Below are 57,671 nucleotides of genomic sequence, written 5' to 3' on the forward strand. Positions count from 1 at the left end.
GATAGAAGAAAAACTGCACTTCCTCACCACTGTTTTTGCTGTTGAAATGTGCGCTTATGCGGTAATGAGTAACCATTATCATGTGATATTATTTGTTGATGAAGAAAAAGCCAAACAATGGAGCATGAATGAGGTACTTGAACGTTGGCATCGTTTACACAAAGGCACGCTATTAACGCAGCAATACCTCAATGGCGATACGCTCGCAGAGCCATTACTTTATATCGTCAATACAACAGCTGATATATACCGCCAACGCCTTATGGATATCAGTTGGTTTATGCGTGAAATCAATGAAAAAATAGCACGTCAGGCGAATCAAGAAGACGATTGCAAAGGCCGGTTTTGGGAAGCACGCTTTAAATCCCAAGCACTGTTGGATGAAACAGCACTAGTGGCTTGTATGGCGTATGTTGACTTAAACCCTGTTCGCGCCAATATTGCAGACACACCCGAAACATCAAACCACACCAGCGTTAAACTGCGCTGTGAGCAAGCAAAAGCCAGTGAGAAACCCCGTCACAAAGCCGGTCAAACCGACAACATCAGCAACCAACCCCACACACTATTGCCTTTTGTTGGCAACCCGAGAGAAGATAGACCCAAAGGCCTGCCGTTTGACCTAACAGACTATTTGCAACTCATTGATATAACTGGGCGCAGTATCCGTGAAGATAAACATGGTTATATCGAACAAAGCCAACCAGAAATACTCAAACGCTTAAATATATCAGCAGCGCACTGGTTGATTATTACCACCGAATTTAGAACACAATTTCATGGTGCGGTTGGCCGAGAAGCGGCGTTAACTGAATTTTGCGAGCATCAACACTTCAAACGACGACAGAATTTAAGTCATTGCAATAAGCTATTTGCGTAAAAGCAATTAACATCAACTTTCTAAGCATGCTACTCCTAAAACATAGCTTTATAGCTCACGCTGGCATAAATTCGCCTCAAAACACTATTCTAGAGACTATTATGTAAAAAACTGCCTTATTACTAAGAAACGAGAACAAAAATATCCTTAACCTAGTTGAGGTTGAATTTTTTTGTCATATTGTGTGCTTACTTCAAAAGGGTGTCCTTTATTTTGACGGTGTGCTTACTTCAAAAGGGTGTCCTTTATTTTCCTGCCGAAAAGGTAAAAAATAATTTTCCAATGACATACCGTATACCCTTAACGTTTTAGAATAAAAGTATATTAGCATTATTGATTATTTTTAAAATATAAAACCAACCAAAGCCATTTAATAGCAAATAAAACCTAAATTACCATTTATTAATGAAATTTAAATTTAATCACTGGTTGTTTTAAAATCAGAAATGAAAATAAATTTTAACAATACACATCAAATGAAATATTTTTCTCAAATACGCTATTTTTTCGATGGAAATAATACTGAATTTCAGAGCAACGAGTGGAGCTTCATTAATGGCTGAGACGACCAATCACTAAATAAGATTGCTTTCTAATCAACACTTTTGTCATAAAGCGATCTAAATTTACGAGTCCCCCCCTGTTTTGTGTTCACTTTGATACGAAAGCGGACGTTTACATCGATAGATATTTACACTGTATTTAGTGTCCATTAGATTTTGAACTATATTCACCACGATAACCAACAAAATAACTGGCTATACGCCCATGCACTACGAAAGACTGAGATAGCACTTTATTATACTAATTACCGACATATATATTTCTTTTCTAAATGGTAAAGTGAGAAAACTCTTTAACTTGAATGTTTGTGCAATAAAATGCTATAAAACCAATGGCGTATATTAAAAATCAATAACTTAAATCAAATAAGGAAATTAAATATGGGAAATTTTACAAGCAAAATATTTTGCAGTTTTGCATTAATTATTGCATTGACGGGGTGCTTACAATCAACGTCTGAACCTAATGTAAACGATATTAGCGATGCTATAAAATTTAAGTTACCAAATAAATTCATTTTAAAAGAATTGAAAATTGATGTTCAACAGAATTTAGGCAATGAAGTCGAACCAAAATACGCCACTCGTTTTCGAGGGACAGTTACTTTAACTGAAAATTTATACAAAATCGAATACAAAATCCTTGGAAAAGATGTACTGAGTAAAACCAGTGATAAAAACACCGACTATGAAATATTTGGCACAACAAACTCAAAATTAGCTTTGGATAAGTGGCAAGTAAGTGTTGACAACATTGACATCCAACCACTCCCTACTGGAAAAAGCCTAACGAATTGGGGGACAACTAATTTTGTAATTTCAGGCTCCCCTGGTGAAAAATCGCTAGTGTCACGACAAGAAGAGATGCTACAGGCCAAGAAAGAAAGAGAAGCTAAACTGAAAGCCGAAAAGGAAAAAGAAGCTCAGCAGCGGATTGAGTTGGCTAAAAAGAAAGAACAAAAGGTACATAAAAACAAATTAGCATTGGTCGGTAAATGGAAAGGGAAGTACATGTGTGAGATTTTGACTGATTTTGAAATCGAACTATCAGAATTCGGAGAAATATTAGTGGGTAGCTTTACTTTTTATAAAAGTGAAGGTACCGGAATTTATACAATCATAGGCGATGTTACTGAAGATGGCTTAATTCTTTTTCAACCGAGAGCTTGGAAAAAACAACTTAAAGGATATTCTTCCGTTGGTTTTCATGGGTCACTAAGCTCTAACAAAAGAAGCTTAACAGGAAAAATAAACTTTAACGGTTGTGATGATTTTACTCTCAGTAAAGTTTAAAAATTTTCAATGTAGCCTACATTAAAAATCAATTACGGCTTAAGCTGATTTTTCTGTCATCTAATTTAGGGGCGCTTATATCAGCTTTCGCAAAGGAGAAGTTAGTTGAGCTGTAGATTCATATTTCGAATTATAGGATAGGAAATTAGTGAATATAACGGACTTCTCTAAGGTACTATCGCTAAAAAATCCTAATCCAAAATGTATTTTAAACGCAACCTTCTAATGACTATAATCTAGAATAGTTAGCGCTATAAGGTAGACTGCTCACAGGCAGTAATGAACTTCCACAAACAAGCAGTTAATTTAGTTGAAATCGCTTTGGCCCTAATCTGGGCTCTCAAAAACCTAATGTCAGCTTTTGGCTAAAAGCTAAAGTATTGATTGAGTCACTCGTAACTTCCGCAATGCGCACAAAGTGATGCTAAATTTTACTGATTAAATCTCAAGCATTATCACTGAAAATTCGTTTTTTCAGAAAGCGTACTAGACTATATGCCTTTGCCCATAAATGAGACTACTATCAATCATTATGGGTTGTCATACGAAGATAGTGAATCGTAATTTATGGCCTCAATAGCTCGGCTCATAACAAAGTTTAACTACTCACCAATCTGCCAATTTATCGCGTTTTTATTTTGTGCTTCCAGCCAGTGATTTGCCTTTGAAAAGTGTTGGCAACCAAAAAATCCTCGGTAAGCTGACAATGGCGATGGATGCGGGCCTGCTAAGACTAAATGCTTTTGCTGATTGATGTTCTTACCTTTCTTTTGCGCATGACTGCCCCAGAGTAAAAATACACAACCTTCATTACGTTGATTTATTTCAGCAATAATTTTATCAGTAAAGGTTTCCCAACCTAATTTTGCATGCGAATGTGCCTGTGCTTGCTTTACCGTGAGTACGGTATTGAGCAACAACACCCCTTGCTCTGCCCATGCCATTAAGTGGCCATGCGATGGGGTTTTAAAATCGGCAATATCTTGCGTTAATTCTTTGTATATATTGACCAATGAGGGAGGAATTTTAATGCCTTTTCGTACAGAAAACGCTAAACCATGCGCTTGTGATTGCCCATTAGCACCTAAACCGTGATAAGGGTCTTGCCCTAAAATAACCACTTTTACATCAGGTAAGTCTACGGTTGAAAATGCGCTAAAAACATCAGCTTCGTTGGGGAATATAACCTCGCCATTGCTGCGTTGCTGAGCAAGTTCTTCAGAGAGTTTTTGGTAGTAGCTTTGTTGTTGCTCAGTGGCAATAATTTTTTGCCACTGGGGTTTTAACTTATTCATAACACGGCTCTTATTCAATAATTTTGGCATATCTGCGGTATATTTTCTATATTATGCGGCATTGCCTATGTGCATGTCATCATCGTAATACCCTAACAAGCTAAGTTGAATATTTTAGCGTTCATTCATCGCTATTTCATTGCACCATTTCAGACAAGCTCGGTTTATCATCGCTATTTCGGATACAAAAAAAGGCAGTAAAAACTACCTTTTGTTTATTGTGATGTTAGTACCACATCAAGCACTCATCGCACTTGAAATTAGTGCGATAGTGCTAAGTTCAACGTTGATACTAAGCAAGTAGGTAGGCTCTAAGTTCTGCAAAGTCAGTCGAGCTTGTCGTCGATAAAATGGTTTCGCTGGCACAGTCTGCTAGCTCTTTTGGCAAGCCGATCGGTTGTCCTAATGTGCTTTCAACAACGTCTTTAAATTTAGCCGGATGTGCGGTACCTAAAAACACACCAAACTCGCTATCAAGGGCATTATATTGTAATGCTCGATAAGCAACAGCAGCATGAGGTTCACTAATGTAGCCAAGCTTTGCTAGTTGGATCATGGTCATTTGTGTTTGCTCTTCATCAATGGAGACTGAACTCACACAATCCTTGTCAACTAAACCCGCTTTTAGCATATGTTCAACACGTGGCCAGTTATTTGGGTTACTTACATCCATAGCATTAGAAATCGTTGCTACAGTGTCGTGTGGTGACCATTCACCTGTTTGCAAATACCGCGGTACAGTGTCATTAGCATTCGTTGCGGCAATAAAACGTTTGATCGGTAAACCTAATGCCTTGGCAAATAAGCCTGCGGTTAAATTACCAAAATTGCCGCTAGGAATAGAGAATACCACTTCATTAAGAGCGTCGGCACCTTTTTGACGATAAAGCTGAGCAACTGCTTCAAAGTAATAGCAAATTTGTGCTAACAATCGACTGATGTTAATTGAGTTTGCTGAGTTTAAGCCAATAGTTTCTTTAAGCTCTTGATCATCAAAAGACTGCTTAACAAGCGCCTGACAGTCATCAAAAGTACCTTCAACTGCAATAGTGCGAATATTACCGCCTAAGGTCGTGAACATTTTCTCCTGTAGCAAACTAATTTTGCCTTTAGGATATAAAATAACAACATCAATATTATCAATACCATGAAAAGCATGAGCAACAGCAGCCCCGGTATCGCCTGAAGTAGCCGTTAATATCGTAATTTTTTTGCCTTCACTAAAAGCTTGTAAACACTTAGCCATAAAGCGTGCGCCAAAATCCTTAAAGGCTAAGGTTGGACCATGAAATAACTCTAGAATCGCCCTATTTTCACTGATTGGCTGTATTTGAGCCGGAAAATTAAAAGCCTCGGTAACAATATCAGTCAGTTGCGCTTCAGTCAGATCATCACTGACAAATGGATAAAGCACTTTAACACTACGTTCAACTAATGGCAGCGCAAGTAAAGCTTCAATGTTATCAAAGCGGGGCAAGGTTTCTGGAAAAAACAAGCCTTGATTACGTCCTAGGCCTTGCTTCACTGCACCAGCAAAACTAACTTGTTGATCATTTTCTTTTAAATTATAAAATTTCACACTCAATTCCTATATTGGTTTATCTTGTGACTTGTAGCCAACAGACCAAACGTTCGAATAATTCTCTAAGGTAAGCTTATCGCACCTTGACTATCAACTTGGCAAACATGCACGAAACCATCTGTCGTTCCGTCAGCTGATGTTTGCAAATAATTTTCTGTTAACCAGTTGGCAAAATTTTCAGCTTTTACTGCATCATCAGTAACACAAAAAAGTGTTGGCCCTGAGCCAGAAATACCAACAGCTAAACACCCTTGTGCTCTTAAGTGACTGGCAGCTGCGCTATAACCAGGTAAAATTGACTGACGATATGGTTCAGCCACTATATCCTGCATTACAGCAAAAGCTTGTGCTTTATCACTGCGATGACAAGCATCAACGAATGTCGCTAGGTTCTGTCCAAAGCTAATTAAGTCTGCTCGTGAGTAGTCACTTGGCAGAATATCTCTAGCGGCTTTAGTCGATACTTCAATACCGGGATAGGCCATAACGTAATAACAATCATCAAACTGCGGTAAATCACGAGTAATAATTTCATGATCAGGTACCATTAATTGCATACCTCCCAAAAAGCATGGCGCAACATTATCATAGTGTAAGCTGCCACTAATTTTTGCTTCCATTTGCCCCATCATTTTTAATAATGCCAGCTCAGAAAAGCTAAATTCATGGTACTTTTGATAAAAAGCATTTAAACCCGCAATTGCCGCAACAACTGAGCAAGCACTAGAGCCTAAACCACTTCCAACCGGCATACGTTTATCTAAAGTTAACTCAACCGCAACAACAGCTTGCTTATGTGCCACTAATTGTTGATTAAATAACAGCAAACAGTGCCACACAATATTGTCTTTAACATCACCCGGTAATTTTTTGGCAAAGTTGCCGGTTACCACTAATTGGTCGCCATCATGGCTTTGCTTTACGGTAACAACATCACCTAATAATGTGCCATCAATTGGCTTAACAGCTAGGCCTAACACATCAAAACCAACATTTACATTGCCTATTGATGCTGGCGCAAATACAGAAACACTCATTAGTGTTGTTGCTCCCATGCTAAAGTTCTTAATAAGTCACCGAAAACACCGGCAGCAGTAACCGCGGCACCGGCACCGTAACCGCGTAAAACGAAAGGTAATGGTTGGTAATATCGACTATGAACGGCTAACGCATTTTCACCATCTTTAATACTATATAGTGGGTGATCTTTTCCGACCGCTTCGATAGCAACCTGACACTTTCCGTCAACAATGTTACCAATATATCTTAATACTTTGCCTTCAGCTTTAGCGGCATTAATTCGTTGAGAAAAAGCCTGATCTAGTGATGGCAAATTAGCCATAAAGGTTGCAACATCACCACTGGCATCAAATGTATCGGCTAATACTGGTTCAATTTCAATATCATTTAACTCAAGTGGTAAACCGGCTTCTCGGGCCATGATTAACAATTTGCGTGCGACGTCCATACCACTAAGATCATCACGAGGATCAGGCTCAGTAAAACCTTGCTCTTTGGCTAAGGCTGTTGCTTGAGATAAGCTCATACCTTCATCAAGCTTACCAAAAATATAAGATAATGAGCCCGACAATACCCCTTCAAACCGTTGTAATTCGTCACCAGCTTTTAACAAATTCTGTAAAGTATCAATAACCGGTAAACCCGCACCAACAGTAGTTTCATATAAAAATCGGCGGTTAGTTTTTTGTGCCGCAGCTCTCAAAGCTTGGTAGTACTGCCATGAATCAGTATTCGCTTTCTTATTTGGCGTTACCACATTAAAGCCAGCTTCTAAATAATCAACATATTGCAAAGCCAGCGCTTCATTAGATGTACAATCAACCAAAACGGGGTTAATTAAATGGTTTTCTCGAACAAATTGCTTAATATTTTCAACCGTAACTGGCACAGCTTGCTGAGTTAAATTATCTTGCCAATGAGCTACATCAATTCCTTCACAATTGAATACCATGCCTTTGCTATTAGCTAAGCCATAAACTTTTAATGAAATATTATCGGCTTTAAGCTTGGCTTGTTGACGGGCAACTTGTGTCAGCAATTCACTACCAACCACACCGCAACCAACCAAAAACACATCAATAGTTTGCTTGTGAGAAAAAAAGTTTTGATGACTTACTTTCATGGCATCAGTGCATTTTCTACTTTCAATAACCACTGAAATACTGCGTTCTGAAGAGTCTTGCGCAATGGCAACCACATTAACTCGCGCTTGTGCTAGCGAGCCAAAAAACTTCGCTGCCACTCCTTGTTGATGATGCATACCATCGCCAACTAACGACACAATAGATAATTGATGCGTTAGTGTTAACGGCTCTAATAAACCATTTAGTAATTCTAATTCGAATTCTTCTTGTAAACTCTGCTCAGCTTTATCGGCATCAGATGAGTAAATACAAAAACTGATACAGTATTCACTTGAAGACTGACTAATAAGTATTAAAGAGATTTTTTCACGACTCATAGTAGCGAAAACACGACTCGCCATACCCACCATACCTTTCATACCTGGGCCTGAAACATTGACCATAGTCAGATCATCAAGGTTTGAAATTGCTTTCACACGTTTACTTTGATCATTTTCATTAGCAATTAAAGTGCCCGGCGCATCAGGATTGCCAGTATTTTTGATTAAGCAAGGGATATGATGTTGAGCAATCGGCCCAATGGTTTTAGGATGTAAAACACTCGCACCAAAATAAGAAAGCTCCATAGCCTCTTGATAAGACAAGTAATCTAATAACTTAGCTTCTTTGATCAAGCGAGGATCCGCGTTATAAACCCCATCAACATCCGTCCAAATTTCACAATATTCGGCTTCACTACATACCGCTAATACCGCAGCGGAATAATCTGAGCCATTACGTCCTAACGTAGTAATATTACCCAAGCTATCAACGCCAATAAAACCAGGCATAAGTGCAATAGCATTTAGATCACTATAAACATCCTGAAAAGTGTCTTTACATAACACTAAGTCTGCCACTGCATTCATAGCAACATCATTAGTACGTAAAAAACGCTCCGGTTCAATCACGCTTACCTGGTATTCGTCAGCAGCTAATACCGACTGCAGCAATGCTACGCTTAAGCGTTCACCAATACTGATAATACGCGCACGCACATGCTCTGGACAAAATGACAATAAAGTGGCGCCGTGTAAATATCGACTTAATTGCTGCTCCCAATGAGCTAAAATTTGTTCACTATGTTGCGGGCAAAATTTAGGGAGTCTTGCCGATAAGTCTTCAATAATATTCTCAATCGCGTGTTTAAAATGCAGTAGATCGCTTTTTAGTTTATCTTCATCAGAAATATTTTCTGCCATAGCAACAAGGTGGTTAGTAACACCTTGAGGCGCAGAAACCACAACAGCAAGGCGAGACGACTGGCTTTTATTTTTGATGATATTAGCTACTTCAATAAAACGCTGGCCTGTAGCTAAAGAAGAACCACCAAATTTTAATACACGCATTTTTACTCCCTAGAAACAAAAAAAGCCCGTAACCTAAAGGTCACGGGCTTGATAAAATAGATAAATTTTACACGTCAGCCAATGACCACCATCCCGGTGAGGGTGGTAGTGGTAATAATAATAATTCGGCTAGATAAAATATTCATAGGATATAAAGTGCCTGATATGTTTTTTTCTGTCAACTGCTTTTTATGAATAAAACAAACTAATTTATGTATAAAATATCAGAATATTGAATATTTGATAAAAATATTCAGGCAACGATGGTTTCTTTAGTTGGGCATTGTTTGGCTAGACAAACGCGGTTACGCCCGTTTGACTTAGCTTCATACAAGGCAATATCAGCATTGCTAATGAGATCTTCATAGCGAGTATCTTCGGCCTCAATCACTGCAACGCCAATACTGACGGTGACATTAATGCTGCGCCCTTGGTAATCAACGGTATTGCTAGCAATTGTTTGGCGGATACGCTCAGCTACTTCTTCTGCACCGACTAAATCAGTATTGGGTAATATTACGGCAAATTCTTCGCCGCCATAGCGACCAAACATATCGCCCATACGCAGTAAATCATTGACAGACTTTGCGGTGTCAATAAGCACTTTATCGCCACCTTGATGACCAAAAGTGTCATTCAATAACTTAAATTGATCTAAATCTAGCATCACTAACGCAAGGTCATAATTATAACGACGTGCGCGTGAGAATTCACTGGCTAAACATTCTTCCCAGTGTTTACGGTTAAACGCTTGTGTTAAGCCATCAATACGGTTAGATAGCGCTAAATCTTCTAGGGCTTTATTCAGTTGCGTTTGATAATGACAAACATCAGTAACATCTTCGATTAAGAGACAAACGTGCTTAACTTCACCTTCAACCTCAACAGGTAAAAATGTGCAATTTTGCGCCATAAAATGACTATCTGTGGTTATCGGACGGGAATGAGAAAGTTCAAACAGGTGATGGCGTTGTTCCCAACCACAAAAAGATTGGTTTTTTAACTGAATAACGCTAGAGAGCTTTCGTTCAAACCACTTTTTAGGTAATTCAGGAAAAACAGTAAAAATACTTTTACCAATAACATTGTTGTCTTTTTTATTGGCATGTACTTCTAAAAATCGATTCCACATAACAATATTAAAATCACTATCGAGAATCAAAATTCCAGTATTTAACCGGTTGGTAATATTATGATAAAGCGCATCTAACATAATTAAAACTCTTCTAATATACGGTCAATAACGGTTTTAATATTAATAATGGCTTGCTCTGGGATTAATAAAACCATATCACAATTAAAAGAGTAATCAGTTACTTGATAACTGATACGCACTTTTAACGCTAAATCCCAATTAAATGCTTGCTGCTGAAGGTGTTGCGTGACAGCACCAAGGTTAGGCGAAAGTAACCTAGGCGCACTATATGACATCTGATTGTCTATTTGACTCGCAAAAACATTCAAAAATGTGGTCGTTAAAATAGAACTTAGATCGATAATTTGCTCATCAAAAGTCAACTCATCGGCTTCATAACCTAGCAAATCTGCTAAACGATTTGAGTCTTGTGGTTGGTACATCAAAAGTGCTTCACCACGGATGCCTTCGTAACCAAAAAAACCCTGGCTAACTACCGCCGTTGCTTTTAAGTCTTGATTAAGCGTAACAAGCAATTGTTCAGACTTGACTTGTTCAATTTTAGGCACTTTCAAATAGACAAAAGTATCTAAATAACGCGCAAGCTGATCACTTGCTTGCCCCATTGCAACATTAATCAACTCTTGCAAACAATCTTGCTGATCTTCAGTTAAATCAAATGCGTTCATAAAAAACCATGAGTTTTCAAATTTTCATTTAAGATATCTAATTGTACTGGTTTACGTAGAAATGCTTTTGCGCCTAAGTCCATGACTCGGCTTTGCATTTCGGGCTGAACATCGGCAGAAATAACAAATACCGCTAATTCAATATTGTCATCTTTTAATGCCTGTAAAACCCCTAAACCATCTATAACCGGCATAGTTAGATCGAGAAATAAAATATCAATTTTTTTATCGCGTAAAATATCGAGTGCTTCTTGACCATTTTTGGCTAATTGCACATCAGTAGATAAACTTTCGGGAAGGCTTCTAAATACTTGCTTTCTAGCTAAGTTAGAGTCATCACAAATAAGAACGTTTGTACTCATTTGATACTAATCCTTTATTATTTTTTTTATTAGCGGTTAATTTACCCTAATTTTGTGCTGCTGTTAATTACTAATATTAAGAAAAGTGACGTTTTTTTCAACTTAATTAGGTATAAGTGCAGATAAATGCCATTATCCTGCGACCTATTTAGTACGAAAATGCAATTTTAAAAGATAAATAGCATTGGCGCTTAATCTAGGTTTTTAGGCTAAAACTATAAACTTAACAGTAAATCGATAATGCCTAATGACATTGCCGCAGATAAAAAATAAATGATGCTTGCTTTCCAGCTATAACGAGTGAGTTTCATATTTATCTCCTTTATATACCAATTAAACCGATTGATTGCGCAAAACTAATAACTGAATTTGCGCTCAAATATAATAATTAATAAGGCTTTTTAGCGTAAATAAAAAGCAGGAAACAATTAGCATTTCTCATGCCAACTCGTTAAAAACTATATGGATTTTATCGGAGGATATGACAAGAATTCATTGCTAGACAAGGACTAGCCGGCAATACTTACCACCGTAAGTAAGGTTGATGCGCTGATAGCCAATTTTTAGCTAATTGATATTCAGGACAGTGGGTGGCAACTAATTGCCAAAATTTTGTCGAATGATTCATATGCTTAAGGTGACATAGTTCATGAATTATCACGTAGTCAATCACCCAGCTAGGCAACATTTTCAGTAAGTAATTAAAACTGAGCTCACCACGATTGTTACAGCTTCCCCAACGCGCCTTATATTTTCTGACTTTAAAAGCCGTAGGTTTAAGTGCTAATTGCTTGGAAAATATCATTAGATTTTGTGCAATATAATTTTCGATGTGTGCTTTAAACCAACAGTCTATTTGCGACTTTACTTTCGCTAGAGTCGCAGCTGAGTTTAGATCACCCTGACGATAGCTTTCAGTCAGCACAACAGTCAGGCTTTGCCTACTAACATTATGCAGCACATGCTTACGCCCAAACTCAATATTGATACTATGTGGTACGCCATCAATATACACGGTTGGATTGTTGGTTAGTTTTTCACCAACAAACTGTAAAGTAAAATGAGGAGTTGATCGTGATTTTTGCTTTTGCTCTGCTACTTTTTGCTCTAACCACTGTAACTTAGCTTGAATTAATCTTTCAATATAAGCGGTTTTAACAAACGTTGGTGCCCTAACAATAACTTGTGCGTTGCTTACCTGCAAAGCAATAGTTTTTCTTCGCGAGCTACGGATCAATTGATATTCCAAAACGCCCCACAATAAGCTAGTTTCTCGATCATAACATTTTTATAGCTAAGCCTTAGCTATAAAATTAGGCCTTAGCTATAAAATTAGGCCTTAGCTAAACAGGCTAATAACGAACAAGCCAGATTTAAGACTTTTCAACTTTAGCTTTACCGCTAGCTTTTGCATTAGCTACTTTTGCTTTTTTTACCTTTTCTATTGCTGGTGGCTCGCTTACTTTGGTCGTATCGATATTTTTAGCTGCTTTATTGACAACGGCTTTAGCTTTTTTCGCTTGTAAAGCAATCAAGACATCTTCGCGGTTCTGCGCTAAATATACACTTAATTCTTCACGGACACTTTCAGAAAGTTCGACAGGTGCTTGTTCAAACATTTCAGATAAACTATCTGCCATATCAAGCATTTTATCGTATTCATCTGCGGCTTTTTTATCCATGAATGTTTCTACCTCCACACCTTGTCTTATCACGACAAATCGACTTTCAACTGCCATTGTTATCCCTTATATCACTGTTTACCAAATTCGAATCATAGTCATTATGTCTTAAAACCACATAAGTAGTGACTGTACATAATCCCAGTATCATACCCTGATTATTATAAATTACCAGAAATTGTTAGCTCATAGCTCGGTTTAATGGCAGTTCGTCGCACGATATATCCCCTTAGTGTGCTCCAAGATGTCTAGAAGGATGAATAGATGTAAAAATTAATGTCGAAAAGCTATGTTATCAAGTTAGCTTTATTAAATATAAACAATAAATTACCCTCGAAATTTGCTATTTCCACTTATGTTTAATACTTACATTCAGTCAGCGCTTGCTTACAACTTTTTATCATATTTAGCTCACTATTAAGAGGTAACAACTCGCTATTGTTTTCAAATAGCCATTAACGTTTAATTGGAGAATAAAATGAAAAGTTCAAAATTGTTAGCAGCCGCAGCTTTCACTGGTGTAATGTTATCTGCTTTAAGTTTTAGTAGTCATGCCATGGATAAATATATAGAAAATGCTCTTATTGATGTTTGTAAGTCTACGTTAACCGATAATGTCTCTAGATTTAAAAAAACGGTTAAGTCTTATAACCTACGTGATAAAACTATCGCCATGAAAGTCATGTGCAATGGCGACGATATTATCGCTTTTGCACAAAAGCATGGTGCCAATAAAACCGCCGCTCGCTTAGAAAACAGCATTGATAGCCGTGTTAATATTATTGATGTTGCAGCCGTTGAAAAAATAAAGCTTAACTTTTAGTTGAGTGAGTGATGGTTTTAACGGATATGGTGGAATTTTAAGTGGTAATGAACAATCAACAAAGAGGTACTCAGCAATAGGGTACCTCGTTGATCATCTAACGTTATTGTATTTACAGCTTATTTTAATTCTCTTACTCTAAAAGTGCGCCCTTTGAGTTTACCGTGAGTGAGCTTATTTAGTGCTTTTCTGGCCACCATTTTCTCTACCGCAACATAAGCCCAATTAGCCCCAAGTTGAATTTTACCTACTTGCTCAAAAGTAATACCATTTTCGCTGGTCAATGCACCAACAATATCACCTGGTCTCACTTTTTGCTTTTTACCGCCATCAATTTGAATGGTGGTCATTTTAGGTAAATAAACATTGCGTTCTAATACTTCACGACCTGGTAACTCTTCACCTTCAATTGTGCGTTCTAGATAATCTTCTAATAAACCGACTTTGTAGCGATCTTTGTCACTAAATAAAGAAAAAGCAAAACCAGTGCTGCCAGCACGTCCTGTGCGACCAATACGGTGAATATGCACTTCACTATCATGGGCAATATCATAGTTGAACACCGCATCAAGTGCTTCAATGTCTAGGCCACGAGCAGCAACATCAGTAGCAACCAGTACCGAGGCACTTTTATTAGCAAAACGTACTAAAGTTTGGTCTCTATCTCTTTGCTCTAAATCACCATGTAATGCCACAACACCAAAACCATAAGCAGCCAATTTATTGGCAACATTCTGCGTAGCGATTTTAGTATTACAAAATATGACGCTTGATTCAGGTTGATGAGTTAATAGTAATAATCGAATTGCCGTTAAGCGTTCTTCATCACTTTCCACACGATAAAAGTGCTGAGCTATCGTGCTACTTTCGTGATTAGATTCAACTTTGATCACCGCAGGTGTTTTTAAATAACGATTGGCAATTTTTTGAATCTGCTGTGCAAAGGTAGCACTAAACAATAAGGTTTGTCTTTGTTGCGGTATTTTATCAATAATGTTGTCGAGGGCGGCTTGAAAGCCCATATCAAGCATACGATCGGCTTCATCTAGCACTAAAGTATCAACATGGTCTAATGATAATGTGCCACGACCGAGGTGATCTTCAATGCGACCAGGTGTACCAACAATAATATGAGCTCCATGCTCTAAAGAACCCACTTGAGGGCCAAAAGGCGTGCCTCCACATAAGGTTAGTACTTTAATATTGTGAACCGCTCTGGCAAGTTTTCTGATTTCTTTCGCTACTTGATCAGCTAATTCACGTGTTGGACAAAGCACTAAAGTTTGAATTCTAAACTTTTTAACTTGTAGCTTATTCAACAGTCCAAGACCAAAGGCGGCGGTTTTACCTGAGCCCGTTTTACCCTGAGCAATCACATCTTGCCCCGCTAAAATAGCCGGAAGGCTTTTAGCTTGTATTTCTGTCATCTCGTGGTAACCCAGTGATGACAGGTTGTCTAAAATTGCCGGTTGTAAGCTAAGTGATGAAAATTTGCTGTCGCTCAACGTTTAAGTCCTAAGGTAAAATATAATTGTCGCTATTTTACACGCTTTCACGCAAGCAAGCACAGCTTTAAGCAACTTTATTATTAACGGCAATAAATTAAGCGCTAATAGCGTTAGTTATTTAAAAAGCAAGCCAGTGTCGATGCTAACGCCTGCGGTGATTCTAGCGGCAACATATGACCCGTATTCGCAATTTCCTTCAAAACGATATTACCTTTCCCCTGAAGTTCAGCTCGCAACACACTAAGATCGACTAAACCGTCATGATCGCCAACAAGAAAAGTAACGGGAAGTGCCAACTGGCCTAATAACGGCAATAAATTAGGTCGATCCATTGAAACACGTAATTGATGTAATAAGACTTCAACACCAAGCACCCTATCCATAGTGATCATGGTGTTTTTAATATTTTGATAGCCAGCGAAATTAAACTGTTCAATTTGAGGGTGTAGCAAGTCATTAATACGTTTATTTGGCAACCCCGAATAACCTCGTTGATTTATCCAATCTATCGTACGTTTTCGTTGCTTAATTTCAGCTGCCGGTAAATCTTTTGGAAAGTTAGATACAATTAACAGTTGCTGTAACTTTGAACCAAGCTTTAATGCTATTGCACTAGCAATATAACCACCTAAAGAAAAGCCAACTAAAATGGCGTTATCGGCAACAATTTGCTCAGACAAAACATTGACAACATCATCCATACTGCCCGTTTTCGGGATCTCTAAAGCGATTAGCTGAGAGTCTGCAGGGCATTGTTGACACAGTAACTGCCAAGTAGGCAGCCACAAACGCTCATTGCACATAGTACCAGGTAAAAAATATACTGTTGTTAACACGTTAGCTCTTTATTATACCCAAACCACTTGAAAATGCAGGATTGTGCAAGTCGAAAAAGGGTTAGCACCAAGGCATTGATTGAAAGGAATGGTTGTTCCATTGTCGAAATCAATAACGCCGGAGATGACCCTTTATCGCCTTGCGCTGATTTCCTAGCTTAACGCTGAAACTGCATTTTCAAGTGGCTTGGGTATATATCAGTAAGTTAGTTCTTCAACCGCTAAGAGAAAAAGCGCTCAAATAAACGCACATCAACCGTTTCTCCGGCTGATACTCGGCCTTGCTCTGCTGGTAGCACAATATAGCAATTTGCTGAAGCGATACTGGTTAAAATACCCGAACCTTGGCTGCCTGTACTATTAACCAGTAATACGCCGTCATTATCATAAGATAAAACACCTCGTTGAAAGTCCATACGACCAGGTGATTTTCTTAACGCTGTTACTGTTTTTGCTTTCAGTGTTATCGTCGGTGTAGGCTGATAATTTTGTAGCTTCATAAGGGCTGGTAAAGCAAGTAAGTCGGCCGTAACCATGGCTGAAACAGGATTGCCCGGCAAACCAAAAAACAAGCTATTAGGTAGTTTACCAAAAGCAAATGGCTTACCTGGTTTCATGGCAATTTTCCAAAACGCAATTTCACCAATTTGCTCAAGTACAAGCTTGGTATAATCGGCATCACCTACCGAAACACCACCAGAAGAAATAACGGCATCAGCTTGCTCATCAGCTTGTATAAACGCAGTTTTAATAGCATTTTCATCATCAGCAATAACCCCAAAATCAATCACATTGACATTAAGATTTTTCAACATGCCTGCAAGCGCATAACTATTACTTTCATAAATATCGCCTTCACCTAACGGCTCACCTAAACTTTTTAATTCATCGCCGGTGGCAATAAGTGCGACATTAAGTTTACGAAACACCTCAAAATCATTAATACCTAATGAAGCCAACACTCCAATATCGATAGCTGATAAACGTCGGCCTTTTGCAAAAACCACATGGCCTTGATTAATATCTTCACCGGCGTAACGAACATGATCACCCTTCTTTCTCGGGGCTAAAAATTCAACATTTTCTCCCTCTACCTGACAGTTTTCTTGCATTTCTACGGTATCACAGCCTTCTGGCATCTTAGCGCCTGTCATAATACGTATACATTCACCTTGACCACACTTACCTTGGTAAGGTTGACCCGCCATTGAGCGACCCACTAAACGTAAATGTCTTTGGGCAACTAAACTATCTTGTGCAAAAGCGTAGCCATCCATTGCAGAGTTATTATGGGGCGGCACATTAATTGGGCTAGTAATATCACTGGATAAAACTCTTCCTAACCCTTCAGATAAGGTAATATTTTCAATTTCGGTGATAGGAGAAATAGCAGCAAGCATTGTTTCTAACGCTTGAGCAAAAGGCATTAATCCGGGAGCAGAACAACAATCGACCATAATAGATTCTTCCAATTTATATTGTATTTTATCTCTGTAGCCAAACACATTAAGACTTGCTTCTTAATGGCTTTTTTCAACTTAATTTGGCTGTTCAATATTAAAAAACATTAATCACACTATTTTTGAAACTTAAATAACGTAACTAGGATCTGTTATATTGATCATAATCATACTATGCTTGTGATTATATGATATAAAACAATAAATCATAATGCCTGTTGAATTTTCATTTTTCTATTTATCTTAAATTAAAACTTCAACAACGCTATTTTTCGCCGAGCTATTTTAGCTAAATGAGTTGCGATGCAACTGATATGCTGTTGTAGCCGTAAACCAAAATAATATTTTGTGTTTACCAGGGTTAACAAGGAAACTTGTTTGCCTCCCGACATTGGAAAGGTGACATGTTAACAGACAACTTCGGACGCAAGTTTTATTACTTGCGGCTATCGATCACAGACGTATGTAATTTTCGTTGTAACTATTGTTTACCTGACGGTTATCAGTGTGATCACGATAGAAAATTCCTCACTCTGCCTGAAATAACTCGTTTAGCCTCAGCATTTTCGCAAATGGGCACAGAAAAAATTCGTATTACGGGGGGCGAGCCTTCTTTGCGTAAAGACTTACCTGAAATTATTGCCACCTGCAAGCAAACACCTGGGATTAAAAAAGTTGCAATCACCAGTAATGGTTTCAAACTGCCTGAACATCTACCTACTTGGTTAGATGCTGGCATTGATGCAATCAACATTAGTATTGACAGTTTAGATCCTCGACAGTTTCATGCTATTACGGGCCATGACAAACTTAATCATATTCTCAAAGGTGTCGATATGGCACTCGCTGCAGGTAATACCGACATTAAAATTAATACGGTATTAATGCGTGAGTACAATGGTTACGATATTGCCAGTTATTTAGCTTGGCTAAAAGACACGCCAGTGACCTTACGTTTTATTGAATTAATGCAAACTGGTGACAACCAAGCATTTTTTGATGCACAACACGTACAAGGCTCGCGCATTAAGCAAAACCTTATTTTAGATGGCTGGTTACCGGTTATTAATGACAAAGCTGCGGGACCGGCACAAGAGTTTTATCATCCTGATTATGCGGGTAAAATTGGTTTGATCATGCCTTATTCAAAAGATTTTTGTAATAGTTGTAATCGCTTACGTGTGAGTTCACTGGGTAAGTTACACTTATGCTTATTTACCGAGCAAGGTTTATCATTAAAAGATTATTTACAAACTGATGATGTAGAGCCACTTAAAGCCGCAATTAGCCACATGATGACCGATAAAAAACAAACGCATTTTTTACATGAAAAGCTCACCGGCGCGACAAAAAACTTGGCAATGTTGGGTGGCTAATGAGTGCGGTAAGTAATGTTTTTCAACCTTGTTTAGGTGTGGTGTTAGCTGGCGGAAAATCGTCTCGTATGGGGCAAGATAAGGCCAGCTTGCAACGCAATCAACAAGATATGCTCAGTTATAGCAAAAACCTACTGAAAGCTGCTGGCAGTTCACAGGTAATTGTCAGTGGTGGTAAACATGGCGTTGACGATCTCATTGCCGATATGGGACCACTAGGCGGTATTCAAAGTATTATCAGTCAATTTAAACCACAAGCATTGTTAATATTGCCGATTGATTTACCCTTAATGACCTCAGCTGAACTTTCATCATTAAAACGCGCAGGCGAATTAAGCCAGCAAGCATGTTATTTTACTGATAATTATCTGCCGTTATATTTACCTATTAACGCCTATGTTGAACAGTTTTTTCAACAACCTTTACAGCAAATGAGCGCGAAAAAAAGCATGCCTGATCAACTTAGTGGCAAAGAAAAAACCATCAATAAGCGAAATTTATCAGGACCTTCTGTACGCAGTTTATTGAATCAAGTTCCGCATAACGTCATCACCCCAAAAAATAGCGACTGTTTATTTAACACCAATACGCCTGAGCAATGGCAACAGGCGCAACATTTATTATCTTTACCAAGGAAATCTCATGTCTAGTACTTCTTCTGTTCATTGTGGCGATGACTTCGTTGCCTTAAATATCGCGGTGTTAACTGTTTCAGATACTCGCGAAGAACATAACGATACCTCGGGTCAGGCTCTTGCTGAACGACTACAAGCTGCGGGGCATAATTTAGCCGCGAAAGAAATATCAAAAGACGATGTTTATCAATTGCGCGCTGTCGTATCTAAATGGATTGCTGATGATAGTATCCATGTGATCTTAACCACTGGCGGCACGGGTTTCACCGCAAGAGACAATACCCCTGAAGCACTATTACCTTTATTTGATAAAGATATTGAGGGCTTTGGCGAAGTGTTTAGAACGATCTCATTAGCAGAAATTGGCACTTCAACCATTCAATCTCGTGCCTTTGGTGGCATGGCAAATAGTACCGTTATTTTATCAGTACCGGGCTCAACTAATGCCTGCAAAACGGCATGGGATAAATTAATTGTTGAACAGCTTGATGCTAGCCATCGTCCATGTAACTTTGTGCCACATTTAAACTTTAAATAACCGAGTTTTTTCGATAATAAAAATGCCTAGATTGTTGAAAAACACATTGCAAAAAACACTCACTCTAGCGATTATTTGGCTGGCACTTCAAGCCAGCCATGTTTATGCTAATGAGCCGATATTATTGCAAGAACGTCCATTACGTATCGCTGTTGCGGCAAACTTTGCTCCCGCTTTAAAAGTTTTACTCGCTGATTTACCCAATAACACAAACATCGATTATCAAATCATTAGTGCTGCAACCGGCACGCTATATCAGCAAATTAAACATGGTGCGCCGTTTGATTTATTTTTATCGGCTGACTCAACACGACCGGCATTGCTAGAGCAAGCAGGATTGATTATTGAAAATAGCCGAAAAAGCTATGCCTATGGTCAAATTGCGTTATGGTCTGCAACACAACCATTAACCAGCCTATCAATACTGAATAACTATTCCGGTAACTTAGCCATTGCTAACCCTGATACTGCACCTTATGGCAAAGCCGCTAAGCAGGCATTAACCTATTTATCACTTTGGTCAGAACAGAAAACTAAATTAGTTACGGGGATAAATATCAGCCAAACCTTTCAACAAGTACGCAGCCAAGCAGTGCCGTTAGGGTTTGTTGCGTACAGCCAATTAAAAATGAATCAATATCAAGGCCTGCTTATTCCTGAACAATTTTATCAACCAATTGAGCAACAATTGGTCATTGTCAAAACCAGTAAACAAGTCGCTATCGCACAAAAGCTCAGTGACTTCATTTTACAAACTAATAGCCAAGCTACCTTGCAACAATTAGGTTATCTACCGGTAAAAACAGAAAATGACTGATATTTCAGCTGATATCCTGGCACTCACCACGACCTTTAAAATGGCAGCGCTAACGACCATAATTTTGCTATTACTCGGGACCCCTCTAGCTTGGTACCTTGCAAAATGGCAAAGTAAATGGAAAGTTATTTTTGAAGCGGTCGTTGCCCTGCCCTTAGTGTTACCACCAACCGTATTAGGCTTTTATTTATTACTGGCTTTTTCGCCCGGTTCATTACCTGGGCAATTATGGCAAAGTGCCACTGGCAGCCAATTAGCCTTTAGTTTTAGCGCGATTGTTATCGGGTCAGTGCTTTATTCTTTGCCTTTTGTTGTACAACCATTACAAAAAGCTTTTGAGCAATTAGGCGATCATCACCTAGAAGCTGCGGCGATGCTGGGTGCTGGGCCTATAGATCGCTTTTTTAGTATTGTTTTACCCTTAACAAAAGCCAGTTTTATTACTGCCACCGCATTAGGCTTTGCCCATACCGTTGGCGAATTTGGTGTTGTGTTAATGATTGGCGGCAATATCCCCGGTGAAACACGGGTCTTATCAATTGCTTTGTTTGATCATGTGGAAGCTTTTAACTACGCTAATGCGCACATACTCTCTGCTGGGTTATTAATTGCTTCATTACTGCTGTTATCTATGGTTTATTTATTAGGTAATAACGTCAATAAAACTCAACAGAATTTAGCTAAGTCATGAGTACATTATCTAACTCGACTAATACCAGCTCAGATTCCCCATCATACTCTGAGCAACTTGCTATTAGTGATAACCCGCATGCAACATCTTTAGCGCTCGCTTTTAAGCTAGCCTTTAATAGCTTTGTTATTTCTGTTGAACAAGAAATTCATCTTTCAGCTGTTACAGGTGTGTATGGTGATTCTGGCTCAGGTAAGTCAACATTATTGCGCATTATTGCCGGTCTTGAGCAACAAGCAGTAGGTAAAATATCCTTAAATGGAAAGTCACTTCAAGATAGTGCTAAAAAACAATATATTAAGGCAGAAAAAAGACAAATAGGCTTAGTGTTTCAAGATAGTCGCTTATTCCCTCATCTCAGTGTTTATCAAAATTTAGCCTATGGTGCTAAGCGACAAAAAAACAGCCAACTTAGCATCGAAAAAGTACTGACATTAACAAAGCTAAAATCCTTACAGCACCAAAATGTCACACAACTTTCTGGTGGTGAAAAGCAAAGAGTATCTATTGCTAGAGCCCTACTCGCAGAGCCGAAACTACTTTTATTAGATGAACCCTTTAGTGCCTTAGATAAAAGTACTAAATCACAAATGCTCACTATCTTAAAAGACATTCAGCAACAACTGAATTTACCCATGCTTTATGTCAGCCATAGTTTAAGTGAATTACAATATATCGCCGATCAGCTTATTGTGGTTTCAGCTGGAAAAATCAGCACTGTCAACCCAATTCATCAAGCGATTCATCAATTAAATAACGCTGAAGAAACTAGCCCTAAAACAAGTTTGTCGTTAACAGTTGCCGAGCACTTACCTGACTATGGTTTAACGCGGTTATCGCTACCAATAGCACAAGATAAAACAGCTAGCATATATTTACCCTTGCTAGAGCAAACCATAACACCGAGCTTACTTGGTCAAAAACTGCCATGTATGATTTATGCACGTGATATTAGTATCAGTATTACTAAGCCTGAGCATAGCTCGATCGTCAACCATTTACCTGCAACCATCATCGAAATACAATACGGGAAAACCAATGCGCTAGTGACGCTAAAATCTGGCGAGCAGCAATTTTTTGCTCAAATCAGTTTATGGTCAAAAAAACGTCTAGCACTAACAATACAAAGCACTGTTTATATTCAATTTAAAGCTAACGCTGTCCACAGTTATCATTATACGGAGTCGCCAAAAAATGCTTAGTCAGCAAGAACAACTTCGCTTTAGCCGTCAAATCATGCTCAAAGGTATTGGTGAGCAAGGCCAGCAAGCGCTAAAAAATGCCCGCATATTAATTGTTGGTGTTGGCGGCTTAGGTAACCCAGTAAGCCTTTATTTAAACGCCGCCGGTGTCGGTAACATTTATCTAGCTGACGGTGACAATATTGATATCAGTAATTTGCATCGACAAATACTATTTAATGAGTCAGACCTTGCAAAAAATAAAGCGGATACCAGTGCTGAAAAACTACAGCAACTCAATACTAGTACTAATATCGAAGTACTTGATGAAATGCTCGACGCAGAGCTTGCCGATTATTACTTCCCTTTAGTAGACCTGGTACTTGACTGTACTGACAATATCAGTACTCGTTACCTCATTAATCAAAAGTGCCTTGAGCACCGCAAACCTTTAGTGATCGGCGCAGCAACCGGCTTTGATGGTCAGCATATGTTTGTTGATCCTAATAAATCTGATAGTGCATGTTATCAATGCTTATTCCCCGCTAGTAAGAAGGTTGCGGAAAATAATTGTCAAACATTAGGTATTTTAGGCCCTGTACTCGCTATTATCGCAGGCATGCAAGCATTACAAGCAATCAAGTTTTTAACTGGTCATCAAGTAGCGACTAATCAACTCAACATTTTTGATGGTTTGAATAACTCGTGGCAGCAATTAACACTTAAAAAACAAGCTAAATGTCCTGCTTGCTCAGCTTTATAATTAATGTAAAAGCACATTAAGTCACGTTCTGACCAATAAAGCAGCCATAAAAAAGCCCTCAAAATTGAGGGCTTGGTTTGAAAATTTAATTCATCAATAAGAGCTCAAGTTATTTAAATAAGCCCATGCTTCTATCAGTTAAGGCTTCTCGCCAGCCACCAAGCCATTCTGATTTAGTATCTGTATTTTGATATGGACATTTTTCTTTTGTTCTGCCACAAAGCCCAGCTTGATAACCATTTGAATGTGCTCTGCCTAACTTGTCTCTTTTTTGTCTTCTCATGAATAACACCTCTACATTTTACTATTTTATAAGTATTTGATAATTATTAATAATTGACCTTAATTAACGAGAGAAGCATACCGTTAACGGCAATATGGTATTACTTCAACCCCAATTAATTTAAGAACAAGCAAACGCTGAAAGCAAGCTGCTATGCTCACAAAACTAGGGCTTGGTAATTTTTTTTAAGGAAAATAAACAACAAATAAAAATAGGTTAAAACTAAGTATTACAAAACAATTTGTTAGCAAAACGCTATATAGCAAACCAGACTTAAAAAGAGCAATGAAAGAACAAATCAGTTTGAAAAGTTAAGCTCTTAATAAAGGCCTTAACATCTCCTCTAAGCCATTAAGTTTAACTTCATAAATTAACGCTAATTGCTGGCCTAACTTTCCTTCAGGAAAACCCTTAGCATGAAACCAAACTAAATAAGGCTCAGGCAACTGTAATAGCTTTCTTCCACTATATTTACCAAATGGCATAACCTGATTAATGGCTGCAATTAACTCTGCATTATTATTTATCGACATTTGTGATACATCTCTTCGTGGTTTCCTCGGTTTACATGAGCAAAATATTATTTTTAATAATTCAGCTGTCAAAAGTTAACTTTTTTGACGACCAATAGCACATCTTATAAATATTTTTAATTGGCTTTTACACGACATAAAAATGTCACAAGCACTGCTTATAATCGCTGACATACCAAAACTTAAATTGGGATCAAGATGATACCAAGTTCTTTCAGGGAATTGTTATGTCAATAGTTAGAAAACGTAGCGCAGCCACAAAAGCCTACATACCGGATAATGCTCGTGATAATCAATACATTTTGGCTGAATTTACCTTAACAGATCAACTACTTTCACAATTACCGAGTCATTCTAATAAAGATGGCAGTGCAAATTATTATGCCTGTTATCAAGCATTAGCTGAATTGTTATTCGATCTCAGTAATAGCAACGGCATCACAAACAGCCTACTTGTTGCTAACGATAAATTAGTGCGGGTGCGCTATAGCCAAGAAATGCATCAGTGGCAAACCAAGCAGCAAATCATCTTCTATTATGATCCACAACAACATGTGCTACAAAATTCATTTTTTGACGCCAGCATTAGAGCCAAAAAAATTACTTTAGTATTTTTGGCATCGGGCAGCGAGATCCGAGTTGGAGCGGCAAAATTTCACCAAAAAGTAAAAGCGCTGTTAGCTAGTTTATCACAACAAATAAAACTGCCCATGACGAATATCCGAATGCGCGATCATCAGCATTTAACCTACGACATATTCGCTAAAAATAAAGGTTGTTGTACTAGCCAAGCACATAAGTTTAGACCCATCAGCCAAAGATATGCGAGCCAAAATGTTGACTTGCCTGAAAATATGTCATCCATCACTTATGCGATTGTTAATTTACCCCTTAACCACAGGATCTCTCAGTTAGTTGATATTGACCCTGCTTCAGCAGATCCCTACAACCCTTTATTTACCTATCTAACTGATACCTTCTCACTCGTAGCAAAGCGCTTTAACTTAAATAATGGCGCTCTGATTGCCAATGGTTTGGTGCCTATTGTAAGGCATAGTTTGCATGAGTTGGTGTCGAAAGTTGGCGAGTTACAAATGTTAGGCTACAACCCTAAGCAAAGTCCCTGTGGTATTGTCAGTAAATGGCAGGCTGACGTACTGGTTGATAATGTGCAGTTAATCTTTGTTGCTAACTGCCATAATGGCGCAGAACAAAACTATGCAAAATTTGTTAATCAAATAGAGCAAGCGATGCGTTTATTTGCCACTGAACTTGAGATCCCGACTGAAAAAGACGAATTAACTTTACGCTTTCATCAGCATGTCGCTTATAACTTGCCATTAGCTGATTGATATATTGTTTGATTGATATACTGTTCAACTAACTCGCCATACCACCTAGAATGGCCTAATCAGCACTAGGTGGTTTGCTTATTAATAGCTTCAATTAACGCATAACCATGATATTACTCAACTTAATATCTGAAATTTAATACCCGTTATATCAAGCTGAGCAATTAAACACCTTCTGTTTCGACGCATACGTTAGCTTTCTCAAGCAAATTATTTTAATCACCTGCTCATTTACCATCAATCATCAAAAAACATATAGACATCTAAACGTCTGAGTGCTACATTCTACTCATGAACATATAGACGTCTATACGTTTTTAAAAAATTAACAATAAAACATTATTTACTACGAGTAATTTTTCAAAGGAAAAAGAGATGAGCATCGAGAAAATAACATTAGGCGCTGGTTGCTTTTGGTGCGTTGAAAATATTTTTGCCCGAATTAAAGGTGTCGTTTCAGTGGTTAGTGGTTACGCTGATGGTGATATTATCAACCCAAGCTACGAGCAAGTTTGTAATGGTATTGCCAATCATGCCGAAGTAGTACAAATAACTTTCGATACGACATCACTGGATATAGAAACGATATTAACTGTATTTTTTGCTATTCATGATCCAACAAGCTTAAACCGTCAAGGTGATGATATTGGTAGTCAATATCGCTCAACTATCCTTTTTCATACGCCCGAGCAACAAGGCATTGCCGAAGCGAGAATTGCGCAATTAAATAACACGGAAGAATTTGAGCAAGCGATAGTCACCACGGTTAAAGCCGTGAATAATTTCTCAAGTGCCGAAAGTTATCATCAAGATTATGTCACTAACAACCCTGAAAATAAGTATTGTCAGCTAGTAGTCGCTAGAAAAATACAAAAGTTTTTAAATGAGTTTTCACATTTACTTAAAAGTGAAGAATCCGCTATTACTGCTGCATAATAGCAATGCGAATAAGATGCTGCTCATTCAGTGAAGCTTAAAAACTTTGCAACAGGCACTAATAAAAAAAGCATAACAATCTCCTGTTATGCTTTTTTATCTAATTAACCTGAGTTTGCGATAATGTATGCGCGAAGAAATTAATACACTGCAATGGGTAAAGTCACTTTAATCAATAATAAAATTGGCGGCATAATTTATTAGCAATGCTATTAGTTTTACGTCAATCAAGGTTAATTCACGCAGCAATTGTAGCATTGATAGGTTTAACTTATCTCGGACTCAAGTTACTTAAAACCCTACGAGTATTAATACATTAACGTGTAAAGTTTACGTCGATATTTACTGGCTAACGCATCACCATCAGGTAAAGACTTCAAGACATCGAGTAATAAATCTTTACTCGCAATATCAGCACCATTTTTTTGCACTAAACGAAACAAAATCGTCAACGCATCTTCATTACGGTTAACTTGACTATATTGTGCAGCTAATTTCTGCTGCAATTCGACATTATCAGGTTCATTAAGTAGTTGCTGTTCAAGTGCTTGAATTTCAGGAGAGTCTGCAGCTTGCATGGCTAATTCGAGCTTCGCCATCAAAGATTGATAATCACTGTCTTGGTCAATCATTTTGATACTTTTCAATAATGACTCTGCTTCCGTGATTTTACCCGTTTGAATATAAACATTGGCTAACACTAACTTAATATCAGCCCGCTCATTATCAAGTTGATAAGCTTGGCTGATGATAGGAAAAGCTTCAGCAACGTTACCTTCAGCTAGTAAATCTTTAGCTTGTACTAACAGTAAATCTTGCTGTTTTGGTAAATATTTAGCTAAAAACTCATTAATGCTTTCATCGGTTTGTGGACCAGTTAAGCCATCAAGTGGTTGGCCATCTTTAACTAAAACCGCCGTAGGCAAACCTTGAATGCCAAACTGCTGAGCTATTTGCCCTTGCGTCTCACAATCAACCGTTGCAAACAGTATTGTATCGCCATGATTAGCCAATGCTGCTGTTAACTTATCTCGCAGTTCGACACTTTCAGGAATTTGTTGGGCCCAAAAGTCGACCAATACAAGTTGGTTTTTCGATTCTTCAATAATAACTTGTTGAAAGTTTTCTAAGGTGATCGCAAGCGAGTTTGTCATCATGCTGCTCCAATAATAAATATATATAGTTTTTAATTGGGTCAAACCCTGAAGATACAAGCAAAGACACTAAATATTTATTAAGTTAAACCATTAAGCGGCACTAACTCAGCCCAAAGGGATAAAAGCAACGTTAAGGAGAAATGATTGAGCCATGCAGCCTAATTATGTATTAAGCTGCAGGTTAGTTATATTAAATCTCAGCCTAGATTATGAGCGGCCTTAATTGCAGTCAAAGTATAATAAATATTAGTTAAACGTTTTGTAGTAATTCTCGCGCTATAATCACTTTTTGAATTTCACTTGTGCCTTCGTAGATCGACGTTACACGCACATCACGCGCCATACGTTCAAGCGGATATTCTCTAATATAACCCGCACCACCCATTAACTGTAATGCGTCATAACAGGCTTTATTTGCATTCTCAGTAGCAAATAGTTTGGCCATTGACGCCGCCATGCCAAAAGGTTGGCCTTGTTCTTTGGTATATGCCGCTTGCATTAACAGTAAGCGAGCCGCTTCCATTTCTGTATAACGTTCAGCCAGCTTCCATTGTAGCCCTTGAAAATTAGCCAATGGCTGACCAAATTGTTTACGCTCAACAATGTGGGCTTTAGCATAGTCAAGTGCAGCAAGGCCAACACCTAATGCCAGTGAACCAATGCCAATACGACCACCCGCTAGCTCGCCTACAGCAACACCAAAACCTTTATTCTCAGCTCCCATCATGGCTGAAGCGGGTACACGGCAATTATCAAAGTGTACCTCATTGGTTGGTGATGCTTTCTGGCCCATTTTACCTTCAGGTTTACCAACAGTAATGCCAGCCGTATCCGCTTCAACGATAAAACATGATATACCTTTACCTTTCTTTGCTTCTGGGTCAGTAACCGCCCAAACCACGAAAACATCAGCAAATGAAGCACTTGTAATATAAAGTTTACTACCGCTGATAAGGTAATCATCACCATCTTTAACTGCCTGAGTTTTCATACCCGCGGGATCTGAACCTGCAGTTGCTTCCGTTAAACAAAAGCCACCAGCACGATACTCACCGCTACAAAGCTTTGGTAAATACTTTTGTTTTTGTTCTTCATTACCAACGGCCTGAATCACCTCAGCGACCATATTAGTAACTGATGTTGTTACCGCAGTTGAAGCACAAGCACGAGCAAGTTCAGTAATAGCTAAACTAAAGGCAACACTACCGGCCTCAACGCCACCATATTCAGCTTTAATGTTTAAGCCCATAAAGCCTAGTTCGGTCAGTTGTGCTAAATTAGCTAAAAATAGCTTTTGATCCATCGTTTCATCAAGTTGTGCAGCTACCGGCGCAAGCTCACTTTCTGCAAACTTTTTCGCCATATCTTGAATCATTATTTGTTCTTCAGTTAAAGACAAATCCATCAAAAATCTCACTTTTAATCAGGTGAATATCTACCATGTTAGGTTCAGAACTCAAGTTTACCTAGGCTTTAATAAAAGCCCAATAGTCCATTAGTACTGTCTGAGTAGATAAAGTAATGCCTGCGAATCACGCTTAGCATCAATATATGTATAACAAAAACGCGCCAAAGCGCGTTTTAAAATGGCTTATAGTGTAACAATTATCCCAGCACAAACCAAAGCAGACCAGCGCCAAGAATTAAGCGATAAATCACGAATGGCATCATACCCACTTTACTGACTAAAATTAAAAAGTAGTGAATGCAAGCATAAGCACTGAAAAATGCTAACACACTGCCTAACCCTAACGTACTCCAATCAACGGGCTCTGCCGACGATATTAACTTATAAGTTAAGTACCCACCGGTCATCACGATGGCAGGAATTGACAATAAAAATGAAAAACGTGCGGCATTTTCTTTATTTAACCCTAACATAAGGCCTAAAGTCATGGTGATACCAGAACGAGAGGTGCCAGGTATCAATGCCAGCGCTTGCGCTAAACCAATAATCATCGCACCTTTGAAGCCTAGTTTCTCAACACTGACATTTTCTTTTGCTTTGATATCCGCAAAACCCAATAAAACACCAAACACCAAAGTAGTAATGGCAATGACAGCGGCTGAGCGAAGATTTTCTTCAATAAAATCTTTGCCTAATAATCCAACGATGCCTAATGGAATGGATGCCAGTAAAATCCACCATGCGAGTTTACCGTCAAAGCTGTTGCTGTTTTTTTCAGGGCCTATGCCCACCGTACCAAACCATGCTACGGCCATACTGCCAACTTCTTTACGAAAATACAGTACGACAGCAAGCAAGGTACCAACATGAAGAGCAACGTCTAAAGCTTGTCCCTGATCTTGCCAACCAAAAACGGCTGATGGCAAAATCAAATGTGCTGAACTTGATATAGGTAAGAATTCGGTTAAGCCCTGAATTATTGCCAAGATAAATACGTCAATGGTACTCATATTCGTTATATTTCCCTATTTTCTTTTGCCCAATATAAGGGCACTTTTTTTAATTTTTGTTGATGTTTATCGTATTGCTGCCATAACTCGTCATAGCTTTTGGCAATAGTTGGGTGAATTAATTGCCCTGCAATTTCAGCTAAAGGCCATAATACGAAAGCGTTTTTTGTAATTTCATCTCGAGGAATTTGTGCGGGAGTATCGGCAATAACATCGCCATAAAGCAGTAAGTCTAAATCTAATGTTCGCGGACTAAATTTTTTCGCATCTTGGCTACGGCCATAAGCAAATTCTATTGTTCTTAGTGTACTAGCCACTTCAGCTAAACTCAGCTCAGTCTTAACGGCAACCACCATGTTGTAAAATGCTTTACCGGCAAAGCCAACCGCCTCACTTTCAAATAATGACGATAAGGTCAATAAACCAAAGGCATCAGTTAACGCATTAAGTCCCTGTTCAATATGATATTGACGATTAATATTGCTACCAAGAGAAATATAAATGTCTGTCATTACTTTGCTTGACCCGACATCGCTATACCACGTTCAATTTCTACACCAACTGTGCTGGCATTATGCACTGCCGTTGGTTTCATCAGTTTTAAACGTAACCAAGGAATATGATATTCAGCCATAAGAAATGTCGCAATACGTTCAGCAAGCGTTTCAATTAAATCAACAGGATTAGCATTAGCGAATTCAACAACGGCTTCTGATATTGCAGCATAATCGAGGGTTTTAGCTAACTCATCGTTTTCTGCTGCTTGTGCTGTATTCCAGCCCATCGCAAGATCAATCACCAGTGTTTGTTTTATTTCTTTTTCCCACTGATAAAAACCAATCGTTGTTTGAAAGGTTAATCCTTCAATATAGACTTTATCCACATTAAGACCCTTTATATGGTTTGCTATGACGTTAATAAAAATAGTACAAACAATCGCCACAAGCTGATTTAGAAAATAAATGGCGAGTTTACCTGTGCAGGTCTAGAAAAACTAGTAATCAACGCGCTACAATGAGAAAAAGCGCTAAAGAAAATCATTTTTATACTTTTTATGGCACCAAATTCAAAAGGAACTTTGTATTAGCAGTTTACTTATTACAGGTGTAATGGTCATGTTGGCTTACTTAGTAGGTTCAATTTCGAGTGCCATATTACTTTGTAAGCTGTTGAATTTACCCGACCCTCGCTCCACTGGTTCAAAAAATCCAGGTGCCACCAACGTGTTACGTATCAGTAATAAGTTTGTTGCGGCATCAGTGCTTCTCTTTGACATATTAAAAGGCACCCTACCTGTGTGGGGCGGCTACTTTTTAGGTTTAGAGCCGGTATACTTAGGCATTATTGCTGTGGCAGCCTGTTTAGGGCATATGTATCCGATATTTTTTAACTTTAATGGCGGTAAAGCAGTTGCTACAGCATTTGGTGTTTTGTTGCCTATTGGCTTAGATTTAGGCGGATTATTGATCTTAACTTGGCTATTGGTTGCAAAAGTCACTCGCTATTCAAGCCTAGCCGCCATTGCTACCGTAGCGATGGCGCCGTTATATACTTGGCTATTAAAGCCAATTTATGTCTATCCGGTATTAATGTTGTCTGGATTGATTATATTTAGACACAAAGAAAACATCATTAGATTGCTCCAAGGCAAAGAACCTAAGATATCTTTTAGCAAAAAGTAATCAAAACTTGCTGCTATATTGCTTCTAAAGTATCTAATGGCCAACGTGGCGTGGCCTTGAAAGTTAAATCGGTATCAACACCGGCTTTTAATCGCTGTAAACCAGCATAAGCAATCATGGCACCGTTATCGGTACAAAACTCAGGTCTAGGATAGAAAACTTCACCACCTAACTTTTTGGTTATTTGCGCTAACTTTTCTCTTAAGGCCGTATTTGCACTAACACCACCAGCAATCACTAAACGGTTTAAATCACATTGCTTCAATGCCCGCTTACATTTTATTGCTAAGGTATCAATTACAGCTTCTTGAAAGGCATAGGCAATATCTGCTTGAGTTTGTGCTTTTTGTTCAGCCGTTAACTCGTCATGGCTTTCTTTACGAATGGTATTGGCAGCTGATGTTTTTAAACCACTGAAACTAAAATCTAATCCAGGTCTATCTGTCATCGGTCGTGGAAATTTAAAACGTCCTTTACGACCACTTTCTGCCATTTTTGCCAATACCGGCCCGCCCGGATAATCTAAACCTAATAACTTAGCTGTTTTATCAAAAGCTTCACCGGCAGCGTCATCAACTGATTCGCCCAAAAGCTCATAGTGACCAATGCCGTCAACACGCACTAACATGGTATGACCGCCAGACACTAATAAAGCGACAAATGGAAAATCCGGAACATTTTCTTCTAGCATAGGAGCTAATAAATGTCCTTCCATATGATGTACAGGAACTGCTGGCAAGTTCCACCCATAAGCTAAACTACGACCGATAGAGCAACCAACCAGCAAAGCACCAATTAAACCAGGCCCAGCAGTATAAGCTACGCCGTCTAAATCAGCTGGTGTCAAGTTAGCTTCAGCAAGTACTTCTTTAATTAATGGAATGGTTTTACGTACATGATCGCGTGATGCTAACTCAGGCACAACGCCGCCATAATCTGCATGCACAGCAATTTGACTATATAGACGGTGTGCAACTATGCCTTCAGGTAGATCCCCTTGGCCATCATCATAGATCGCAATGCCGGTTTCATCACAAGAAGTTTCAATACCTAAAATTCGCATAGTGTTTTATTTACCTAGAACTAAAAGTTCCGCTGTCAAAGAAGTTTAAAACCGCAGCACTAAGCTAGCAGCTTTCGTTGGCCGATGATTTTACCTATCGAGTCCCCAACTTTCAATTTATAGTGCATGTAAAGGCAACTAAAATATTCATTTTGTCATTTAAATAGCCCAATTTAGACGCAATTACGCTGAAACTGAGCGAAATAATGATTACTCCTTTACATTACTATAGTGTTCGCTTTAGAATACGGCACCAATTTTTAATAGAGTGGGTGAAGATGAGGCTATTTAGCTGAAATCAGACACCGATTTATATAGATATCTAACTAAGGTAAAACAGTACATGCCAGTAATTAAAGTAAGAGAAAACGAACCATTTGACGTTGCATTACGTCGTTTTAAACGTTCATGTGAAAAAGCAGGTATCCTTTCAGAAGTTCGCCGTCGCGAATCTTACGAAAAGCCAACTTGGGAACGTAAGCGTAAAAAAGCAGCAGCAGTAAAACGCGCAGCTAAAAAAGTTTCTCGTGAGAACGCTCGTCGCGTTCGCATGTACTAAGAATACCTTAGTAAGATCTAAGTCAACTGAGTTAACTTAAGAGTAAATGTAATTATGAGTCTACTTAGTCAACTTAATGATGAAATGAAAAATGCCATGCGTGCCAAAGACAAACTTCGTCTTGGTGTAATTCGTATGGCACTTTCTGCGATAAAGCAGGCAGAAATTGATCACAATACAGCAGCAACCGATGATAATATCATTGCCTTGTTAACCAAAATGGTTAAACAACGTAAAGAATCTATCAAAATGTTTACTGAAGGTGGTCGCGATGAATTAGCAGCGAAAGAAGCTGCAGAAGTCAGCGCTATTGAAGATTTTCTCCCGCAGCCATTATCAGCAGACGAAATTAATCAACTGATTGCAGATACGATTACTAACACCGGTGCCAGCTCAATGGCTGATATGGGTAAAGTAATGGCGGTATTAAAACCGTTAATGCAAGGTAAAGCTGACATGGGCGCTGTAAGCGGTCAAGTTAGAGCTACTTTAAACAGTTAATTAATCTTCCATTTGAACTTCAATGTTCACTCAAAATAAAAACCGCGATAGCCTTGGCCTCGCGGTTTTATTTTTATTAGAATGCAATAACTTTCTATTCCGCTAATTTTATTAGTGTAGAATAATATTTTCTCTGGATGTAATGACATTTATGGCTGGTATGATCCCCCGACAATTTATTGATGATTTATTGGCTAGAGCCGATATTGTTGAATTAATAGATTCTCGCGTACCATTAAAAAAAGCCGGTAAAAATTACCAAGCTTGTTGCCCTTTTCATACTGAAAAATCTCCTTCGTTTAGCGTCAGCCAAGACAAACAATTTTATCACTGCTTTGGTTGTGGTGAGCACGGTAATGCTATTTCATTTTTAATGGAGTTTGATCGTTTAGAGTTTCCCGATGCAGTAGAAGAACTGGCCTCTCATTACAATATGACCGTGCCTCGAGAACAAATAAATAGAACACCGGCCCAACAAAAGCAAGATCAAAAAGCTTATATTCAAAAGCAAGACGACTATGAGTTGATGGCACAAATTAGTCGTTTTTATCAACAACAATTAAAAGTTGCTTCAGATAAAGACATTGCCATTGATTATTTGAAAGGTCGTGGCTTAAGTGGTGAAATTGTTAAACGCTTTGGCATAGGTTATATCAGTGATGCTTGGGATGGCATGATGAAGGTGTTTGGCCGCAGTAATCAAATAAATCAACAGCTTGTTGATCTAGGTATGGCTATTCAAAGTGATAAGAATAGGCCTTACGACAGATTTAGAGGTCGGATTCAATTCCCTATTCGTGATAAACGTGGTCGAGTCATAGGTTTTGGTGGTCGCGTACTCGGTGATGGCACACCAAAATATCTTAACTCGCCGGAAACACGTATTTATCATAAAGGCCAAGAGCTTTATGGACTGTTCGAAGCGAAGCAAGCGAATAAACAATTAACCCGTTTAGTGGTGGTTGAAGGTTATATGGATGTTGTCGCACTAGCCCAAAACGGTGTTGATTACGCGGTTGCATCACTTGGAACCGCAACAACATCTGAGCAACTGCAAACCTTATTCAGAACAGTAAAAGAAGTTATTTGTTGCTATGACGGTGACCGAGCAGGTCGAGATGCTGCATGGCGTGCAATGGATAATGCGCTACCAATGATTCAAGACGGTTATAGCCTTAAGTTTGTTTTCTTGCCTGATGGCCAAGACCCTGACTCGATGATCAGAGAGCAAGGCCAAGCCGCTTTCGAAAAAATCTTAGATAACGCCACCCCACTTTCAACATTTTTATTTGAACACTTACTTGCGCAAATAGATATGACATCACCAGAAGGTAAAGGTGCAGCCATTGGCGCATTCAAACCTTATTTGGCTAAACTGCCGGAAAGTAATCTTAAAGATGCCATTGTAACTAAACTTGCCAATCAATTCGGTGCGAATAACGAAATGCAATTGAAAAAATTGCATAAAAACTTTGCCAACGCCGAACAAAATAAAGCAAAAGCAGTACGACCTAAAATTACCCCAGTTAGACTCGCTATTGCATTATTACTTGAGCATCCCCATATAGTAGAAACATTACCTGATGCTAATATTTTAGCCGATTTAAATATGCCGGGCATTCCGCTGTTAAATCAACTGTTAGCCTTATGTAAGCAAAACCCTAAAGTGAATAGCGCACAACTACTTGAGCACTTTAGAGGGCAGGAAGCAGAGAAACAATTAACAAAATTAATGTGTATGGAACACCATGTAGAACCTGAAAATGCTGAAGGTACGTTTCTAGACACCATTGAAAAGTTTTTAAATGTTTTTATTGAACAACGCACGGAGCTACTTCTTGAGCAATCGCGCAGTAGCAAATTAAGCGATGATGAAAAGCTCGAGCTGCATGAATTGCTTAGCTTATAAGTTTAGAGCAAATTAATGTAAAAGAACGTACAAATAGAAGCACAGTTTATGTCTGGTAATTAGCCAATTATTTCGCTATAATTTCCGGCTTACTGTTGTAATTTTGATAGCCATAAATAGGTGGACACTCGTCAATGGATCAAGCCCCACAATCTAGACTTAAAGAGTTAATAACCAAAGGTAAAGAGCAAGGTTATTTAACTTTTGCAGAAGTTAACGATCATCTCCCTCAGGATATTATCGATTCCGATCAAGTTGAAGACATCATTCGAATGATTAACGACATGGGTATTCAGGTGTTTGAAAACGCACCGGATAACGACACGTTAATGATGAGTGAAGCTAATACTGATGAAGATGCTGCTGAAGCTGCAGCGCAAGCCCTTGCTACCGTTGAAAGTGAAATCGGTCGTACTACTGACCCTGTGCGTATGTATATGCGTGAAATGGGTACGGTAGAGCTACTGACTCGTAAAGGCGAAATTGTCATCGCCAAGCGCATCGAAGAAGGTATCAAAGAAGTACAACGCAGTGTTTCTGAATACCCGCCAGCAATTAACTACTTGCTTGAGCAATGGGATAATTTTGAAGCTGAAGAAGTACGCCTTAGCGATATTATCGTTGGCTTCTTAGACCCTGATGCTGAAGATGAAGAAATTCCTGCGGCCGCAACCCATATCGGCTCTGAATTGTCGAAAGAAGACTTAGAAGATGAAGATAAGTCTGACGAAGATGATGAAGACGAGGAAGAAGAGGATACTGGCCCTTGTCCTGAAGAAGCACGTGAAAAGTTTAATGCTTTACGCGCAGCCTACGAAAACGCCAATAGCGTAATTAAAGCGAAAGGCCGCGGTCATGCTAGCGCACAAGCAGCAATCGATGACTTAGCTGAAGTTTTCAAAGAGTTCAGAATCGTACCAAAAGTATTTGATCGCCTAGTGAAAAACATGCGTAGTGTCATGGACCGTTTACGTGTTCAAGAACGCTTGATCATGAAACACTGTGTGGTTGGTGCTGGCATGCCAAAAACTACCTTCATTAAAATCTTCCCAGGTAATGAAACCTCAAAAGATTGGTTTGAAGAGCAAAAAGCTGCAGGTTTACCTCATTCAAAAAGAATGGCTGACATTGAATTAGATGTTGAGCGCTGCATATACAAATTGAACATGTTAGAAGAAGAAACTTATCTTAACGTGCATGGCATAAAAGACATTAACCGTCGTATGTCAATCGGTGAAGCGAAAGCTCGTCGTGCGAAAAAAGAAATGGTCGAAGCTAACTTACGTCTAGTTATTTCAATTGCTAAAAAATACACCAACCGTGGTTTACAATTTTTGGATTTAATTCAAGAAGGTAACATTGGTTTGATGAAGGCCGTTGATAAGTTTGAATATCGTCGTGGTTATAAGTTCTCAACTTATGCAACATGGTGGATCCGTCAAGCAATTACTCGTTCAATTGCTGACCAAGCACGTACTATCCGTATTCCAGTACATATGATTGAAACGATTAACAAACTTAATCGTATATCACGTCAAATGTTACAAGAAATGGGTCGCGAACCAACACCTGAAGAATTAGCTGAACGCATGATCATGCCGGAAGATAAAATTCGCAAAGTGTTGAAAATCGCTAAAGAGCCAATTTCAATGGAAACGCCAATTGGTGATGATGAAGATTCTCACTTAGGTGATTTTATTGAAGATGGTAGCGGCGAGTTACCTGTTGACTCCGCAACTTCTGAAAACTTAAAAGACGCAACACATGAAGTGCTAGCTGGTTTAACCGCTCGTGAAGCTAAAGTGTTAAGAATGCGTTTTGGTATCGATATGAACACCGATCATACCCTTGAAGAAGTTGGTAAGCAGTTTGACGTTACACGTGAACGTATTCGTCAAATTGAAGCGAAAGCATTACGTAAATTACGTCACCCTTCACGCTCTGAGCAACTTAAGAGTTTCTTAGACGGCGAATAAATATCAATAACAATATATTGTTATTACAAGAGTCCAGCTACTAGCTGGACTTTTTTTTACCTGAAATTTATTGTCGTCATAAGCAAAGTCGAACCTGTTACAGTTAACCGGCTACTTTTCAGCTAATTGGTGTTCAGATGAGGTTAAAAACGCTTGATCTGTTAAGGTATCTAAAAAGGCCAGTAAGTCTTGCTTTTCTTCAACGCTTAACTCAAAGCCTTTAATAAATGGGCTTTTAAGTTGGTTAGCTCGGCCATCTCCTTGATACTTTCCATCAATAATATTACGCCCGCCAGCCGCATAAATATCAATAACGTCAGATAAAGTCGCCACACTGCCATCGTGCATATAAGGAGCTGACTGGTTTATATTTCGAAGCGTTGGCGCTCTAAAGCGACCATTATCTTTCGCTAATGTAGATATTTCACCAAGCCCTATATCATCTGCGGGATAACCTGAAGCTCCCCGCGTTTGGCCAACATTATACAAGCCGGTATTATGAAACGGTCGGCGATCAAGTAATTGCTGTTCATGTCCAGTAGACTGAGTAAAGTTAAACCCCCCATGACAATGATGGCACTCTAAACGCTCAGAAAAAAACAAATCCATACCACGAATAGCAGACGCCGAGATAGCATCATCATCACCTAAATAAGCATAGCGATCGAAAGGTGAATTTAAAGAAATAAGGCTGCGCACATAACTGGCCAATGCTTTTACGATCAGCTCAAAACTGAGTGGTTCGTCACCAAATGCCTGTGTAAACAATGCTTGGTAGGCCTCGGTATCAAATCGAGCCAGTACTTTTGCTTCATGGCCCGTGATGCCAAGCTCAATTGGCGACTCACTAAACATAGGTATTAATATTTGTCGCTCAAGAGTAGTAATACCATCATGTGCCCAGGTCAGGGTTTTATTGTAAGCGATATTAACTAGCGCAGGTGCATTTCGTCTATGTGCTTCACCGGTAGAGCCTTGTGAAACAGTGCGATTTTCGGCAAATGCAAATGCTTGGAAATGACAAGATTCACATGACTGCTGCTGATTAGCTGATAAGTTTTTGTCAAAAAATAGCTTTTTCCCAAGTAATACCTTTGCATCACTCATAGGATTATCTTTAGGTACTTGAGGTTTTGGAAAGCCTTCGATAATAGGCCACTGATAACTCGTTTGGGAATTATTTGCCGTATCACAACTTAACAGCAATGCACCTAGTACGCCCAATATGGCGATAAGCACTAATTTATTCAACATTAACTCCTCTGTCAAAATGCTTAGTATTAACGGCGTTAAATACCCCTACCGCTTCAGTTGCACTGTTAGTTTTTGATAAATTGCGAAATAATTGCTGACAGCTTTCATTATCCCTTGCTGATTGGCAACTCGATGACGAGTTTAACGTTACTTTATCAAGTAGTTCAGCCAAGTTCAGATTCAGGACGTATTGTTTGCCATTATTTTTAACCGCAGGTACTTCAAAATGAAACAGATTTGGGTTTCGACAGCGCTCATTAGGCGCTCGCATAACACTCGCTGATTGGCAACCTGTTGAGCCTAAATGAAACAACCATTGCTCATTACTGCTAGCGAGCTCAAGGCGCATAAACTTGTGCCCTGTTTGCCAAACCCAGAACATTGAAGGTAAATTCAGTGGACTTTTTTGGCTAATAGGGTTTAAGTGATTACTTTCAAAAGGCAGCCCTAAAGTAAATTTCATACGGCTATTAGCTGTTATATTGGCATCAGAATAGAACTCAACTTGCCAATTCCCAGTACTATCTACGCTATCATCTAGCTGAGTTTGTTGGCAATTCTTACCGAGTAAAACGCTATCACCGGTTTGATAAAAGTTATCAACTAAATTAACCTTTTCCCACCCAGTTTCATTTGAACCAAATTGAATATCATGAATAAAAAACTGTAGTTGCTCAACAAACCAAGTCTTGTTGTCTTCGCCAGCCATAAAGGTACTTTGGCAATCTAACACGTCATTTTGCCATAGTAATTGTATTTTAATCTGCTGCTTGCTCACTGGCGCTAAACTAAATAGGTAGCTTAACGCACTAACTAACATGATAAAGATTGCTATATATAAGTACTGCTTGTTACGTAACATAGGTCTCGCTTAATTACTCTTAAGCCAAAAGTTAAAAAAATTTTATCAAAGATAAAGTCACAACTAAAAAGCAAAGATATAAAAAGCTATTTAAATGCGCTAAAGTGATATGTATAACATTTTATTAACATAAGGACTATCTGATGTTACGGTTAACATGGATAATTTTTGTTTTATCGACAATATTAAGCAGTTCGTCACTGTTTGCCCACTCTGAGCACGATAAGGCTCGCTTTGTTGCAGAAACGGGTAAAGATACAGGCAAATGCGATCAAGTACTAAGGCCTTGCCAAACGATCGCTTACGCGGTTCAACAAGCAAATAAAGGCGACAAAATACTGGTATCTGCTGGCGAGTATAGCGTTAACTCAAGCGAAGAATTATTTTACTTAAAAAGTGCATTAGTGCCTATTTTGGGTGGCTATAACCGCTTTGACCATTTTCAGAGCCAAAGTCCAAATAGCAATCCTACAACATTAAACAATATTCCTGCCGACATGGCTGAGCCTTTACGCCAACAAGGCTTTATTATAATGGCCGATGGCAAGTCGCTGTTTGCAGATAATAGCCTTGAAAGTAAAGCACTAAAGAGCAAGTTAGACAGCTACTATACCTTAAGCGAGGCACAAAACAGTGTCGAGTGTGTTGATGGAGCTGCAGGTAACTTTGCTTGTAACAATATAGATTTACTTGCCCATATGCCATTGAAAGATTTCTCCAGTCGTCCAAGTGCAGCAAACGATATATGGGGACATGTAGACTTAAATACCGGTGATGAATATGCACTCATCGGTTTGCGTAACGGTATCGCCGTAGTCAATGTTACCACTCCTGAGGCTCCTAAAGAAGTTGGCACTATTTCTGGCCTTAGCTCTAGCTGGCGCGATATTAAGGTGTATCAATATTTTGATAGCAGCATCAATGCTTGGCAAGCTTATGCTTATGCCACAGTTGACGGTACCAATGATTACGTAACCATCATTAATTTAAACCAACTACCTAATTCAGTTAGCTTAGTTGAAAAAAACCGCGTGGTGACTAAAGCGCATAACGTCTACATCACCAATGTTGATCATACACTTAACATTGCCTTACCGGGTTTAACACCAAGTTTACAGTTAATAGGTAGTAATAAATTTGGTGGCGCATTTCATAGTTATTCATTAAAAACACCGGCAACACTGACAACATTAACCAATGATTATTTTGGCTCTGGCTACACTCATGATGGCGCATCACTGAATATTACGGATAGCCGAAAAGACAGCCAATGTAATACCCGAAGCGATAATTGTACCGTTTTCATTGATTTTAATGAGAAGGAAATGAAGCTATGGAACATAACAGATACATCAGCAACAACGCTTTTAGGCACAGGTGAATACAATGACGTAGCTAAAAGTAACCAATACGTTCACTCTGGTTGGGCTACTGAGGATAAAAAATACATCTTATTGCATGACGAGTTTGATGAAAAAGACGGCGGTTTAAACTCTACCGTACGTATCTTTTCAATTGCGGATCTCAATAATCCAACACAAGTTGGTCAATGGACAGGCCCAACACGCGCTATAGATCATAATGGCTTTGTGCGTGGTAATCGATATTACATGTCAAACTATGAGCGTGGGCTTACCGTATTAGATATTACCGACCCTGCCAACCCTGTCGATATTGGGTTCTTCGATACTTATACACCTTCAAATAACGCAGGTTTTAATGGCGCTTGGGGTGCATATCCTTACTTACCATCTGGTAATATTCTCGTTAGTGATATCGGCAGTGGCTTGTATATATTAAAAGACCGTACGCTTGAGTCTAGCCAAGGTGAAATAGCTTTTGAACATAGCAGCGTCAATACCAACCAAGGTGAAACCCTCACCATTAACGTACAGCGTAATAATGCAAGTAATCCAAACCAAGCCACCAGTGTTCACTATCAATTGTTACCCGGTAGCGCCAAAGAGAATAGTGACTATACTCCAACCTCAGGTACCTTAAGCTGGGCAGCAAATGACACAGCCGATAAAACAATTAATATAGATATTGCCAGCGATACAAGCGGTGTAGAGTTTAAGGAGAAGTTTTTTGTCCGCTTAATTCAACCCAATAATAGTGCAACATTAGGCCGTAATAATTATTTAACCATCAACATTGATGGCCGTACTGATACCGGCTCATTAGGTTTCACATCAACAGCAACAACCGTCGCAGAAAACCAAGGAACTCTTGATATAGCACTTGCACGACAAGGTAGTTCAAATGGTGCGGTTTCTGTTTCATATTTGTTAAACGCAGACACTGCAACGATTGGCGAAGATGTTGAATCAGCCTCAGGCACCGTAAATTGGGCTGATGGAGACTCTGCTGAAAAGAGTATTCGTGTGAACATCATAGATGATACTCAAGATGAAACAAATGAAAGTTTTACTATTAGCTTATCATCCGTTGCCGATAGCAACTTAGGTGCTATTACCCAATATACCGTCACAATTTCTGATGACGACAGCAACTCTGCACCAGTGATCACATTACCTGAGAATAGAGAAGTAAACAGCGGAGCAACGGTGAGCGTAACAGCAACGGTAACAGACAACGAAAACGATCCTATGACCTACGTTTGGCAACAAACATCTGGTACTAGCATCACATTAACCAACGCCGATAGCTTAACCACCACTTTCGTCGCCCCCGCGAGTGCTGATAATATCACACTATCTTTCACAGCAACTGATTCAAAAGGCTTATCAACAAGTGAGAATATCACACTGGCAGTAATTGCCACGCAAACCACAACACCACCTGCTGTTACACCTGAAAAAAGTAATTCATCAGGAGGCGGTTCATTTGGATATTTAGTTATTTTCTTAATAGCTGCATTCATTAGAAAAAATTTGAAATAAAGAATTTTTCAAGCTGAGCGGCTAAGTTCACAGCTTAATCGCTCAACTAATGAACTATCAAACACTTTTATCTGACTTTTTAACGTTATAGTGGTGACAACAAAATAAAAAATGCTTATACTTCTCGCCGCTTTGATAGACCGCTCGTGTTTATTGAAACGAACTAAAGATGGCCCCTTAGCTCAGTTGGTTAGAGCATCCGACTCATAATCGGCAGGTCCCCTGTTCAAGTCAGGGAGGGGCCACCATTTTTAAAGACTTCTCTAGTAATAACCTACTAACACATACTCGCTTGTGCTACCTCTGTGCTACTAAATACCAAAATTGATATTTCTGGGTTATTACATAAGTAATTTATGCGATAAAGAACGGTTTTTCTACGTTTGACTTTTAATTGCCAAGTGCATGATTTTAAGCCACAGCCAAACGAACTGTTTCATGTTCATTAATCCCACAAATCAGATCTGATATTGACGAAAGTTAATCTTAGTGAATGGCCTGCTAGCCACCATTGCCGTCATTCACACCTGAAATATTAACGATCACTTTGTGCGCTAAGCGGAATAAAACCAATCAAAATATCAAACGTCAATTTTCTACTCACATAGCGGAAATAATTTATTTGTTCTATCTCACTATGGGGCACAATGTTCTAGGAAATCATCTTACACTTTATGAAAGCTAAAAATTAAAGACCTTCCCCCACTTTCTTTTTATAATTAGTGCCCAACTATTGGTGGGCACTGCATAATTGTATATCTTGTGACTGTAATCTACAAAACACCAAGACATTTCGGTAAGTACAACAGAGCTAACATCATGATAGAGTTGGTATGATCACTCAATGCAGGGGATCGGAGAGCATATGGTCGAAATCAACAAGAAAAGCTTAGAAGCAAAGAAAAATCATCATCATGTTTGGGCTAGTTATATGAGGCGGTGGGCACCCGACAACAAGAACGTTTTCTACACAACCAAAAAGAACAACAACATTATTCGAAATGACAGCGTTAAAAGCATTGCTGTTGAGCGTGATTTTTATCGAGTTCAGCCACTTACACCTGACCATGTGGAAGTTATAAAAGGATGGTCATCTAAAAGCCCAGAAGACCTACATGAATTGCATATGTCTTATCTAAATGATTATATGAAAATGCAATATATGGAATCCATATATAAGCAGAGTGGCATTAAAAACGAAGAAGCAGATAAAATGTTTGAAGCTTGGAAGTGCAACGGTATTGAAAATTATCACACGGCTCATGAAGATGAGGTGAAATATGTGTTAAAAGCACTGGCAAATCGCGATTTATCTGTTCTTGATAACGACCAAAATATGATTTATTTCATGCAGTTCTTCGGTCACCAGATTGCTAGAACCAAGAACTTTAAAGATTCGATAGGTGCTGGACTTGGTAAATCTAGACCTAGCTTAGATAAAGCCACGGAAGAACAAGTAAACCATATAATGAAGCTGACTCAAGAGTCTTGGTGGTTCATTGGATATATGTTTGGAATGAGTATGGGGCGATCACTGTACTTAAATAGAAAAGACGATGTTCATTGCTTGCTTATCAATGATACAGATACACCGTTTATTACCTCTGACCAGCCGATTGTAAATATTCATCAAGTATTAACTGACGAGATTAAAGCACCAGAAGACCATGAGTGCGATTTCTACTACCCAATATCACCAAACGTGGCTTATATGATTAACAAATCGAATCGTTTTCCACGCGGTAGAGTTCAAGTATCGGTTGATGACGTAGAAGAAATGAACATCAAGCTGGCTAAAAAAGCCAATTTTCATATTATTGGTGACAGTAAAGAATCACTTAATCCATATAAGAAATATGTAAAAACCAACCTCAATGCTATTAAAGACCTTGTGGAGTAAATTTGTACATTTTTCATATATGGTGTAACAGGGGCAGTTCTTTAATTTTGAAATAAAATCTCCAATTTGCGGTTTCTAAGTCGCAATGGGAGCGAAAGCGCCACAGAAAGATTACCTATTATGTCAGCTGTCCCTGAAGTTAGCTGACATAAAAACAGAGTTGATTACTTTAATAATTAGGTCGGCTTTGTGGCATTACTTAGCGTTAATATATGAAATACCAACGGCAGCAATGAGCTTAAAGCAGACCTTAGCAGCAGCGACTTTGATACTTCAGCTAAGCGCACATTGCTGACGAACGTATCAAATTTTCTACACAGATAATGACGATTAAGAAGTTTTTAAAGGACCCCCATACTAAACTGTAATTTTATTAATATTTTCAGATTCAAATTAGATGACCACCCTTTTCAAAACTATTCCTATCAAGATTTGGTCACCACTTAATAGTACTCCAAACGGCATAGCTAAATTATTAATTAAACAACCATCAAAATTGATATTTATTTTTTTCAAACTACACTAATTGAACAAAAATAAAACAATGCATTAACAAATCGAAAGGACTCACGATAATGAAGATGTCTTTAAGTGCACCTTACCTACTCGCTTTTTGTCTTTTTTTAAATGCCTGTTCAAATATTAGCGAAGGTGAAGTCGATTACACACGCACTGTTGATAATGCGGTAATTCCTTCACAAACTTGTTCTTCAGACGATTATGCAAGCTCTCTCAAAACACAGGCAGGTGTTGAACGTAAATGTTACGAAACATTATATAGGAAGTACCAAGATACGCCTGCAATTAAAGAAGGCAGTACAATTTCGGTTCACATGATGCAGGGATACGTTTTGGGTTCGCATGAATGGAGAACCCCATACGAGTTCTTTTCAGGCAATAGCGCCAATGCAGAAGTCGTAGTAATTGCCAGTGTTTGCGAACAAGGAATAGCCGGTTGCGGCTTAGCATTTGGTCCATCTTCAGATAAAGTTGGCAGAGTTGTTTACTTTTCTGATGGTGTTAAAGCAAAGCAATATCTTAATTTTAGCTATCTCCCTGTTTATGGGCCCATTGAATATAAAGGTGGACCATTAGTGGTTAAATTATCCATTCTTGAGTTAGACGATATGTCAGATAAACAGGTTGGCCTTTTAAAATCTTTAGCTGAACAAGGCAAAAAAGCTTATCCGCCAGCAAGCACAGCTTTAACCCTATTAGATACATTAGGAGCTAGTTTACTACAAGGAAGTGGTGATGATGTAAACTTTCGGTATGTCATGACCTTAGTTCCGGGAACTGGCAATAAAGGCTATAGTCACCCAACCTTAAGTGCTGGCAACTATGCACTTCTCAAAAAAGACACGATTAAAGGTCCGCAAGAGCAAGAAATATGGAAGCACTTAAAGTTTGATCACGTTTCTGGCCGTTTGGTAAAAAAGTGCGGTCCTGATGATGAAAAGAATGGCACATATAACGCACCTGACCCTGATGACGAAACTAAAGGTAAAAAATTAGATTATACCTATTGCACGGCTACCACTGGTTCGGGATATGGGTACAAAGATTTTAGAGAGCGCACCTATCTAACATTTCAAATTCAAACAGGCTTTGCCGAAAGAACACTAGATCAGCCTCAAACATTACAAGCACTCATTAATGATATTAATGCGCAAAAAGATATTGATGCACAATTTGTTATCGACGCCACCGATAACTTGGAGGGCTATTTATCTCGTACAACAATAGAAAATAAGCTCAAACGCCCGCTTGCTGCGATAAAGTCAAGTGCTGCTGCAGGATTAAAATATGAGCTTGATACGGTGTTGTTAGAAGCAAATAAATTCGCGCAAAAATATACCAAAACAATTAATGACAGAAATACCAATTGCCCAGGAAATAACTGCGACGATGAATTAACTGAAGATGAAATATGGTCTATTACGCAAGATGCCAGACAAATAGCGCTTGAACTAACTCCTAAAGCCTCTATAGATAGTGCAGATAGTTTAAATTTACCGCCTCCAAGCACTTATTCGCCAGCGACAGAAGTAATAGTAAGAAAAAATATAGTTGCGCTATTTAAAGCCGCATACTTAGAAGACTACCAGAGCAATTTAAGTCAATATTATTGGGAAGTTAGAAATAGTATTTTACAAAGCCACAATCGTCTTATACTACTCAACAATCAAAGTAAGCCTATTGAAAAAGAACTAGCTAATTTGAGAAGGGTTACTAGGGAACTATTACTCAAATTAAAGAGCGACCTTGATTTATTTATTGATGTGAATTGTGAAAATGATCCTCAAAAAAATGCCTGTTATAGATTATTAAAAGAACCCGCCTTTAAAAGTATACTCGCCATGTCGCGCAGCATATTTGATAGCATAGGGAAGAAAAATGACGATGGAACAAAAATCTTAGTTGATGGGCTACTGCAAAATGGTTTAGATATGACCGCACTACAAACTTTGCTTGATGATGTAATAATTTAACACGGTGCTTATCTTTGCATTCCCCTTCTAGGCTTTTAATTAATTTTACTAAGTGCGAATACTATTTATATTAAAAATAATTTATGAAAATCCCACTTAGTAGGACCACAAGTAGTACAAAAGAAACACTCAGCAGCAACACAAAAATAAATACAAACCCAAACCAAGTCAGACAGAGCCACCATTTAAACGATTAAAGACGCCTTGTAGCGCCTTTTTTTGTGCCTAAAATTCAGTAAACAACCCATACCCTATGTATAAATAAGGCTAAAAGGCGATATGTAAAACTTTTGACCGGTGCTTGAGTAGTTGCTCAACCTGAAGCTCCTTCCTAGTTACCACCACACGCGACTAAAAGCAAAGAGAGTAGTACCATTATAGAGCTATCAAATCTTATCATGTTGTCTTCAATTCCTTGAATTTAAATATTAAAAAGTAGTAGGCGGGCATATTATTAAACGCAGTAACTTAACATAAGCTACGTAATAAAACTTATATACCGTAATATTATTTTCCTTGAGAAAACGTTAATGCTTTTTTTGCTAGATAGGCTTTCATTAAAATAATGTCATTATTAATCAATCTCTTATCACAGGGTATTAGCGTGTCACGTATAACTCCCTGATATTGTTCTTTGCCCACAACTAGCACTAATTCTTCTTGGCAGTAAAAATGACGTTTGCTAGCAATAACGACCTCATGAATATCTTGTTCAAAGTACGCTGTGTATTGTTCATAAGATAAAAAAGCCCCTCGCTTATAAGAAATTATTTTATGCATTATGGCGTTAAACATAATGGAAAAATAACCACGGTTTAATTGCTCATCAGGGGTTGATAGCCCAACAAAAGGCGCATCACCATTAAAGAGTATTCTTTTCGAGCGTGCTAATACCTCTTCTTCAAACTCAGTATAATCTGACAACTGCGACTCCTTTTTCATTAATTACGACAAGATTTTTGCTATTAACATTTATTCGCTGCTTGCTTTGGTTCAAAAGTAAATGCCAATAAGTCGAACATTAACTTACTCACTAAAACTCGCCTTCACCGCTAGACATCACACCCCGTAAGCATAAGCAGCAGTAATTAACAGTACATTAATGAGCAATTTAAAGCGTATTGACTACTTTTATTTTATATAGATACTTTTTTTATGTGGATACTTTGCACATCAATATTAATGCCCATACCAACCGCTTTCACCTTTAACGAATATATATTCAAGACTGAACGTTTCGCTTTTTTTAGCGTTGCCGCCAAGCACTGAGCGTAATGCTCCCAAATCCGCCGTGATAACACCTTCAACAGTACAAGTAAAAGTCGGCAACTCTCTGCCTGAAACTTCTTCACAGTCTTTAAGGTTAATTGCTGATAATTCGGTACTCAAAAAGCCACTTTCATCCTGCATTTCTGCAGCAATAATTTTTTCAACATCACGAGCAGAGGGCGCAGAGTTACCTGAGAAAAAAATGGCGACAACAAGAAAAATTATCACGGTACTAGTAACCATCAACGCTTTTTTCTTGTTGCTTAAGCTTCGTAAGTTGTCCAATTGCACTTTATTGCCATCAGTACTTATTTGCTCAATCGAGTTATTAGCTTTTTGTACAACTAATTGCACATTAGCATTAACTTTACCCGTGAAAGCTTTTACATCTAGGGTGTGAGTAGGCTTTGTGTTAACTATATCAACCAAAGCTGGCCATAATTTTTTGTTACTTTGATACATTGGCAATACTGACAGTAACACCAAACACATGAAACTACCCAACCAAAGATATAAGCCATAACGCATTGACTTAAAAGATATATTTATCGAATCATTAGTGAATTGAGAGTTATTACCTCCGAGAAAATTTGCCATCATTTCTCGCATTTCATTTAACTGATACAGCACGATTAAGATTAAAACTATTAAAGCAAGCTTACTCAATATTCGTTTAACACCGAGTGAATAAAGCGCTATCACCGTCAGCACCATCACCTGAAATAATGACACATCGAGCAATTGATAAAGTGTTTGTGAGTTACCCAATAGCTTGATGGCTGGTAAATAACCAGCAGCAAAAAAAACGCTTAAGACAAGCACCGTAAACTTATTACATAGTGTTAAAACAGATAGTATTTTGTACCAAGGCTTGCTAATAAAATTAACAATACCGGTCAAGGCATTATCAATCAGTGACTTAACATGCCCTGTAGTGTGAACTAGCGTTTCACTTTCGGTAACCGTTCCATTGCCTACATTGACTTCTTCATGTTTTATCTTTATTTGCTCTGTCATCGTAACTTCCTGCTATGAGTTATTGCAGTAACGTTACCTTGAACTTAAAGAATATATTAGCTACGCAGTCGCGATTAAAAACCGTAAGTATTTTCACAATAAATAATATATCTAGATAAGCCTTCAAGGTGTGTTTTAACGTTATTAAATGCCGACTCGTTTAAAGCGCATTTTTAATAAGGTTTATCGTCTCCAATAAAGACAGGAATTGTTGTTTTTTTTTGCGGCTCCCGAAAGATTTGAGCAAAAAATTTAAGCCGTGTTATTACTTTCGACAAGTCAATAACTATGCTTCTAAAGCAATAGCTGGTCTGAATCGTTTTTCTTCAGCTGAAATACTGCAAATTGAAGTAGCATGACTAGAGAATATATCGGCAAAATTCTAGCGAAAACTATCCATAAAAAAAGCCACTAAATAAAGTGGCTTATTACTTAAATAGTTAACTGGTTATCGAAAAATAATAACCTTTTACAATAGAATAAAACCTTTACAAATCAGAGCATATAAGGCGATTACAATTCACTATTTATCTTAACAACTCGGCTAATACCTCGAGTCTTTGCCTTAATAGTTTGAGCGATAAATTAAATTTTAAAGCTGCTCACAATTTTTGACATGTTATGGCTACTTGATTTTAACTCTAAGCTTGCTCCGGTAAGGTTATCGGATGTTGATAACGATTCATCGGCCATATTCGCTAAATCATTAATACGTAAGTTAACCTCATCCGCGGCTTGGGTTTGTTGCTCAGTCGCTCGTGCTATCTGCGTATTCATATCAGAGATTAGCGCCATTAATTTATCAATTTCAGATAAAGCGTTATCGGCTTCACTTGTTTGCTCTGCTGTTTGGCTTGAAATTTCTTGGCTAACTTTTACCGCATCTACTGCCTTTTGTGCGCCCGCTTGTAGTTTTTGTATCATTTGCTGAATTTCATTGGTGCTTTGCTCAGTTCTGTTAGCAAGCGTTCTTACTTCGTCAGCAACAACAGCAAAGCCGCGGCCTTGTTCACCTGCTCTGGCTGCCTCTATCGCAGCATTTAGCGCCAATAAGTTAGTTTGTTCAGCAATACCACGAATAACATCAAGTACTGAACCAATATTGTTACTTTCATCCGCTAAACTAGCAACAACTTGGGAAACGCTGTCGATATTAGTAGATAAAGAATCCATTTGAATAATGGTATTTGAAATAATATCTTTACCCTGTGAAGTATTATTTCTAGCATCATTTGCTGCAGTTTCAGCAGCTTTAGCATTGTTACTAACATCTCGAATTTGCGAGGTCATTTGCTCCATTGCCGTAGCAACTTGGCTGATAATATCATTTTGGTTTTGTGTCAATATCTGCGCACTTTCACTGGAGTCGGCTACTGATTGAGCATGATTTAAAACTACTTCTGAGTTCTCAGCGACCTCTTTTAGGGAGTCACGCATTTTCTTAGTAAATTGATTAAAATAGTGCGCTAATCGAGAAACTTCATCACGAGCCTTATTATCCAGAGAACGTGTTAAATCACCTTCCCCTTGGGCAATATCTTTCATTAAATTAGATGCATCGTGCGTTGGAATAATAATACTCTTGCCAATAAAATAACCGAGTAAAGTGATCAAGATAATTAAAATCAACGCAAAGGCAATTAGGGTATTTCTTTGTGTGGCAAAAATATCGTCAATATCATCAATGTATGTGCCAGAACCGATAATCCACTGCCAAGGTGTAAAACCTTTAACGAAAGAGATTTTATCAACCGGATTATCAACGCCAGGTTTAGGCCACTTATATGGAACAAAACCTTCACCATTTTTTTCCACAATATTTAACATATCAATAAACAGTGCGGTGCCATCAGGGTCTTTAATACCGCCAACATTTTGCCCCTCAAGTGCAGGCTTAACCGGGTGCATTAACATCGTCGGACTAAAATCATTTATCCAAAAGTAATTTCCTTGATCATATTTAAGTGATTTAATCACCGCGATAGCATTGTTTTGGGCTTCATCTTGGCTCAATGCACCACTGACTTGCTGCTGATAAAAGTGCTCTACAACGCTAAATGCAACCTCTACCACCTGCTGATTAGCACTATGCTTTTGCTGTAATAGCGACTTATGTGCCTGTGTTAAACTCACCCAACTTAAGATGACAAACCCAACTAACACTAATGTTAACAGAATGAAAAAACGTCTTTGAATGGTATAATTTCTTAAAAATGTCATAAGATAGCCCCAACATACTCATTAATATTAATGAGTTTAGTCTAAATTTATACTATGACGTTTTTTTCAATACAAGCTAGACTTTGGTCAAATCAACTTAGCTTGATTACCATCAATTAAACTAAACATAACGGGGTACCTATTAAACAAGCTTTAAGTCATTATTCAACGTAATTGCGCTAAATCGTTAAAACAAAACTCCCCTAAAACCAAGCGTTTTATTTAGCACAAGGAAAGTCAGCAATAAGCGTTTCGAATAGCACTTCTTTTAAAGACTTATCAGCTAATTGTTTAATATCCATAGATTTTGCGATAACGGACACCACAACTTTTCGGTCATATTCACGAGGAATACAAAACTGATAATCTTTATGGTTACTTAAAAATGCCAAATCACTAACCCGTGTTTGATAAGCCCTTTTTAAATAGGCACTTTGCTCACTTGCTTGGCTTTCAATCATAGCCTTTGGCTGGATAACCGCATCTTCTGTTAGTAGCGATGAGTCTATAAAACCATCGATATATAACTTACATGCGTTAATTTCACTTTTATCATGCCCTGACTGATAGGCACTACAAGATGCAATGATATCAGCTTTAAAATCAGCGAATACTTGCACTGATGTTAGTAGGAGTCCTACAAGGATCATTTTATGCATTAGATTTTTCAAACTTTTCATGATTATCTCCTATACGGTTAATTAATTTTTTTGATGACTTATGTAATAAGTAAGCACCGGATACTGCTGAAATAAACGAGCCAAATAACACACCAACTTTAACCTGTGTCTGATAAGCAAGTCCTTGCTCTTCAAACGCTAAAGAACCAATAAATAAACTCATGGTGAAACCAACACCACACAATAAACACACGCCATACAGCTGTATCCATGTTGCATCTTTAGGTAATTGGCAAAGCTTTAATTTCACAGCGATAAAACAAGTAATAAAAATACCGAGCTGCTTGCCAATAAATAAACCGCCAATGATACCCACTGAAATTGGTGTAATTAGCTCATCCATTGTCACATTAGTTAAGCCAACACCGGCGTTTGCAAAAGCAAATAGTGGTAACACAAAGAAGGCAATCCAAGGATGTAAGCTATGCTCAATTTGGTATGACATGGAACGTGATTTGTCACGTGCAATAGGGATAAACCAAGCAACAGCAAAACCAGCTAAAGTGGCATGAACACCTGACTTTAATACCGCAGCCCAAACAATAATCGAGACCAAAATAAAGGGCGTTTTATTTTCCAGTTCTAAACGGTTAAAAATAAACAGAACGACAAGACCGATGGAAGCAACAATTAGTGAGTTTGTCGCCAATTCCTGCGAGTAGAAAATAGCAATGATGATCACCGCACCAATATCATCGATAATAGCCACCGATAACAAAAATAACTTCAGACTAGGTGGGAGATATTTTCCAAATAAAATAAAAGTACCCAGAGCAAAAGCAATATCAGTTGCTGAAGGGATCGCCCAGCCATTCATTGCTATGGCATCTTGGTAATTAAAAGCAGCATAAATTAGGGCGGGAAAAGCGATTCCGCCCATCGCTGCTAAGAAAGGTAACACCACCTGATTTGGCTGAGAAAGCTGGCCATGAAGCAATTCTCGTTTGATTTCTAGACCGACCACGAAAAAAAACAATGCCATTAGGCCATCATTAACCCACAGTACCAATGGTTTATTAATTTCAAACTGACCTAATGTAATACTGACTGGAAACTCTAAAAATGCATTATAGCTAGTACTAAAATAGCTATTGGCCATGAGCAAGGCAAATACGGCAGCAAGCACCAAAATAATACCTGAACTGGCATCAGTTTGTATAAATTGCTTCCATTGTTTGATGAGTTTATTTTCCGACATAGCAACCTCCTTAAACGCATACAAGAAGTTATAGCCAAACTAAAAAAACAATAAAAGTCGTATAAATTTGCCTTATTAGCAACTTTAAGTTGATAATAATTATTACCGTTGGCTTATAACAATGTCAAAAAAACCTAAATTAGGGGGTAACAATGGCTAAGCTAAATTATCATCATTTACAATATTTCCATGCTATCGCTACACATGGCAGCATAGCGAAAGCCTCTAAAAATATGCACATTACGCCACAAACATTAAGTGCGCAGCTCAGCTTATTAGAGAGCCAGCTCGGCTATAGTTTATTCGAACGAAAAGGCAAAAGGTTGGTACTCAATGATATGGGGCATATCACACTGAGTTATGCCCAAGAGATCTTTAACTTAGGTGATGAATTACTACATTCTCTGAAAAATCATTCCACTAACTTTGCCTTCAGGTTTTCAATCGGAGTTACCGATGTTATCGCTAAAGTGTTTTCATTTAATTTTTTGAAAACAATTTATGCGATGGACAACTCTATTAAACTCGTTTGTAAAGAAACTAACTTAGAAGTGCTATTAGGAGAGCTAGCCACTAACAAATTGGATGCGGTATTAAGTGATACTCCATTGCCTGTAGGCTCACCTTTAAAGGCTTATAGTCACTTGATCGGTAAATGTGGCTTAAGCTTTTTTGCTCATCAAGACTTAGCTGATAAATTACGGGACAACTTTCCTCAGTCATTAGATAATAAACCTTTCTTTACCGCTGGTGAAGGCTCTAATCAGCACTTGAGCGTTCATTCGTGGTTCGAACAAATTAACATTTCACCGTTAATTATTGGCGAATTTGATGACTCAGTATTAGCGACATATTTTGGCCAAGCAGGCTATGGTGTGTTTTGCGCGCCAACGATTATTGAGCAACATATTATTGAACAATTTGGCGTTAAATTAATTAAGAGCACCAAAGATATTACCGAGCACTACTATTTAATTACCCCTGAACGTAAAGTAAAACACCCTGCTGTACAACATTTATTAGAAGAGGGTAAAAAGCTGTTTAAGCAAAAAGTCATCTGATCGGTGCTTGAGCGCAGCACCATAATACTGACAAGTTTTGCTATATCGTTACCCACAACTTAAAAACAGCTTTCGACAAAAACAGATAAAAATAACCTTAAAACAAGCATTAAAAAAGGAGCAATAACTGCTCCTTTTATTCTTTAACCATATCACTGGTCTTAACGGTAATTATGCACTACAACAGCTCTAAATAGTTTAGCTTACCACGCGTTTTTTACTGACTAACCTAAACAAAATAGCACTTAACGCTAGTGTGGCAACAATCGCTGCACCACTTGGTAGGTCGAGGCTGGCAGATAAATACAAGCCCAGTAAGTAGCCAATCAACCCCACGGCATATGCCCAAAGTAATGTATATTTACCTTTGAGCTTGTTAATAGCTAGTGCAGGTAAAATTAAACTACTAAAAACAAGATACACACCCACCAGTTCAACTGACAGTGTGATCACCAATGCAAACAAGAGATAAAAGGCCGCACCATTTAGTATTTTCGGCTTAACAAAGATCAACGCCAAAATTGCGCTATAAACGCATGCAGGTAGCAACAACTGCTGCCAACTTACCCAAAGAATTTGCCCTGACATCAATTGCTTCAGTAGTTCAGCACCATGCGGATCATTGGATAACAACAACATCGCTGTAACCGCCGATAGCACGTAAAAGCAACCTATCATCGCTTCTAACTCTTCAGCCATATGCTTAGCTAGCCAAGCAATAATACCTGCACCTGCTAAAGCAAATAAGGCTGGCATCCAAACATGAGCATAGGCAAGTTCAGCAATGTCGTGATCCATATGAACCACCATGGCACCTAAAGCCGCAATTTGTGCAATGGCTAGATCGATGAAAATAATGCCACGTTTTAGTACTTGTTTACCCAATACGACATGCGTTGACAGTACTAAAATTCCAGCAGCAAATGCCGGTAGCAAAATAGTAAGTAGTTCATAATCCATGGTTAGTTACCTATCACAATACTCATAGCTTTTTCGCACTGTACTCTTGCGATAACAAATCAAACACATTGTCATATAAGCTAAATAAGTCATTACTTTGCTCATTACCACCAACAGAAAGTGGTAAAACAATCACGGGAAGATTAGACTTTTCGGCTAACCAATTTGCACCACGTTTATCTTGATAAGAAGCAATAACGATAGCGGTAATATCACTATTATTAGCTTGTTTTAATAAGCCAGCAAGGTGTCCACTCGTTGGTGGTAAGCCCGGCTTAGGCTCTAAATCTGCCACTTGCTCAATACCCGAAAAGTCGAATAAATAACGAAAACTTGAATGGTAAGCAATCACTTTCATGCCCGATAGTTTACTGGCGGCTTCTTGCCATTTAGCACTGGCTAATGTCCAACGACTGCTAAAGCGTTCAAGTTGCTGCTGATAATCACGACTATTGTCACTATCAAGCTGAATTAACTTTTCAGTAAGCGCTTTCGCAATGGCCAATATGCGCGGTGGCGAAAAATGCAAATGCGGATTACCTTGGCTATGCACGTCGCCCATGCTGCGATCAACATTGCTCATTTTATCCAATGTTTCAACATGATCGGCAGCAAAAAACAAACCTAAGTCGGTATTTCGCACTTTTGCATTAGCCGCTTTCATTTGCAGCATAGGTAACCAGCCAACCTCTAACTCTGCACCAGCACAAACCACTAGATCAGCTTGGCGCATTTTAGCGATCAAACTGGGGCGAGCTTGTACTTGATGCGGATCTTGCATTGCTGTTGTGGCCGAATATATTCGCGCATCAGGTGCAAGTTCTTTTGCTAATGCTGCATACTCGGGTTCACAAGTAAATATATTGAATTGTGCAAATGCATTACTACTTAGCGTAAAAAGTACGCCACTTATTATAAGCTTAAAATTGATGCGCACCGTGAGCCCCCAGAGACATAACGTATTGTAGAGTAATAACATTGTCATTTTCTGCTTGCTCAAAACCAACGTTACTTTGATGGCTAAATTCTAAACGTACAGTAGAAAAATGACTATTATGCCAAGCTAAACTCAGCTCAGTTTCTTTCAGTTCTTGTTGATCAAAGTGCTCTTCATGTTGCAATTGGCTGTCTAGTTCACCATAACGTAAGCCTGCCGACCAGTTTGGTGAAAACTGATAAACACCACTCACATACCAAGCTTCATGATAATCTTTCGCGTGCCCTTCATCATGATGCTCTTCTTCATGTTCGTGCTCTTCTTCATGTTCGTCATGAAGTTCAGGAAGCATAAAATCACTGACTCTAAAATATTCCGCACTTAAAGTTAAATGTTGGTATTTGTAGTTACCATTAGGCGCCCATTTAAATACAAAGTCGGCTGCATAAGTATTTTTACCTGTATAGCTAGCTGAGTGCGCATGATCATGTTCATCTTCTGCATGCTCTTCTTCTTCATGCTCATCTTCATCATGATCTTCAGCTGTAAGCTGACCATTTTCATTACGTAAATAGCTAAAACCTAACTGCCATGAGCTCTCAACGCCAATATCACCACCTATTTTAGTAAAGGCAGTATAAACACCAGTGCTATCAAAGTCTCGTTCGCCATGTTCATCTGCAGCGCGTAAGCTGTCACCAGAAAAAACCTCCGCTCCCATCAACCAATAAGTATCTGTTGGTGCAATATAGCTAACACGTAAACCATCATCAAAGTAATGCCCGCCTAAAAAAGCTCGGTAAGCACTCGGTCTGCTGGTAAATGAGTCTGTGTGAGAATGCTGATTATTTAAATAACCAATATCTGATAAAAATCGTCCGCCACGAACGGTAAAACCATTAGGTAATGCCATGGTTTGTATAAACGCTTCTTCAAGATGAACTTCG

General features: G+C 38.5%; 51 protein-coding genes, 1 tRNA gene and 1 riboswitch (2 of these 53 cut by a window edge). Of the genes, 22 read left to right on the forward strand and 30 right to left on the reverse strand.

The genetic code is table 11. From position 1 onward, the window contains the following. Together B0169_RS08245 and B0169_RS08250 are read left to right on the forward strand one after the other, a co-directional pair. Positions 1–880, forward strand: partial view of a transposase gene (locus B0169_RS08245; protein ID WP_077285477.1) — the 3' portion only. It extends 137 nt beyond the left edge of the window; only the last 880 of its 1,017 coding nucleotides appear in the window; the start codon falls outside the window, past its left edge; it ends in the stop codon at positions 878–880. A gap of 944 nt (positions 881–1,824) precedes the next feature. Then, positions 1,825–2,736 (forward strand): cell envelope integrity TolA family protein, encoded by a 912-nt coding sequence (locus tag B0169_RS08250; protein WP_077285478.1) that lies wholly within the window; start codon positions 1,825–1,827, stop codon positions 2,734–2,736. Positions 2,737–3,338: 602 nt separating this feature from the next. Here the strand turns inward: B0169_RS08250 and ung are convergent. The 9 genes from ung to B0169_RS08295 form a co-directional block, all read right to left on the reverse strand. Continuing rightward, a complete protein-coding gene (gene ung, locus B0169_RS08255; protein ID WP_077285583.1) occupies positions 3,339–4,031 on the reverse strand; it encodes a uracil-DNA glycosylase in 693 nt (230 codons plus the stop codon). Positions 4,032–4,323: 292 nt separating this feature from the next. After that, positions 4,324–5,610: a threonine synthase gene (gene thrC / locus B0169_RS08260; RefSeq protein WP_077285479.1), complete on the reverse strand. Its 1,287-nt coding sequence runs from the start codon at positions 5,608–5,610 to the stop codon at positions 4,324–4,326. A gap of 65 nt (positions 5,611–5,675) precedes the next feature. Further along, on the reverse strand, positions 5,676–6,650 hold the full coding sequence (gene thrB / locus B0169_RS08265; RefSeq protein WP_077285480.1) for a homoserine kinase: 975 nt from the start codon (positions 6,648–6,650) through the stop codon (positions 5,676–5,678). After that, complete coding sequence (gene thrA / locus B0169_RS08270; protein ID WP_077285481.1) at positions 6,650–9,106, reverse strand: bifunctional aspartate kinase/homoserine dehydrogenase I; 2,457 nt, start codon at positions 9,104–9,106, stop codon at positions 6,650–6,652. Before thrA ends, thrB begins: the two co-directional genes overlap by 1 nt. Positions 9,107–9,359: 253 nt before the next feature. Then, the gene (locus B0169_RS08275) at positions 9,360–10,319 is read right to left on the reverse strand and encodes a sensor domain-containing diguanylate cyclase (protein WP_077285482.1); all 960 of its coding nucleotides are present in this window, start codon (positions 10,317–10,319) and stop codon (positions 9,360–9,362) included. Positions 10,320–10,321: 2 nt separating this feature from the next. Further along, on the reverse strand, positions 10,322–10,930 hold the full coding sequence (locus B0169_RS08280; RefSeq protein ID WP_077285483.1) for a chemotaxis protein: 609 nt from the start codon (positions 10,928–10,930) through the stop codon (positions 10,322–10,324). Next, on the reverse strand, positions 10,927–11,292 hold the full coding sequence (locus B0169_RS08285; RefSeq protein ID WP_077285484.1) for a response regulator: 366 nt from the start codon (positions 11,290–11,292) through the stop codon (positions 10,927–10,929). Before B0169_RS08285 ends, B0169_RS08280 begins: the two co-directional genes overlap by 4 nt. 523 nt (positions 11,293–11,815) lie before the next feature. Next, positions 11,816–12,529: a M48 family metallopeptidase gene (locus B0169_RS08290; RefSeq protein WP_158077065.1), complete on the reverse strand. Its 714-nt coding sequence runs from the start codon at positions 12,527–12,529 to the stop codon at positions 11,816–11,818. 136 nt (positions 12,530–12,665) lie between these two features. Next, positions 12,666–13,031, reverse strand: a complete 366-nt coding sequence (locus B0169_RS08295) for a YebG family protein (RefSeq protein WP_077285486.1) — start codon at positions 13,029–13,031, stop codon at positions 12,666–12,668. 421 nt (positions 13,032–13,452) lie between these two features. Here B0169_RS08295 and B0169_RS08300 point away from each other — a divergent pair, with 421 nt between their 5' ends. After that, on the forward strand, positions 13,453–13,797 hold the full coding sequence (locus B0169_RS08300; RefSeq protein ID WP_077285487.1) for a DUF3718 domain-containing protein: 345 nt from the start codon (positions 13,453–13,455) through the stop codon (positions 13,795–13,797). A gap of 119 nt (positions 13,798–13,916) precedes the next feature. Here the strand turns inward: B0169_RS08300 and dbpA are convergent, their stop codons facing one another. The 3 genes from dbpA to moeA all read right to left on the reverse strand — a co-directional run bounded on the left by dbpA (position 13,917) and on the right by moeA (position 17,598). Further along, a complete protein-coding gene (gene dbpA / locus B0169_RS08305; RefSeq protein WP_077285488.1) occupies positions 13,917–15,302 on the reverse strand; it encodes an ATP-dependent RNA helicase DbpA in 1,386 nt (461 codons plus the stop codon). A 113-nt stretch (positions 15,303–15,415) separates the two neighbouring features. Next, positions 15,416–16,141 (reverse strand): alpha/beta fold hydrolase, encoded by a 726-nt coding sequence (locus B0169_RS08310; protein ID WP_085328664.1) that lies wholly within the window; start codon positions 16,139–16,141, stop codon positions 15,416–15,418. A gap of 221 nt (positions 16,142–16,362) precedes the next feature. After that, positions 16,363–17,598 carry a molybdopterin molybdotransferase MoeA gene (gene moeA, locus B0169_RS08315; protein WP_077285584.1) on the reverse strand — a complete coding sequence of 412 codons (1,236 nt, stop codon included), beginning with the start codon at positions 17,596–17,598 and terminating at the stop codon, positions 16,363–16,365. A 264-nt stretch (positions 17,599–17,862) separates the two neighbouring features. Further along, positions 17,863–18,020: riboswitch (molybdenum cofactor riboswitch) on the forward strand. Between moeA and moaA the strand changes: the two genes are divergently transcribed. From moaA to B0169_RS08350, 7 genes are all read left to right on the forward strand, one after another. Then, entirely contained in the window at positions 18,006–18,977 is a 972-nt protein-coding gene (gene moaA / locus B0169_RS08320; RefSeq protein WP_077285490.1) for a GTP 3',8-cyclase MoaA, read from the forward strand. (Overlaps the previous riboswitch by 15 nt.) Continuing rightward, positions 18,977–19,627, forward strand: coding sequence for a molybdenum cofactor guanylyltransferase (gene mobA / locus B0169_RS08325; protein ID WP_077285491.1), 651 nt, complete (start codon positions 18,977–18,979; stop codon positions 19,625–19,627). The genes moaA and mobA overlap by 1 nt, the downstream gene beginning before the upstream one ends. Then, entirely contained in the window at positions 19,620–20,150 is a 531-nt protein-coding gene (gene moaB, locus B0169_RS08330) for a molybdenum cofactor biosynthesis protein B (protein ID WP_077285492.1), read from the forward strand. The genes mobA and moaB overlap by 8 nt, the downstream gene beginning before the upstream one ends. 46 nt (positions 20,151–20,196) lie before the next feature. Beyond that, a complete protein-coding gene (gene modA, locus B0169_RS08335) occupies positions 20,197–20,967 on the forward strand; it encodes a molybdate ABC transporter substrate-binding protein (RefSeq protein ID WP_158077066.1) in 771 nt (256 codons plus the stop codon). Further along, positions 20,960–21,658, forward strand: coding sequence for a molybdate ABC transporter permease subunit (gene modB, locus B0169_RS08340; protein ID WP_077285494.1), 699 nt, complete (start codon positions 20,960–20,962; stop codon positions 21,656–21,658). The genes modA and modB overlap by 8 nt, the downstream gene beginning before the upstream one ends. Next, positions 21,655–22,860, forward strand: a complete 1,206-nt coding sequence (gene modC, locus B0169_RS08345; RefSeq protein WP_077285495.1) for a molybdenum ABC transporter ATP-binding protein — start codon at positions 21,655–21,657, stop codon at positions 22,858–22,860. Before modB ends, modC begins: the two co-directional genes overlap by 4 nt. Further along, a complete protein-coding gene (locus B0169_RS08350) occupies positions 22,853–23,602 on the forward strand; it encodes a HesA/MoeB/ThiF family protein (RefSeq protein ID WP_077285496.1) in 750 nt (249 codons plus the stop codon). The genes modC and B0169_RS08350 overlap by 8 nt, the downstream gene beginning before the upstream one ends. A 109-nt stretch (positions 23,603–23,711) precedes the next feature. Here the strand turns inward: B0169_RS08350 and rmf are convergent, their stop codons facing one another. Both rmf and B0169_RS08360 read right to left on the reverse strand, forming a co-directional pair. Continuing rightward, complete coding sequence (gene rmf, locus B0169_RS08355; protein WP_077285497.1) at positions 23,712–23,885, reverse strand: ribosome modulation factor; 174 nt, start codon at positions 23,883–23,885, stop codon at positions 23,712–23,714. Between the two features lie 311 nt (positions 23,886–24,196). Further along, positions 24,197–24,418 (reverse strand): DUF3820 family protein, encoded by a 222-nt coding sequence (locus B0169_RS08360; protein ID WP_077285498.1) that lies wholly within the window; start codon positions 24,416–24,418, stop codon positions 24,197–24,199. Positions 24,419–24,645: 227 nt separating this feature from the next. Between B0169_RS08360 and B0169_RS08365 the strand changes: the two genes are divergently transcribed. Then, entirely contained in the window at positions 24,646–25,770 is a 1,125-nt protein-coding gene (locus tag B0169_RS08365; protein ID WP_077285499.1) for a DUF3083 family protein, read from the forward strand. Positions 25,771–26,145: 375 nt separating this feature from the next. Then, entirely contained in the window at positions 26,146–26,706 is a 561-nt protein-coding gene (msrA, locus tag B0169_RS08370) for a peptide-methionine (S)-S-oxide reductase MsrA (protein WP_077285500.1), read from the forward strand. Between the two features lie 308 nt (positions 26,707–27,014). Here the strand turns inward: msrA and B0169_RS08375 are convergent, their stop codons facing one another. The 5 genes from B0169_RS08375 to folB form a co-directional block, all read right to left on the reverse strand. After that, on the reverse strand, positions 27,015–27,863 hold the full coding sequence (locus B0169_RS08375; RefSeq protein ID WP_235838520.1) for a tetratricopeptide repeat protein: 849 nt from the start codon (positions 27,861–27,863) through the stop codon (positions 27,015–27,017). A 250-nt stretch (positions 27,864–28,113) separates the two neighbouring features. Continuing rightward, entirely contained in the window at positions 28,114–29,268 is a 1,155-nt protein-coding gene (locus tag B0169_RS08380; protein ID WP_077285502.1) for an acyl-CoA dehydrogenase family protein, read from the reverse strand. Positions 29,269–29,468: 200 nt separating this feature from the next. Next, positions 29,469–30,281, reverse strand: a complete 813-nt coding sequence (locus B0169_RS08385; protein ID WP_077285503.1) for an undecaprenyl-diphosphate phosphatase — start codon at positions 30,279–30,281, stop codon at positions 29,469–29,471. Between the two features lie 5 nt (positions 30,282–30,286). Further along, positions 30,287–30,793: a 2-amino-4-hydroxy-6-hydroxymethyldihydropteridine diphosphokinase gene (folK, locus tag B0169_RS08390; RefSeq protein WP_077285504.1), complete on the reverse strand. Its 507-nt coding sequence runs from the start codon at positions 30,791–30,793 to the stop codon at positions 30,287–30,289. Beyond that, on the reverse strand, positions 30,793–31,164 hold the full coding sequence (gene folB, locus B0169_RS08395; RefSeq protein ID WP_077285505.1) for a dihydroneopterin aldolase: 372 nt from the start codon (positions 31,162–31,164) through the stop codon (positions 30,793–30,795). Before folB ends, folK begins: the two co-directional genes overlap by 1 nt. Before the next feature lie 214 nt (positions 31,165–31,378). Between folB and plsY the strand changes: the two genes are divergently transcribed. Further along, positions 31,379–31,963, forward strand: coding sequence for a glycerol-3-phosphate 1-O-acyltransferase PlsY (gene plsY, locus B0169_RS08400; RefSeq protein WP_412842121.1), 585 nt, complete (start codon positions 31,379–31,381; stop codon positions 31,961–31,963). Positions 31,964–31,976: 13 nt separating this feature from the next. Here plsY and tsaD read toward each other — a convergent pair whose 3' ends face one another. After that, complete coding sequence (gene tsaD / locus B0169_RS08405) at positions 31,977–33,026, reverse strand: tRNA (adenosine(37)-N6)-threonylcarbamoyltransferase complex transferase subunit TsaD (protein ID WP_077285507.1); 1,050 nt, start codon at positions 33,024–33,026, stop codon at positions 31,977–31,979. Positions 33,027–33,369: 343 nt separating this feature from the next. On the opposite strand from tsaD, the gene rpsU reads away from it, so the two are divergent. From rpsU to rpoD, 4 genes are all read left to right on the forward strand, one after another. Then, complete coding sequence (gene rpsU / locus B0169_RS08410; RefSeq protein ID WP_011045067.1) at positions 33,370–33,585, forward strand: 30S ribosomal protein S21; 216 nt, start codon at positions 33,370–33,372, stop codon at positions 33,583–33,585. A 54-nt stretch (positions 33,586–33,639) separates the two neighbouring features. Beyond that, complete coding sequence (locus B0169_RS08415; RefSeq protein ID WP_077285508.1) at positions 33,640–34,086, forward strand: GatB/YqeY domain-containing protein; 447 nt, start codon at positions 33,640–33,642, stop codon at positions 34,084–34,086. A 151-nt stretch (positions 34,087–34,237) separates the two neighbouring features. Next, the gene (dnaG, locus tag B0169_RS08420) at positions 34,238–35,995 is read left to right on the forward strand and encodes a DNA primase (RefSeq protein WP_077285509.1); all 1,758 of its coding nucleotides are present in this window, start codon (positions 34,238–34,240) and stop codon (positions 35,993–35,995) included. A 134-nt stretch (positions 35,996–36,129) separates the two neighbouring features. Beyond that, positions 36,130–37,971 (forward strand): RNA polymerase sigma factor RpoD, encoded by a 1,842-nt coding sequence (gene rpoD, locus B0169_RS08425; RefSeq protein WP_077285510.1) that lies wholly within the window; start codon positions 36,130–36,132, stop codon positions 37,969–37,971. Positions 37,972–38,082: 111 nt separating this feature from the next. Here rpoD and B0169_RS08430 read toward each other — a convergent pair whose 3' ends face one another. Both B0169_RS08430 and B0169_RS08435 read right to left on the reverse strand, forming a co-directional pair. Beyond that, positions 38,083–39,225: a methanobactin export MATE transporter MbnM gene (locus B0169_RS08430; RefSeq protein ID WP_077285511.1), complete on the reverse strand. Its 1,143-nt coding sequence runs from the start codon at positions 39,223–39,225 to the stop codon at positions 38,083–38,085. Continuing rightward, positions 39,215–40,087 (reverse strand): MbnP family copper-binding protein, encoded by an 873-nt coding sequence (locus B0169_RS08435; protein ID WP_077285512.1) that lies wholly within the window; start codon positions 40,085–40,087, stop codon positions 39,215–39,217. Before B0169_RS08435 ends, B0169_RS08430 begins: the two co-directional genes overlap by 11 nt. A gap of 143 nt (positions 40,088–40,230) precedes the next feature. On the opposite strand from B0169_RS08435, the gene B0169_RS08440 reads away from it, so the two are divergent. The 4 genes from B0169_RS08440 to B0169_RS08455 all read left to right on the forward strand — a co-directional run bounded on the left by B0169_RS08440 (position 40,231) and on the right by B0169_RS08455 (position 47,382). Continuing rightward, positions 40,231–42,990 (forward strand): choice-of-anchor B family protein, encoded by a 2,760-nt coding sequence (locus B0169_RS08440; RefSeq protein WP_077285513.1) that lies wholly within the window; start codon positions 40,231–40,233, stop codon positions 42,988–42,990. A gap of 171 nt (positions 42,991–43,161) precedes the next feature. Next, positions 43,162–43,238, forward strand: a tRNA-Ile gene (locus B0169_RS08445). A gap of 617 nt (positions 43,239–43,855) precedes the next feature. Next, complete coding sequence (locus tag B0169_RS08450; protein WP_202971814.1) at positions 43,856–44,890, forward strand: DUF4238 domain-containing protein; 1,035 nt, start codon at positions 43,856–43,858, stop codon at positions 44,888–44,890. A gap of 575 nt (positions 44,891–45,465) precedes the next feature. Further along, positions 45,466–47,382, forward strand: a complete 1,917-nt coding sequence (locus B0169_RS08455) for a hypothetical protein (RefSeq protein ID WP_077285514.1) — start codon at positions 45,466–45,468, stop codon at positions 47,380–47,382. A 507-nt stretch (positions 47,383–47,889) separates the two neighbouring features. Here the strand turns inward: B0169_RS08455 and B0169_RS08460 are convergent. The 5 genes from B0169_RS08460 to nhaA form a co-directional block, all read right to left on the reverse strand. Next, positions 47,890–48,306 (reverse strand): hypothetical protein, encoded by a 417-nt coding sequence (locus tag B0169_RS08460; RefSeq protein WP_085328665.1) that lies wholly within the window; start codon positions 48,304–48,306, stop codon positions 47,890–47,892. 255 nt (positions 48,307–48,561) lie between these two features. Next, complete coding sequence (locus tag B0169_RS08465; RefSeq protein WP_077285516.1) at positions 48,562–49,668, reverse strand: hypothetical protein; 1,107 nt, start codon at positions 49,666–49,668, stop codon at positions 48,562–48,564. A gap of 585 nt (positions 49,669–50,253) precedes the next feature. Continuing rightward, complete coding sequence (locus B0169_RS08470; protein ID WP_077285517.1) at positions 50,254–51,888, reverse strand: methyl-accepting chemotaxis protein; 1,635 nt, start codon at positions 51,886–51,888, stop codon at positions 50,254–50,256. A 218-nt stretch (positions 51,889–52,106) separates the two neighbouring features. Next, positions 52,107–52,568 (reverse strand): Rap1a/Tai family immunity protein, encoded by a 462-nt coding sequence (locus tag B0169_RS08475; protein ID WP_077285518.1) that lies wholly within the window; start codon positions 52,566–52,568, stop codon positions 52,107–52,109. Continuing rightward, positions 52,540–53,766, reverse strand: coding sequence for a Na+/H+ antiporter NhaA (gene nhaA, locus B0169_RS08480; RefSeq protein WP_077285519.1), 1,227 nt, complete (start codon positions 53,764–53,766; stop codon positions 52,540–52,542). Before nhaA ends, B0169_RS08475 begins: the two co-directional genes overlap by 29 nt. 152 nt (positions 53,767–53,918) lie before the next feature. Here nhaA and nhaR point away from each other — a divergent pair, with 152 nt between their 5' ends. Next, positions 53,919–54,827 carry a transcriptional activator NhaR gene (gene nhaR / locus B0169_RS08485; protein ID WP_077285520.1) on the forward strand — a complete coding sequence of 303 codons (909 nt, stop codon included), beginning with the start codon at positions 53,919–53,921 and terminating at the stop codon, positions 54,825–54,827. A 198-nt stretch (positions 54,828–55,025) separates the two neighbouring features. On the opposite strand, the gene B0169_RS08490 is transcribed toward nhaR, so the two are convergent. The 3 genes in view from B0169_RS08490 to B0169_RS08500 are tightly spaced (at most 22 nt apart) and all read right to left on the reverse strand, a layout consistent with a single transcriptional unit that may run on beyond the window. Further along, the gene (locus tag B0169_RS08490; RefSeq protein WP_077285521.1) at positions 55,026–55,787 is read right to left on the reverse strand and encodes a metal ABC transporter permease; all 762 of its coding nucleotides are present in this window, start codon (positions 55,785–55,787) and stop codon (positions 55,026–55,028) included. A 22-nt stretch (positions 55,788–55,809) separates the two neighbouring features. After that, on the reverse strand, positions 55,810–56,724 hold the full coding sequence (locus B0169_RS08495; RefSeq protein WP_077285522.1) for a metal ABC transporter solute-binding protein, Zn/Mn family: 915 nt from the start codon (positions 56,722–56,724) through the stop codon (positions 55,810–55,812). Continuing rightward, positions 56,708–57,671 carry the 3' portion of a hypothetical protein gene (locus tag B0169_RS08500; protein ID WP_412842118.1) on the reverse strand. It continues 290 nt past the right edge of the window, so the window shows 964 of its 1,254 coding nt (coding positions 291–1,254); its start codon lies off the right edge, out of view — the gene reads right to left on this strand; it ends in the stop codon at positions 56,708–56,710. The genes B0169_RS08495 and B0169_RS08500 overlap by 17 nt, the downstream gene beginning before the upstream one ends.

Origin of the sequence: Cognaticolwellia aestuarii, from assembly GCF_002000025.1 — a bacterium.
GTDB lineage: Bacteria > Pseudomonadota > Gammaproteobacteria > Enterobacterales > Alteromonadaceae > Cognaticolwellia > Cognaticolwellia aestuarii.

What these genes read in the sequence shown, in the direction of transcription:
- B0169_RS08430 (WP_077285511.1), bottom strand. Translation starts at nt 39,225, where the DNA reads ATGTTGAATAAATTAGTGCTTATCGCCATATTGGGCGTACTAGGTGCA.
- moeA (WP_077285584.1), bottom strand. Translation starts at nt 17,598, where the DNA reads ATGGTCGATTGTTGTTCTGCTCCCGGATTAATGCCTTTTGCTCAAGCG.
- rpoD (WP_077285510.1), top strand. Translation starts at nt 36,130, where the DNA reads ATGGATCAAGCCCCACAATCTAGACTTAAAGAGTTAATAACCAAAGGT.
- modB (WP_077285494.1), top strand. Translation starts at nt 20,960, where the DNA reads ATGACTGATATTTCAGCTGATATCCTGGCACTCACCACGACCTTTAAA.
- B0169_RS08440 (WP_077285513.1), top strand. Translation starts at nt 40,231, where the DNA reads ATGTTACGGTTAACATGGATAATTTTTGTTTTATCGACAATATTAAGC.
- modC (WP_077285495.1), top strand. Translation starts at nt 21,655, where the DNA reads ATGAGTACATTATCTAACTCGACTAATACCAGCTCAGATTCCCCATCA.
- B0169_RS08470 (WP_077285517.1), bottom strand. Translation starts at nt 51,888, where the DNA reads ATGACATTTTTAAGAAATTATACCATTCAAAGACGTTTTTTCATTCTG.
- thrA (WP_077285481.1), bottom strand. Translation starts at nt 9,106, where the DNA reads ATGCGTGTATTAAAATTTGGTGGTTCTTCTTTAGCTACAGGCCAGCGT.
- B0169_RS08295 (WP_077285486.1), bottom strand. Translation starts at nt 13,031, where the DNA reads ATGGCAGTTGAAAGTCGATTTGTCGTGATAAGACAAGGTGTGGAGGTA.
- rmf (WP_077285497.1), bottom strand. Translation starts at nt 23,885, where the DNA reads ATGAGAAGACAAAAAAGAGACAAGTTAGGCAGAGCACATTCAAATGGT.
- msrA (WP_077285500.1), top strand. Translation starts at nt 26,146, where the DNA reads ATGAGCATCGAGAAAATAACATTAGGCGCTGGTTGCTTTTGGTGCGTT.
- B0169_RS08385 (WP_077285503.1), bottom strand. Translation starts at nt 30,281, where the DNA reads ATGAGTACCATTGACGTATTTATCTTGGCAATAATTCAGGGCTTAACC.
- B0169_RS08250 (WP_077285478.1), top strand. Translation starts at nt 1,825, where the DNA reads ATGGGAAATTTTACAAGCAAAATATTTTGCAGTTTTGCATTAATTATT.
- B0169_RS08435 (WP_077285512.1), bottom strand. Translation starts at nt 40,087, where the DNA reads ATGTTACGTAACAAGCAGTACTTATATATAGCAATCTTTATCATGTTA.
- B0169_RS08465 (WP_077285516.1), bottom strand. Translation starts at nt 49,668, where the DNA reads ATGACAGAGCAAATAAAGATAAAACATGAAGAAGTCAATGTAGGCAAT.
- folK (WP_077285504.1), bottom strand. Translation starts at nt 30,793, where the DNA reads ATGACAGACATTTATATTTCTCTTGGTAGCAATATTAATCGTCAATAT.
- thrB (WP_077285480.1), bottom strand. Translation starts at nt 6,650, where the DNA reads ATGAGTGTTTCTGTATTTGCGCCAGCATCAATAGGCAATGTAAATGTT.
- B0169_RS08380 (WP_077285502.1), bottom strand. Translation starts at nt 29,268, where the DNA reads ATGGATTTGTCTTTAACTGAAGAACAAATAATGATTCAAGATATGGCG.
- B0169_RS08415 (WP_077285508.1), top strand. Translation starts at nt 33,640, where the DNA reads ATGAGTCTACTTAGTCAACTTAATGATGAAATGAAAAATGCCATGCGT.
- dnaG (WP_077285509.1), top strand. Translation starts at nt 34,238, where the DNA reads ATGGCTGGTATGATCCCCCGACAATTTATTGATGATTTATTGGCTAGA.
- moaB (WP_077285492.1), top strand. Translation starts at nt 19,620, where the DNA reads ATGTCTAGTACTTCTTCTGTTCATTGTGGCGATGACTTCGTTGCCTTA.
- mobA (WP_077285491.1), top strand. Translation starts at nt 18,977, where the DNA reads ATGAGTGCGGTAAGTAATGTTTTTCAACCTTGTTTAGGTGTGGTGTTA.
- nhaA (WP_077285519.1), bottom strand. Translation starts at nt 53,766, where the DNA reads ATGTCGGAAAATAAACTCATCAAACAATGGAAGCAATTTATACAAACT.
- B0169_RS08490 (WP_077285521.1), bottom strand. Translation starts at nt 55,787, where the DNA reads ATGGATTATGAACTACTTACTATTTTGCTACCGGCATTTGCTGCTGGA.
- B0169_RS08285 (WP_077285484.1), bottom strand. Translation starts at nt 11,292, where the DNA reads ATGAGTACAAACGTTCTTATTTGTGATGACTCTAACTTAGCTAGAAAG.
- B0169_RS08450 (WP_202971814.1), top strand. Translation starts at nt 43,856, where the DNA reads ATGGTCGAAATCAACAAGAAAAGCTTAGAAGCAAAGAAAAATCATCAT.
- tsaD (WP_077285507.1), bottom strand. Translation starts at nt 33,026, where the DNA reads ATGCGAATTTTAGGTATTGAAACTTCTTGTGATGAAACCGGCATTGCG.
- moaA (WP_077285490.1), top strand. Translation starts at nt 18,006, where the DNA reads ATGTTAACAGACAACTTCGGACGCAAGTTTTATTACTTGCGGCTATCG.
- B0169_RS08365 (WP_077285499.1), top strand. Translation starts at nt 24,646, where the DNA reads ATGTCAATAGTTAGAAAACGTAGCGCAGCCACAAAAGCCTACATACCG.
- nhaR (WP_077285520.1), top strand. Translation starts at nt 53,919, where the DNA reads ATGGCTAAGCTAAATTATCATCATTTACAATATTTCCATGCTATCGCT.
- B0169_RS08300 (WP_077285487.1), top strand. Translation starts at nt 13,453, where the DNA reads ATGAAAAGTTCAAAATTGTTAGCAGCCGCAGCTTTCACTGGTGTAATG.
- rpsU (WP_011045067.1), top strand. Translation starts at nt 33,370, where the DNA reads ATGCCAGTAATTAAAGTAAGAGAAAACGAACCATTTGACGTTGCATTA.
- B0169_RS08375 (WP_235838520.1), bottom strand. Translation starts at nt 27,863, where the DNA reads ATGATGACAAACTCGCTTGCGATCACCTTAGAAAACTTTCAACAAGTT.
- ung (WP_077285583.1), bottom strand. Translation starts at nt 4,031, where the DNA reads ATGAATAAGTTAAAACCCCAGTGGCAAAAAATTATTGCCACTGAGCAA.
- B0169_RS08475 (WP_077285518.1), bottom strand. Translation starts at nt 52,568, where the DNA reads ATGAAAAGTTTGAAAAATCTAATGCATAAAATGATCCTTGTAGGACTC.
- B0169_RS08350 (WP_077285496.1), top strand. Translation starts at nt 22,853, where the DNA reads ATGCTTAGTCAGCAAGAACAACTTCGCTTTAGCCGTCAAATCATGCTC.
- B0169_RS08275 (WP_077285482.1), bottom strand. Translation starts at nt 10,319, where the DNA reads ATGTTAGATGCGCTTTATCATAATATTACCAACCGGTTAAATACTGGA.
- B0169_RS08455 (WP_077285514.1), top strand. Translation starts at nt 45,466, where the DNA reads ATGAAGATGTCTTTAAGTGCACCTTACCTACTCGCTTTTTGTCTTTTT.
- B0169_RS08360 (WP_077285498.1), bottom strand. Translation starts at nt 24,418, where the DNA reads ATGTCGATAAATAATAATGCAGAGTTAATTGCAGCCATTAATCAGGTT.
- B0169_RS08280 (WP_077285483.1), bottom strand. Translation starts at nt 10,930, where the DNA reads ATGAACGCATTTGATTTAACTGAAGATCAGCAAGATTGTTTGCAAGAG.